This is a genomic window from Escherichia sp. WS1451 (assembly GCF_046487365.1).
GTDB classification, from domain to species: domain Bacteria; phylum Pseudomonadota; class Gammaproteobacteria; order Enterobacterales; family Enterobacteriaceae; genus Escherichia; species Escherichia coli.
Map to the genome: position 1 here is coordinate 1 of NZ_JBJQJP010000027.1, position 49,094 is coordinate 49,094.

Here is a 49,094-nt window from a genome sequence, read left to right on the forward strand (position 1 = left end):
CCCACGCCACGATTTCCCCGTTAAACAAATCAAGTATCGGGGACAGGTACAGTTTTTGTCCGCCAGCCCTGAATTCGGTGATATCTGTCACCCATTTCTCACAGGGAGCTTTCGCTTTGAACTGTCGCTGAAGGATATTTTCTGCAGCGAGTCCCATGTTCCCCCGATAAGACCGGTATTTCTTCAGGCGCACAGGAGACTTCAGGCCAAGCTGCTGCATCAGTTTTCGCACCGTTTTGCCACTGAACTTGAGACCTCTTTTCTGAAGTTCACAGTGGATCCGCCGGTACCCATAACATCCCCGGTGTTCATGGAAGATGGAGGCTATGAGCTGTTTCACATCAGCATACTTGTCCTTAGCCTTCTGCAGTGACAGCTGATAGTACAGCGTGCTTCTGGCCAGCCCTGCGGCCTTTAACAGGTCAGACTGGCAGTGTCCGCACCTCAGGTTCTGGATGACTTTCGCTTTTTCTCCAGCTCCAGGCGCTTTTTTTCCAGGAGATGCTCCTGCATGGCTTTCAGATATGCATTTTCTGCGCGAAGATAACGCAGCTCATTCTTCATCTCTTCCGGCGTCATGTTTGCCTCGTTTTCATGGGTATCATCAGAACGGGTCATGCTTTTCTCCTTCCAGCGCCTGATAAAGGCCTCATTACCAGATTTGCGGTAGCCTTTTATCCAGTTTTTAACCGTGTTGTGGCTGGGAATGTTAAACCGGGCAGCTACCCGGGGTAGAGACTCAGAATGCCCGAGAGCATAAAGAACCACGCAAAGTTTATCTTCAGGAGAATAGCTACGCCTGTGTCTGCAATCCAGTGCCAGAGGACCGTGAAGAAGAAAAAGATTAATCCAGTGTGAGAGGCTGGTGTGAGAAAGTTGAAAGAGTTTTGCCGTAGAAATGATGCCAGCATGACCGGCCAGGTAATGATTTACAGCGGCAAGTTTTACTTCAAATGAATGTTTCATAAACTGCACCTTCAGATGTCAGATTATGTCCAACATTTGGGGTGCAGTTCAGAATTCCTTATCCGGTCTACAAAATTTGCAAATCCAAAGCATTGTATTAAGAAGTGGCCTGATAAACATAACACATCAGGCCATTTTCGTTAGCTATTGTCCACGTCAGGCTTTCACATCACTCACTGCACCGACCGGAATATCAGCATGAACAGGCTCGGGCGGTACTTTGCGATATTTATCCAGCAGATGGATCTGGATCCTGCGCAGCGTGTCACCATTGAGGCGATAGAAACGGAAGTAGAGAATCAGCGTTACCATGAAAAACAGAGTTGGTAGAGCAATCATAATAAACTGCATACCTAATAGGGCTTGCGTAGACTGTTCAACATTCGGTACATAGCCAATCATCCCTAACACAACCGCAATGAAAAAAGCCGCAAAGGCTGAACCGCCCTTCACCACCATAGTCTGCACGGAGTAAGCGATGCTTTCACAGCGTACGTGCAGTTTATATTCACCGTAATCAACGGTATCCGCCACCATGATGACCTGTAATACCCAGAAAAGCGCCGTTCCCACATTCAGCAAAATACCCGCAATCACAATGAGGACGACGTTGTGATAGCTCATTAATGCCATTAACAGGAGAACACCACAGCTTAACACCGGAAGAATAGATGCTCCGGCCCATAAAATGCGTCGGGATAATGATTTAACTAAGCGTGGGAAGAATACTAACGTCACCAGGTTAGCAGCTCCCGCATACGACAGATAATAGGGGAACAAATCCGCATCACCGATAACATATGAGAAATAATAGATAGCAAAGCCGGTAATAATATTGCTGGCTACATTATAAGCAAGAGCCATACCCAAGAGGCATGAAAGCTGATCGTTTTTATAAATAAGCGCAACGATGGCTTTAAGTGTCAGATGGCTTCCTTCAGCAGACGGCTGATTGTCTGACGAAAAGACTTCATGCACATTGCGCAGAGTGATGATGGTTGAAACAATAAAAAAGGCGATCAGTACCAGAGTGAACATCTGAAAGCCAAATCCCCGATCGCCACCGCCGACATAATTAACAAATGGTAGCGTCACACCTGCCGTAACAAAGCCCGCCAGACTGGCAAAAAAACGCGGATAAGGAACCAGTTGTTCGCGCTCACGTTTATCGAGCGTTATGGTTGGAACCAGCGACCAGAAGGGAATATCCATAATGGTGTAAGTCATGCCCCAGAGGATGTAGGTCACGCAAACAAAGACAATCTGAGTAGTACCTTCAAACAGATGCGCACTAAAGAGGAGAAATAAGATTACAGAGTTTGCCAACGTACCGATCAGGATCCAGGGTTTGAACTTACCCCATCGCGATCGCGTAGCATTTACAATCCATCCCATAATCGGATCGTTAATAGCATCCCAGATCCTCGCCACCAGAAACAAAGTACCGACCAAACCCACTGACAGCCCGACGACATCGGTGTAGTAATACATGAGGTACATATACACAATGCCGATCGCAAAATCCTTCCCGAACGCTCCAAATCCATAACTGAGTTTTGTAGTCATTGAAATGCTCATAGGGTATCGGGTCGCTGTTACCAACGCCCGCCTTCTGTTATTGGTATCGTCAGAGGTGTGCGCCGGAATAAATCCCCCGGCGCAGTAGCGTTTAGTCGCGTTTTAACGGTGCAACCAGCCAGGCAGCCAGTCGCCGTGGGCAGCAATCAAGTCGTCAACAAGAGCATATATTTCGTCAATGCCCAGCACGGCGGCAGTATGCGGGTCCATCATCGCGGCGTGGTAAACACGGTCGCGATTTTCCGTAAGAATAGCTTCTGTCAGCAGCGTCTGTACGTTGATGTTGGTTTGCATCAGAGCGGCCAGATGCGAAGGTAGCGTACCGGCTTTGGTCGGCTGAATGCCATTAGCATCAACCAGACAGGCCACTTCCACGCAACATCCTTGTGGCAGGTTATCAATCAAGCCATCGTTACGGACATTGCCATAAATCACACTCGGCTCGCCAGTCCAGATAGCGTTCATGATTGTGCTGGCATATTCCCGTGACGGTTTAATATCAATCCGGGAGGCGTTCTTATACTCCTCCAGCTCTTTATGCCAGTTCGCCAGCTGCTCGACGCAGCGTTTCGGGTACTCATCCAGCGGTACTTTATAACGCTCAATCAAATCCTCACGACCTGGCTTAATAAACCACGGTGTGTACTCAGCAAAATGTTCTGACGATTCTGTGACGAAGTAGCCCAGCTTTTTGAACATTTCATAGCGCACAATATTCTGGCAGCGAGTATTGCCATGAATATTTGGCTTCGGTGCCTGCCCTGCTTCATAAGCCGCCAGCAATTCAGGATAGAGATTCACGTAGCTACCGTCTGCGGTTTTACGCTCCAGTTCCAGGTAAAACGCCATATGGTTGATACCTGCGCAACGGTAACGCAGCGTAGCCGGGTCGATATTGAGGTCACGCGCCAGCTCTTCCGCCGTTCCCTGCACCGAATGGCACAGCCCTACCTGTTTGATATGCGGATAGCGGGCATACATCGCCCAGGTATTCATCGCCATTGGGTTAACGTAGTTGAGCATGGTGGCATCAGGGCAGACTTCCGTCATGTCCTCGCAAATTTGCCACAGATGCGGAATGGTACGTAGCGCACGCATAATGCCGCCCGGCCCCAGCGTATCGGCAATGGTTTGTTCCAGACCATGCCGCTTACAGACCTCGAAATCAGTCACCGTGCAAGGTTCATAACCGCCAATCTGAAATGCCACCACCACAAAATCAGCATCCTGTAAGGCTTCTTTCTGTTGGGTGTGGCAGGTGATTTTGCCGCTGGCTCCTGCTGAATCCATCAACTTGCGCACCACAATGTGCGACTCTTCCAGGCGGGTGGGATCGATATCCATCAGGGCAATATGCGCCGTTTTCAGCGCCTCGCGATGGAACACATCACCAAGAATATTTTTAACGAAAATCGTCGAACCAGCGCCGATAAATGTAATTTTGGGTGCAGACATCATGCAGATCTCCTGGCTTGCTTGAATAACTTCATCATGGCAGGCGAATTTGCAGAAAACCTCCGGCTTCCAGGTTGAGCATTCCCATAAACTCAGATCCTGCGTGAAGCAGCAGTAAATCTGAGTTTATGGGAATAAGTTACCTGAAAAGCAGAGTTTTCGGCCTCATAATGCTCGGACGCTCCCCTCGCCGCTGTGGGAAGAGGGTGAAAACCGTGCTCCCACTCGCAGTCAACCTCCCTCACTCCTGCCATAATTCTGATATTCCAGGAAAGAGAGTCATCCATGAATACAGATACGTTTATGTGCAGCAGCGACGAAAAGCAGACCCGTAGCCCACTGTCGCTGTATTCAGAATACCAGCGGATGGAAATTGAGTTTCGCGCACCACATATCATGCCCACCAGCCACTGGCATGGTCAGGTCGAAGTGAATGTGCCTTTCGATGGCGATGTGGAATACCTGATCAACAATGAAAAAGTGAATATCAATCAGGGTCATATCACGCTGTTCTGGGCCTGCACACCGCACCAACTAACAGATACCGGAACCTGTCAGAGCATGGCGATTTTTAATCTGCCGATGCATCTGTTTCTCTCCTGGCCGCTGGATAAAGACCTGATTAACCACGTCACTCACGGCATGGTGATCAAATCACTGGCGACACAGCAACTTAGCCCGTTTGAAGTGCGCCGCTGGCAGCAGGAATTGAACAGTTCGAATGAGCAAATTCGCCAGCTCGCCATTGATGAAATTGGCCTGATGCTCAAGCGATTTAGCCTCTCTGGCTGGGAACCGATTCTGGTCAATAAAACCTCGCGCACACACAAAAACAGCGTCTCGCGCCATGCGCAATTTTATGTCAGCCAGATGCTGGGCTTTATTGCCGAAAACTATGATCAGGCGCTGACCATCAACGATGTGGCTGAGCACGTCAAACTTAACGCCAACTATGCAATGGGGATATTCCAGCGGGTCATGCAATTGACGATGAAACAGTACATTACCGCGATGCGCATCAACCACGTTCGCGCGTTACTGAGCGATACCGATAAAAGTATTCTCGATATTGCCCTGACGGCAGGCTTTCGTTCGAGTAGCCGTTTTTACAGCACGTTCGGCAAATATGTCGGCATGTCACCGCAACAATACCGCAAACTTAGCCAACAGCGCCGCCAGACGTTTCCCGGCTAAAGACGATATCAGTATCAGCCAAAAAAATAGTTTAGCCGTCGATAATAAGCAGTGAAAATAATTTAAAATAATCACATAACATATTGTTTATAAAAGAAAATATTTCAAAAATGTTTGTTTTTCACGCGCTTTACAGCCCGAAAAGGCCGGAAGATACTTGCCCGCAACGAAGATTCCTTCATAACCGGGTAAGCAATGATGAAAGTATTAATTGTTGAAAGCGAGTTTCTCCATCAAGACACCTGGGTCGGTAACGCCGTTGAGCGTCTGGCAGATGCTTTAAGCCAGCAAAATGTTACCGTGATTAAATCCACCTCCTTTGATGATGGTTTTGCCATTCTCTCTTCAAACGAAGCCATTGACTGCCTGATGTTCAGCTATCAAATGGAACATCCGGACGAACATCAAAACGTCAGACAATTGATCGGTAAGCTTCATGAGCGCCAACAAAACGTGCCGGTCTTCCTGTTGGGCGATCGGGAAAAAGCCCTCGCCGTAATGGACCGGGATCTGCTGGAGCTTGTCGATGAATTCGCCTGGATTCTGGAAGATACCGCCGACTTTATCGCCGGACGCGCCGTTGCCGCGATGACCCGCTACCGCCAGCAGCTGTTGCCGCCACTGTTCAGCGCGCTGATGAAATATAGCGACATCCATGAATATTCCTGGGCAGCGCCAGGCCACCAGGGCGGCGTTGGTTTTACCAAAACACCCGCCGGACGTTTCTACCATGACTACTATGGTGAAAATCTGTTCCGCACCGACATGGGCATCGAACGAACTTCCCTCGGTTCTTTGCTTGACCATACTGGCGCATTTGGCGAAAGCGAAAAATATGCTGCACGCGTATTTGGTGCCGATCGCTCCTGGTCGGTAGTCGTCGGTACTTCCGGCTCTAACCGCACCATCATGCAGGCTTGCATGACCGATAACGATGTCGTGGTCGTTGACCGTAACTGCCATAAATCCATCGAACAAGGCTTGATGCTGACAGGCGCGAAACCGGCCTACATGGTGCCAAGCCGCAACCGCTACGGCATTATCGGGCCAATCTATCCGCAGGAAATGCAACCTGAAACCTTGCAGAAGAAAATCAATGAAAGCCCGCTGACTAAAGACAAAGCCGGGCAAAAACCGTCTTACTGCGTGGTGACCAACTGCACCTATGACGGCGTGTGTTATAACGCTAAAGAAGCACAGGATCTGCTGGAAAAAACCTCCGATCGTCTGCACTTTGACGAAGCCTGGTACGGCTATGCACGTTTCAACCCGATCTATGCCGATCACTATGCCATGCGCGGCGAACCTGGCGATCACAACGGTCCTACCGTTTTCGCCACCCACTCCACCCACAAACTGCTGAATGCGCTGTCACAGGCCTCTTATATTCATGTACGTGAAGGTCGTGGGGCGATTAACTTCTCCCGCTTCAACCAGGCCTACATGATGCATGCCACCACCTCCCCGCTGTATGCCATCTGTGCATCCAACGACGTGGCGGTGTCGATGATGGACGGCAACAGCGGCCTGTCACTGACGCAGGAAGTGATCGACGAAGCGGTTGATTTCCGTCAGGCGATGGCGCGACTGTATAAAGAGTTCACCGCTGACGGTAGCTGGTTCTTCAAACCGTGGAACAAAGAAGTCGTCACCGACCCACAAACCGGCAAAACCTATGACTTTGCTGACGCACCAACCAAACTGCTGACCACCGTTCAGGACTGCTGGGTCATGCATCCTGGCGAAAGCTGGCACGGCTTCAAAGATATTCCGGATAACTGGAGTATGCTCGACCCGATTAAAGTCAGCATCCTTGCTCCGGGAATGGGTGAAGATGGTGAACTGGAAGAAACCGGTGTTCCGGCGGCGCTGGTCACTGCCTGGCTTGGTCGCCACGGCATTGTGCCTACCCGCACCACTGACTTCCAGATTATGTTCCTGTTCTCTATGGGCGTAACCCGTGGGAAATGGGGGACTCTGGTTAACACCCTTTGCTCCTTCAAACGCCACTATGACGCCAACACACCGCTGGCGCAGGTGATGCCGGAACTTGTTGAACAATATCCTGACACTTACGCGAACATGGGGATTCACGATCTGGGTGACACCATGTTTGCCTGGCTGAAAGAAAACAACCCTGGCGCACGGTTGAACGAAGCCTATTCCGGCCTGCCGGTGGCGGAAATCACCCCGCGAGAAGCGTACAACGCGATTGTCGACAACAATGTCGAACTGGTATCCATTGAAAACCTGCCAGGACGCATCGCGGCAAACTCAGTTATCCCGTATCCGCCAGGAATCCCGATGCTGCTGTCTGGTGAAAACTTCGGCGATAAAAACAGTCCGCAAGTAAGTTATTTACGCTCGCTGCAATCCTGGGACCATCATTTCCCTGGATTTGAACACGAAACAGAAGGGACAGAAATTATTGACGGTATTTACCACGTTATGTGTGTGAAAGCGTAACCACTATTCCGCTGAAGGCGTAATTGTTAAATAACATTACGCCGCCTGGCTTGAGGCCTTTTAAGTATGGCAACGTTTTCATAAAAATTGCTGCAAACAAAAAATGTCATGCTTTTTGCGCGGTCCCACCCCGCGCTTTTTTTTGCCTGTTATTTATCCTTTTTTTAGCCTGTAAAAAAATATGTACATGAGAAATTACTATAAAAATTTGTAATATTAGTAAAACTCGTTATTTTTATGCATGTTTATATTCATCATACAATTATATAACCATTTCCCGGTATCGCTTCGCTTTAGCGAGAACTGGTCTTTTATTCGCACTCAGGAGTACATGTATGAGGATTTGCAGCGACCAACCTTGTATTGTTTTATTGACTGAAAAAGATGTCTGGATAAGGGTGAATGGGAAAGAACCTATTAGCCTTAAAGCTAACCACATGGCGTTATTAAATTGTGAAAATAATATTATCGACGTCTCCTCTCTTAATAACACTTTGGTTGCTCATATTAGTCACGACATCATCAAAGATTACCTCCGGTTTCTGAATAAAGATCTCTCGCAAATACCAGTATGGCAACGTAGCGCTACGCCCATCCTCACCCTGCCATGCCTGACGCCAGACGTCTTTCGCGTTGCCGCGCAACATAGCATGATGCCCGCTGAAACTGAGTCAGAAAAGGAACGAACACGTGCATTATTATTCACTGTGCTATCCCGTTTTCTCGACAGTAAAAAATTCCTTTCACTAATGATGTATATGTTACGTAATTGTGTAAGTGACAGCGTTTATCAAATTATTGAAAGCGATATCCACAAAGACTGGAATCTTAGTATGGTAGCCAGTTGTTTATGTCTTAGCCCAAGTCTGTTAAAGAAAAAGCTGAAAAGCGAAAACACCAGTTATAGCCAAATAATCACCACCTGCCGCATGCGTTATGCCGTAAATGAATTAATGATGGACGGTAAAAATATCTCTCAGGTCTCACAGTCGTGTGGCTACAACAGTACGTCGTACTTTATTTCTGTCTTTAAAGACTTCTACGGTATGACGCCTCTGCATTATGTTAGTCAGCACAGAGAACGCACTGTCGCCTGATTTTTAACCTTAACGAAGAGCTATATTAATAACGGCATCAGCGATAACCCGGTCGATAATAATTCAACTATCGAATGCAGGCGTATGATATGACGTAATTTATTGTCACGAAGCTCGCCTTCGCAGGAGTTTAATTATGTCTTCGGATGCTGATGCTCACAAAGTGGGCTTAATCCCCGTCACCCTGATGGTGTCGGGGAATATTATGGGGTCAGGTGTTTTTCTGTTACCTGCAAACCTGGCCTCCACTGGCGGGATTGCCATTTATGGATGGTTGGTGACGATTATCGGTGCGCTGGGGCTCTCGATGGTATACGCCAAAATGTCGTTCCTCGACCCAAGTCCTGGTGGTTCTTACGCTTACGCCCGCCGCTGCTTTGGCCCGTTTCTCGGTTATCAAACCAACGTCCTCTACTGGCTGGCCTGCTGGATCGGCAATATCGCCATGGTGGTCATTGGCGTAGGATATTTAAGTTACTTCTTCCCGATTCTGAAAGATCCACTGGTATTAACCATCACCTGCGTCGTGGTGCTGTGGATCTTCGTCCTGCTGAACATTGTCGGTCCGAAAATGATCACCCGCGTGCAGGCCGTTGCCACCGTGCTGGCGCTGATCCCCATCGTCGGGATTGCCGTATTTGGCTGGTTCTGGTTCCGTGGTGAAACCTATATGGCGGCATGGAACGTCAGCGGCCTGGGCACCTTCGGCGCGATTCAAAGTACCCTTAACGTTACGCTGTGGTCGTTCATCGGTGTGGAAAGTGCCTCCGTTGCCGCAGGTGTGGTGAAAAACCCGAAGCGCAACGTCCCTATCGCCACCATTGGTGGGGTATTGATTGCCGCCGTTTGCTATGTGCTCTCCACCACCGCGATTATGGGGATGATCCCTAATGCCGCACTGCGCGTTTCTGCCTCGCCATTCGGTGATGCCGCACGGATGGCGTTGGGTGACACCGCCGGGGCCATTGTTTCCTTCTGCGCAGCTGCGGGTTGCTTAGGTTCACTGGGCGGCTGGACGTTGCTGGCGGGTCAAACGGCGAAAGCCGCTGCCGATGACGGACTGTTCCCACCGATTTTTGCCCGTGTAAATAAAGCGGGCACGCCAGTGGCGGGGCTGATTATCGTCGGTATTTTGATGACCATCTTCCAGCTCAGTAGCATTTCGCCAAACGCGACCAAAGAATTCGGTCTGGTGTCTTCCGTGTCGGTCATCTTTACACTGGTGCCATATCTTTACACCTGTGCGGCGTTACTACTGCTCGGCCACGGTCACTTTGGTAAAGCACGCCCGGCATACCTGGCAGTAACTACCATTGCCTTCCTCTACTGCATCTGGGCCGTAGTAGGGTCCGGCGCGAAAGAGGTTATGTGGTCATTTGTCACTCTGATGGTAATCACCGCCATGTATGCGCTGAATTACAACCGGCTGCATAAAAACCCGTATCCCTTAGATGCACCAATAAGCAAAGATTAATTCCCCTTAATCAAGCAAACATAAAAGCCAACCTTAAGAACTTAAGGTTGGCTTAATTTTGCTTTGCGAGCATATGCGCACTTTGTTCGATGGAAACACCGTGATGTTGAAGCGCCTACTAAAAAGACCCTCTTTGAATTTACTCGCCTGGCTATTGTTAGCCGCTTTTTATATCTCTATCTGCCTGAATATTGCCTTTTTTAAACAGGTGTTGCAGGCGCTGCCGCTGGACTCGCTGCATAACGTACTGGTTTTCTTGTCGATGCCGGTCGTCGCCTTCAGCGTGATTAATATTGTCCTGACACTAAGCTCTTTCTTGTGGCTTAATCGACCGCTGGCCTGCCTGTTTATTCTGGTCGGCGCAGCTGCACAATATTTCATAATGACTTACGGCATCGTCATCGACCGCTCGATGATTGCCAATATTATTGATACCACTCCGGCAGAAAGTTATGCGTTGATGACGCCGCAAATGTTATTAACGCTGGGATTCAGCGGCGTGCTTGCTGCGCTGATTGCCTGCTGGATTAAAATCAAACCAGCCACCTCGCGCCTGCGCAGTGTTCTTTTCCGTGGAGCCAATATTCTGGTTTCTGTACTGCTGATTTTGCTGGTCGCCGCACTGTTTTATAAAGACTACGCCTCGTTGTTCCGCAATAACAAAGAGCTGGTGAAATCCTTAAGCCCCTCTAACAGCATTGTTGCCAGCTGGTCATGGTACTCCCATCAGCGACTGGCAAATCTGCCGCTGGTGCGAATTGGTGAAGACGCGCACCGCAACCCGTTAATGCAGAACGAAAAACGTAAAAACTTGACCATCCTGATTGTCGGCGAAACCTCGCGGGCGGAGAACTTCTCCCTCAACGGCTACCCGCGTGAAACTAACCCGCGGCTGGCAAAAGATAACGTGGTCTATTTTCCTAATACCGCATCTTGCGGCACGGCAACGGCAGTTTCAGTACCGTGCATGTTCTCGGATATGCCGCGTGAGCACTACAAAGAAGAGCTGGCACAGCACCAGGAAGGCGTGCTGGATATCATTCAGCGAGCGGGCATCAACGTGCTGTGGAATGACAACGATGGCGGCTGTAAAGGCGTTTGCGATCGCGTACCTCACCAGAACGTCACCGCGCTGAACCTGCCTGGTCAGTGCATCAACGGCGAGTGCTATGATGAAGTACTGTTCCACGGGCTGGAAGATTACATCAATAACCTGCAGGGTGATGGCGTGATTGTCTTACACACCATCGGCAGCCACGGCCCGACCTATTACAACCGCTATCCGCCGCAGTTCAGGAAATTTACCCCAACCTGCGACACTAACGAGATCCAGACCTGTACCCAAGAGCAACTGGTGAACACTTACGACAACACGCTGGTTTACGTCGACTATATTGTTGATAAAGCGATTAATCTGCTGAAAGAACATCAGGATAAATTTACCACCAGCCTGGTTTATCTTTCTGACCACGGTGAATCGTTAGGTGAAAATGGCATCTATCTGCACGGTCTGCCTTATGCCATCGCCCCGGATAGCCAAAAACAGGTGCCGATGCTGCTGTGGCTGTCGGAGGATTATCAAAAACGGTATCAGGTTGACCAGAACTGCCTGCAAAAACAGGCGCAAACGCAACACTATTCACAAGACAATTTATTCTCAACCTTATTGGGCCTGACTGGCGTTGAGACGAAGTATTACCAGGCTGCGGATGATATTCTGCAAACTTGCAGGAGAGTGAGTGAATGAAAATTCTGATTGTTGAAGACGATACGCTGTTATTGCAGGGATTGATTCTGGCGGCGCAAACCGAAGGCTACGCGTGCGATGGCGTGACAACCGCGCGGATGGCGGAACAAAGCCTTGAGGCCGGTCATTACAGCCTGGTGGTACTGGATTTAGGGTTACCCGACGAAGATGGACTGCATTTTCTCGCCCGTATCCGGCAGAAAAAATACACCCTGCCGGTACTGATCCTCACCGCTCGCGATACGCTGACCGACAAAATCGCCGGGCTGGATGTCGGTGCCGATGACTATCTGGTGAAGCCTTTTGCGCTGGAAGAGTTACACGCCCGTATCCGCGCCCTGCTACGACGCCATAATAATCAGGGCGAAAGTGAGCTGATTGTTGGCAATCTGACGCTGAATATGGGTCGCCGTCAGGTATGGATGGGCGGTGAAGAGTTGATTCTGACGCCCAAAGAATATGCTCTGCTGTCACGGTTAATGCTCAAAGCAGGCAGCCCGGTGCATCGGGAAATTCTCTACAACGACATCTATAACTGGGACAATGAACCCTCGACCAACACCCTGGAAGTGCATATCCACAATCTGCGCGACAAAGTGGGCAAAGCCCGTATCCGCACCGTGCGCGGATTTGGCTATATGCTGGTCGCAAATGAGGAAAACTAATTGAATCTGATGCGTTTTCTGCGCCGACCAATATCGCTGCGCCAACGGCTGATATTGACCATCGGGGCCATTTTGTTGGTGTTTGAGCTGATCAGCGTCTTCTGGCTATGGCATGAAAGTACCGAGCAGATTCAGCTGTTTGAGCAGGCGCTACGCGACAATCGCAACAACGATCGCCACATCATGCGTGAGATCCGCGAGGCGGTCGCCAGCCTGATTGTCCCCGGCGTCTTTATGGTCAGCCTGACGCTATTTATCTGCTATCAGGCGGTACGCCGCATCACCCGCCCGCTGGCGGAGCTGCAAAAAGAGCTGGAAGCGCGCACCGCCGACAACTTAACGCCCATTGCCATTCACAGCGCCACCCTCGAAATCGAAGCGGTGGTTTCAGCGTTAAACGATCTGGTCAGTCGCCTGACCAGCACGCTGGATAACGAAAGGTTGTTTACCGCTGACGTCGCGCACGAACTGCGAACGCCACTGGCGGGGGTGCGTTTGCATCTGGAACTGCTGGCGAAAACGCATCACATTGATGTAGCACCGTTAGTGGCTCGACTTGATCAGATGATGGAGAGTGTCTCCCAGTTGCTGCAACTGGCGCGTGCCGGACAGTCATTTTCTTCCGGGAATTATCAACATGTAAAACTGCTGGAAGATGTCATTCTCCCCTCGTATGACGAACTCAGTACCATGCTCGACCAGCGACAGCAAACCCTGCTATTGCCAGAGAGCGCCGCCGACATCACCGTTCAGGGTGATGCAACCCTGCTGCGGATGTTATTGCGAAACCTGGTAGAAAACGCCCATCGTTACAGCCCGCAAGGCAGCAACATTATGATTAAGCTGCAAGAAGATGGCGGAGCAGTCATGGCCGTTGAAGATGAAGGACCGGGTATTGATGAGAGTAAATGCGGGGAGTTGAGTAAAGCGTTTGTACGTATGGACAGCCGTTATGGCGGGATTGGTCTGGGGTTAAGTATTGTCAGCCGCATTACACAGTTGCATCACGGGCAGTTTTTCCTGCAAAACCGGCAAGAGACTTCCGGCACGCGGGCCTGGGTACGGCTGAAGAAAGATCAGTACGTGGTAAACCAGATATAAAGAAAGCTGCTGACCACCAGCACGCTGAACACGGTAGTTAAACTTTCATAAACACGGTTTTTCATTGCACTCTCCTCCGTTAACCTGGAGGAGAGTATGCGCGTCAGAGATTAAGTGAACCTTAAGAGTTCAATTGGCCTGATAAGACAGCGTCACATCAGGCCATCCGTTTCAGCTTATTCATCAATTCGCGGATGTTGCTGCACCAGGCGGGTACGTTTCGCCTGCAAATCGGCAATCTCGTGGTCAATATCATCGATTTTCTGCTCGATATTATCGTAATGCTCGACGAGAATTTCCTTCGCTTCCTGTATATCTGACGCCGCCGGTGTCGCACCTTTCAACGGACGATTCGCCGTCTCTTTCATGGTTACGCCGGTGATTAAACCAACCACCGCCACTACCATCAGGTAATAGGCAGGCATCATCAGATTCTGCGAGCTTTCGACCAGCCAGGCCGCCAGCGTTGGCGTCAGACCGGCAACCAGCACCGAAATATTAAATGCCGCCGCCAGCGCGCTGTAACGGATATGCGTCGGGAACATCGCTGGCAAGGTAGAAGCCATAACGCCCGTAAAGCAGTTAAGAATCACCGCCAGCATCAGTAACCCGGCAAAAATCAGGCCGATGACGTTACTGTTAATCAGAATAAACGCCGGGATCGCCAACACAAACAGTGCAACACTACCAAGTAGCACAAACGGACGACGGCCAAAACGGTCACTCAGCAAGCCCATCACCGGCTGGACAAACAGCATACCGATCATAATGGCGATAATAATCAGCACCCCGTGGTCTTCGGAGTAATGCAGGTTATGCGACAAATAACTCGGCATATAGGTCAGCAACATGTAGTAAGTCACGTTGGTGGCAATTACCAGACCAATACATGTCAACAGGCTGCGCCAGTGTTTGGTGGCAATCTCTTTAAACGAGACTTTCGGGCCATCCTGCAAACCTTCGCGGTCGCCCTGTTCCAGTTTATCGACATGCTGCTGGAACGCCGGAGTCTCTTCCAGCGCATGGCGCAGGTAAAGCCCGATAATCCCTAACGGCAGAGCGATAAAGAACGGAATACGCCAGCCCCAGTCGAGGAAGTTCTCTTCGCCGACAATGGTCGAAATTAACACCACCACGCCAGCACCCAGCACAAACCCGGCAATAGAACCAAAGTCCAGCCAGCTGCCCATAAAGCCACGTTTACGGTCAGGGGAGTATTCCGCAACAAATATTGACGCCCCGGTATATTCACCGCCGACCGAGAAACCTTGTGCCATCTTACAGATCAACAGCAGAATCGGTGCCCAAATACCAATCGTGTCGTAGGACGGTATTAAGCCAATACAGAACGTACTGATCGACATAATCACAATAGTGATAGCGAGGATCTTCTGGCGACCATATTTATCGCCCAACATACCAAAGAAGAGTCCGCCAAGCGGTCGAATCAGAAAGGGAACGGAGAAAGTGGCAAGTGCAGCAACCATCTGCACGCTGGGGTCAGCCCCCGGGAAAAAAACTTTACCTAATGCGTAAGCAACAAAACCATAAACACCAAAATCGAACCATTCCATTGCATTACCCAGTGATGCTGCGGTAATGGCTTTACGCAGTTTACCGTCATCAATAATAGTGACATCACGAAGGGTAATCGGTTTTACTTTTTTCCTTTTCAGCATAGCTTTCCTCGCAGAGTTGGCCCATTTCCGCAAACGCCAGAAAAATCAGCGCGACGGCCGCAAAAGGGGAGCGGGAATTGCAGGATGCAATCTCTGTAACAAGCGTAGCGGGTTTGCTTACACCCTCCGGTTAAGGAATGTACAATCAAACCAGTTGACGCCTGAATTGGGCAGTTAATGACCTTTTTACCCTACCAGTGTTTAAATTTGTGATCAACTTCACACATGAATTTCGTTTAGGATTCATTGGTGTAACTTATTATTTACGCCAAATTTACAGAGAAGATTTCCTCGACCATTGCCCCCACCAAACGCTGCGCTGAACAGAGTCGTGGCATCCCCAGTGCGACAGTTTGCCAGCGTTGGGTCACTGACCAGCAAACGGGTTGTTTATCTGCCGTGGTCCACTTTCCCAGCCAACTTAAAAAATCAGCATGCTCCCCGCCCGTCGGAACGGTCGAAGAGGCAAACCACTGATGGTAATAGTGACGCGTGGTCGGTGCCGCATTGATACTCTCTGCCAGATGTTGTGTCGCTTTCTCGCGCAAATCACCCAGCAACAACGCCACCGCTTGCGGGCTTCCCAGACGGCAGGCATCGCCAAATGCCCCCCAGCGCAACTCCTCCAGAACGATAAAACAGCGCCCAGGCAACGACCAGGCGTTATACGCCCCAGCACGCCAGCGGGTAAAAATTTGCTCGCTCTGATCACCTGCCTGCACCAGTAGGCCTCGTTGCGTTAACGCCTTTTCCTTCCAGCGACAACGGGCTGAAAACCACTCATACAAGGCGGCAATTTGCTGGGGGAGCTCCGGGAAAGCAGAGTGCTGGCGGTGATCCATTTTTTGCAGCAGCGCCAGATGCTGCGCGATCTGCGTCAGCGCCAGATGACCGGGATCCAGCATCGACGCCAGTTTTTCCACCAATGTCAGACGCAGGCTAAGCGGCGCATTTAACATCCCGCCGTTCGTCCATGCCTGAAGCTGCACACGCGCAAGAAGTTCCTGCATCAGTCGTTCACGAAACTGCTGCTGATGGGCTTGTGGATGGCGGGCATCATCGCCCTGCGCCAGATCCACTAAAAAGCGCGGATGAACCGACTCCAGCACGCGACCGGGGCCGTCCAGTAACGTCTTGGTCAATATCGTTCTGCCGTGAAAAGTGTTTGAATATCATCGCGTAACAGCTGAGCGTCGGTGTAAATCCAGCTGTGAGTCATCACAGCCTGCTGCAATTGCTGCTGCATCAGCCTGACCACCGATTCATTTTGTTGACGCAGAGCCAGGCTTTCGCGTAAACGCGTCTGTAATTCCGTCAAACATGAAGCGAACTCAGCGAAAAAAGTATTCATGCCTGCCGTAACAGATTCATCGACCTGCTCTGCCAGAACTTTAGCCATTTGTTGGCAATAAAGATCGACTTCTGCGCTTAATGCTCGTTGCAACACACTGTAATCAACCGTCTCTGTCGGGGATTTCTCATTTCCCCGTCCCCAGTCGGGCTGATTCAACCAGCGCGAAAAAGTCTCACGCACAACGCCTAAACGCGTGCTCTGCTCGTCCATTGCGTCCTGGCGCGAAATGACTTCACTGAACAGCTGGCGAGTGTTGAAGTGGGGAACTGCGCTGTGAAAAACAGGAAAATGAAACCCAGGACGAAACCCTGACTCGCTCAATTCCATTTTGACTTGTTGCTCAATGGGCCGAATAACATCGGTTAACACCCGGCAAAGGGTGGATTCAAGCTCGGCAAAACGCAGCGTAAAGTCGCGACTGATGGTGTTCTGCGCCGTCTGTAACAGTGTCTCACAGCAGGTACGAATCTCGCTTAATGACCCCGAATCATCCTGAAACAACGCGGCTAACTGGGCATTCACCGCATCTTGCTGTTGACGCAGAAAGAGGTTGGCGGAGGTCAGGGCCAGCTCGATTTCATGTTTAATCTCGCCGCTCACCTGAGCCTGATTGAGTTGAAATAGCTGCAAACTTTCTTCGATCTGGTGGATATTTTGCCGCAATTGTTCACAAGCGACGTTTAACCCGTGCGCACGAAAATCCAGGTATTCCCGCGCCTGCTGCGCGTAATTCAACAGTTTATGCGCGGCAGATCGCAGAGCATACAACGAGGCGTTAGCGTAAGCGGCATGAAGCAACGCCTGAATTGGCTTGGCGAACAGCGAATCTTCCCACAACTGATCGGCAGCATGACGAATATGTTCGAGGTTCGCCAGGTCGGCATGACGCCAGCGCCTGCCGAGCGCGGCATGGGCAAAATCTTCCACCCAGCGTTGTTGCTCTGGCGCGGGTAACTTACCGCTGTTGGCTAACTCATTACGCGCCCGATTCGCCAGGTAGCCCCACATCGACGACACTGGAAATATCTGCTGTGGCGTAATACAGCCTTTCATCAGCGTCCCGGAAATCAGTGCCCGCACCTGGTCGGCGTCGTCACTGTTACGATCCTGTTGATCGAACTTATTGACCAGCACATACAGCGGCACCGATTGCCCCACCGCCAAAATCGCCTCACGGACCTCTTCATCGGAGATCGATTTCAGTTGCGTATAATCCAGCACCGCCAGTACCGCCGAGGCGCGAGCCAGCTGCTGGTTAAGCATTTTTTGCAGATGCGGTTGCCCGGCTTCATTTGGCCCCGGGGTATCCAGTAACGTCAACTGACCGGGATAACTCTCCAGCCCCGCCAGATGGACAAACTCCACTTCAATCACGGGAATATGCTCAATGGCGGCGTAAGCAGAAAAAGGAAAATCGACGTCCAGCGCCTTCGCCAGTCGCACCAAATCATTCAAACTTTTCAGACAATGAAAAATAGGCTGGGCACCCAGATAATATTTTTCGAAAGCGACGCCATTTTCGATCCGCTGCATAAGCGCACGCATATCTTTATCTATTTCCAGCACATCGGTCAGATGCTTAATATCGCAGTCACGCAGGCGCTGTTGTAATTGTTGAATTAAACAATCGATTGGCGCGACATGTGAAAAATGCAGTACCGGTTCCTTTTGCCCGGGCGTATGGCGAATAAGCGTCGGCAGCGCAGTCATTGGGCGATTACGATTAGGCAGAACCTCCGTACCAACAATGGCATTAATGGTGGTTGATTTCCCTGCTTTCATAGTACCGACAATCGCCAGCACCATTTCCAGTCGGGAAATTTTACGCAACTCATTATTCAGCATCGCGTGACGTTCGGCGATATTAGGCTGACTCCAGGGTAAAGCCAGTTGTGGCGCATCGTCTCCGGGTACAGAGAGAGGCATTTTTTCCAGTAACTGCAACTGTTGGCGAGAAAGCTGTAACAGGCGTTCAGCCTCCTGACTTAACTCATACAGGGTCTGTGTGTACATAGAAAATTTTTCCTTAAAGCAAATTTTATTACTTTTATTTAGCCAGATTGTTTTTGAGTTCTGTTTTCGGCTTTTATAATTACTGCAAGAAATGATTTTATATTTAGAGTGTTGTTTTTTATTAGAATAAATAACGTCTTCCGATACGTTTAAAACGTCAGAAAGATAAAAAATATCATTTGAATTAAAAAAAGAACATGTAGAGCATTAACCTTATCTTAAATAATAAATGGAGGCAAAAAGATTATTTTCTTTTTGCGTTTTCTTTCAAATGAAAACGATCGTCGTCTAAAATCAGCAGTACCCCCGACAAACTCAGGGATTTTGTGTATAATTGCGGCCTTTTTCGGCAATCTGCCGTTTTTTGGCGCTTTTGCCCTGCTGACTTTTGAGGAAATCCACATGTCATTACCACACTGCCCAAAATGCAACTCCGAATACACCTACGAAGATAACGGCATGTACATCTGCCCGGAATGTGCCTACGAATGGAACGACGCAGAACCTGCACAGGAAAGCGACGAGCTGATCGTTAAAGATGCTAACGGCAATCTGCTGGCTGACGGCGACAGCGTTACCATCATTAAAGATCTGAAGGTGAAAGGTAGCTCTTCGATGCTGAAAATTGGCACCAAAGTGAAAAACATCCGCCTGGTTGAAGGCGACCATAACATCGATTGCAAAATCGACGGTTTTGGTCCGATGAAACTGAAATCTGAGTTTGTGAAAAAGAACTGATTGTATTGTGATCGGTAAGCCGGATAAGGCGCTCGCGCCGCATCCGGCAACGGTGCCAGATGCCTGATGCGACGCTCGCGCGTCTTATCAGGCTTCCCTCTCATCTGTATAAATTTTGAACTACACTTAACGGGCTTCTCTTAACTGAGGTCACCATCATGCCGTTAAGTCCCTACCTCTCTTTTGCCGGTAACTGTTCCGACGCGATTGCCTATTATCAACGTACGTTGGGCGCGGAACTGCTCTATAAAATCAGCTTCGGCGAAATGCCGAAATCAGCGCAGGACAGCGCCGAGAACTGCCCTTCCGGAATGCAATTTCCCGATACCGCCATCGCTCATGCCAACGTGCGCATTGCAGGAAGCGACATCATGATGAGCGATGCTATACCGTCAGGAAAAGCCAGCTACTCCGGCTTTACGCTGGTGCTCGATTCGCAACAGGTCGAAGAAGGAAAACGCTGGTTTGACAACCTTGCCGCTAACGGAAAAATCGAAATGGCCTGGCAGGAAACTTTCTGGGCGCATGGCTTCGGCAAAGTCACCGATAAATTTGGCGTACCGTGGATGATTAATGTCGTCAAACAACAACCAACGCACTAACCCGCCGGGAGGGCCGCCCTCCCGCACTGTCATCGAAATCTCGTTAACTCTTCATCCGTTAGTCACTTTTAGTTAACAAAATCGTCACAATAATCCGCCACGATGGAGCCACTTTTTTAGGGAGGCTGCATCATGCAAACGATTATCCGTGTCGAGAAGCTCGCCAAAACCTTCAATCAGCATCAGGCGCTGCACGCGGTTGATCTGAACATTCATCACGGTGAAATGGTGGCTCTGCTTGGGCCGTCGGGTTCCGGCAAATCCACCCTTTTACGTCACTTAAGCGGTTTGATTACCGGCGATAAATCTGCCGGTAGCCATATCGAGCTGCTGGGCCGCACAGTCCAGCGCGAAGGCCGCCTGGCCCGCGATATCCGCAAAAGCCGCGCCAACACCGGCTACATCTTCCAACAATTCAACCTGGTGAATCGCCTGAGCGTACTGGAGAACGTGCTGATTGGCGCGCTCGGCAGCACGCCGTTCTGGCGCACCTGTTTTAGCTGGTTCACCCGCGAGCAGAAACAGCGCGCGTTACAGGCGCTGACCCGCGTTGGCATGGTGCATTTTGCCCATCAGCGCGTTTCCACCCTCTCCGGCGGCCAGCAGCAGCGTGTGGCGATTGCCCGTGCGCTGATGCAGCAGGCGAAGGTGATTCTGGCCGATGAACCCATCGCCTCGCTGGACCCGGAATCGGCGCGCATCGTGATGGACACCCTGCGCGACATTAACCAGAACGACGGCATTACCGTGGTCGTCACGCTGCATCAGGTGGATTACGCCCTGCGCTACTGCGAACGCATCGTCGCCCTGCGCCAGGGGCACGTCTTCTACGACGGCAGCAGCCAACAGTTTGATAACGAACGTTTTGACCATCTCTACCGCAGCATTAACCGCGTCGAAGAGAACGCGAAAGCTGCCTGACATCCCCATCATTGAGGAAAACGAATGAACGCTAAGATAATTGCCTCGCTGGCCTTCACCAGCATGTTCAGCCTCAGCACCCTGTTAAGCCCGGCGCACGCCGAAGAGCAGGAAAAGGCGTTGAATTTCGGCATTATTTCAACGGAATCACAGCAAAACCTGAAACCGCAATGGACGCCGTTCTTACAGGATATGGAGAAGAAGCTGGGCGTAAAGGTCAACGCCTTCTTTGCCCCGGACTACGCGGGCATTATCCAGGGGATGCGCTTCAATAAAGTGGATATCGCCTGGTACGGCAACCTGTCGGCGATGGAAGCGGTGGATCGCGCCAACGGTCAGGTCTTCGCCCAGACAGTCGCGGCGGATGGATCGCCAGGTTACTGGAGCGTGTTGATCGTCAACAAAGACAGCCCGATCAACAACCTGAACGATCTGCTGGCGAAGCGTAAAGATCTCACCTTTGGCAATGGCGATCCTAACTCCACCTCTGGCTTCCTCGTCCCCGGTTACTACGTCTTTGCCAAAAACAATATCTCCGCCAGCGACTTCAAGCGCACCGTCAACGCCGGGCATGAAACCAATGCGCTGGCCGTCGCCAACAAGCAAGTGGATGTGGCGACCAATAACACCGAAAACCTCGACAAGCTGAAAACCTCCGCACCAGAGAAGCTCAAAGAACTGAAGGTGATCTGGAAATCGCCGCTGATCCCAGGCGATCCGATCGTCTGGCGCAAAAATCTGTCCGAAACCACCAAAGACAAGATCTACGACTTCTTTATGAACTACGGCAAAACGCCGGAAGAGAAAGCGGTGCTGGAACGCCTGGGCTGGGCCCCGTTCCGCGCCTCCAGCGACCTGCAACTGGTGCCGATTCGCCAGCTCGCGCTGTTTAAAGAGATGCAGGGCGTGAAAGGCAATAAAGGGCTGAATGAGCAGGACAAGCTGGCGAAAACCACCGCGATTCAGGCGCAGCTGGATGACCTGGACCGCCTGAACAACGCGTTAAGCGCGATGAGTTCGGTAAGTAAAGCGGTGCAGTAATGGTTTTCTCCCTCTCCCCGAAGGGGCGAGGGAACCGATCGAGCACACAATCACGGAGCCAAACATGCAAACCATCACCATCGCCCCACCCAAGCGCAGCTGGTTCTCGCTTCTGAGCTGGGCCATTGTTCTCGCCGTGTTGGTCGTCTCGTGGCAGGGCGCGGAAATGGCCCCGCTTACGCTGATCAAAGACGGCGGCAACATGGCGACGTTCGCCGCCGACTTCTTCCCGCCCGATTTCAGCCAGTGGCAGGATTACCTCACCGAAATGGTCGTCACGCTGCAAATCGCCGTCTGGGGCACCGCGCTGGCGGTGGTTCTCTCCATCCCCTTTGGCCTGATGAGCGCCGAAAACCTGGTGCCGTGGTGGGTTTACCAGCCCGTTCGCCGCCTGATGGACGCCTGCCGCGCCATTAACGAAATGGTCTTCGCCATGCTGTTCGTGGTCGCCGTCGGCCTTGGCCCGTTCGCTGGCGTGCTGGCGCTGTTTATCCACACCACCGGCGTGCTCTCCAAGCTGCTTTCCGAAGCGGTAGAAGCGATCGAACCCGGCCCGGTGGAGGGCATTCGCGCCACCGGTGCCAACAAGCTGGAAGAGATCCTCTACGGCGTGCTGCCACAGGTGATGCCGCTGCTGATCTCCTACTCCCTCTATCGTTTCGAATCCAACGTCCGCTCGGCGACCGTCGTCGGCATGGTCGGTGCAGGCGGGATCGGCGTCACCCTGTGGGAAGCTATTCGCGGTTTCCAGTTCCAGCAAACCTGCGCCCTGATGGTGCTGATTATCGTCACGGTCAGCCTGCTGGATTTCCTCTCTCAACGGTTGCGTAAGCACTTTATCTGATAAGCGAGGCATTGATAGCTATGCACTTGTCTACACATCCGACCAGCTACCCAACACGCTATCAGGAGATAGCCGCAAAACTTGAGCAGGAGCTTCGTCAACACTACCGCTGCGGCGACTATCTTCCCGCCGAGCAGCAACTGGCGGCGCGCTTTGAGGTGAACCGCCACACCCTGCGCCGCGCCATCGACCAACTGGTGGAAAAAGGCTGGGTACAGCGCCGTCAGGGCGTCGGCGTACTGGTGCTGATGCGCCCGTTCGATTACCCGCTCAACGCCCAGGCGCGTTTTAGCCAGAACCTGCTGGATCAGGGCAGCCATCCCACCAGCGAAAAACTGCTGTCGGTGCTGCGCCCCGCCTCCGGTCACGTCGCTGACGCGCTGGGGATAACCGAGGGGGAGAACGTCATCCACCTGCGCACCCTGCGTCGGGTCAACGGCGTCGCGCTCTGTTTAATCGACCACTACTTTGCGGACCTCACCCTCTGGCCGACGCTGCAACATTTCGACAGCGGCTCGCTGCACGATTTTCTGCGCGAGCAAACCGGAATTGCGCTGCGCCGCAGCCAGACGCGGATCAGCGCCCGCCGCGCCCAGGCCAAAGAGTGCCAGCGTCTTGAAATCCCGAATATGTCGCCGCTGCTGTGCGTGCGCACCCTTAACCACCGTGACGGTGAAAGCAGCCCGGCGGAGTACTCCGTCAGCCTGACGCGCGCCGACATGATTGAATTCACTATGGAGCACTGAATGCACGCAGATACCGCGACCCGCCAGCACTGGATGTCCGTACTGGCGCACAGCCAACCGACTGAGCTGGCAGCCCGCCTGAACGCGCTGAACATCACCGCCGACTATGAAGTAATCCGCGCCGCTGAAACCGGCCTGGTGCAGATTCAGGCGCGGATGGGTGGCACCGGCGAACGCTTTTTTGCTGGCGACGCCACGCTCACCCGCGCCGCCGTACGCCTGACTGACGGCACGCTCGGCTACAGCTGGGTGCTGGGGCGCGACAAACAGCACGCCGAACGCTGCGCGCTGATCGACGCGCTGATGCAGCAAACCCGCCATTTTCAAAACTTATCAGAAACTCTTATTGCCCCGCTGAACGCTGACCGTATGGCACGCATTGCCGCACGCCAGGCCGAAGTAAACGCCAGCCGGGTCGACTTCTTTACGATGGTTCGCGGAGATAACGCATGACCCTGGAAACCGCTTTTATGCTTCCCGTGCAGGATGCCCAGCACAGTTTTCGTCGCCTGTTAAAGGCCATGAGCGAGCCGGGCGTGATTGTCGCCCTGCATCAGCTCAAACGCGGCTGGCAGCCGCTGAATATCGCCACCACCAGCGTGCTGCTGACGCTGGCCGATAACGACACGCCGGTGTGGCTTTCTGCGCCATTAAGTAACGATATCGTCAGCCAGAGCCTGCGTTTTCATACCAACGCGCCGCTGGTCAATCAGCCGGAACTGGCGACCTTCGCTGTAACGGATGAGGCGATTTCCAGCGAACAGCTTAACGCCCTTTCCAGCGGCACCGCTGTTGCGCCAGAAGCGGGCGCGACGCTGATTTTACAGGTCGTCAGCCTGAGCGGCGGGCGCATGCTGCGCCTTACTGGCGCGGGTATTGCCGAAGAACGAATGATCGCCCCGCAGCTGCCGGAGTGCATTCTGCACGAACTTACCGAGCGCCCGCACCCGTTCCCGCTCGGCATCGACCTGATCCTGACCTGCGGCGAGCGCCTGCTGGCTATCCCGCGAACCACTCATGTGGAGGTATGCTGATGTACGTTGCCGTGAAAGGGGGCGAGAAGGCGATCGACGCCGCCCACGCCCTGCAAGAGAGCCGACGCCGGGGCAATACCGATTTGCCTGAACTGAGCGTCGCCCAGATTGAACAGCAGCTTAATCTTGCAGTAGATCGCGTGATGACCGAAGGCGGCATTGCCGACCGCGAACTGGCGGCGCTGGCGCTGAAACAGGCCAGCGGCGATAACGTCGAAGCGATTTTCCTGCTACGCGCCTACCGCACCACGCTGGCGAAGCTGGCGGTAAGCGAGCCGCTCGACACCACGGAGATGCGTCTCGAACGGCGTATTTCAGCGGTTTATAAAGATATTCCCGGCGGCCAGCTGCTTGGCCCAACCTACGACTACACCCATCGCCTGCTCGATTTCACCCTGCTGGCAAACGGCGAAGCGCCGACGCTGACCACAGCCGACAGCGAACAACAGCCGTCGCCGCACGTTTTCAGCCTGCTGGCGCGTCAGGGGCTGGCGAAGTTTGAAGAAGATAGCGGCGCACAGCCGGACGACATCACCCGCACGCCGCCGGTTTACCCCTGCTCACGCTCCTCCCGCCTGCAACAATTAATGCGCGGCGACGAAGGCTATTTGCTGGCGCTGGCCTACTCCACCCAGCGTGGTTACGGACGCAATCATCCGTTCGCAGGCGAAATCCGCAGCGGCTATATCGACGTGTCGATTGTGCCGGAAGAGCTGGGATTTGCGGTGAACGTCGGCGAACTGCTGATGACCGAATGTGAAATGGTCAACGGTTTTATCGACCCGCCGGATGAGCCGCCGCACTTCACGCGCGGCTACGGGCTGGTGTTCGGCATGAGCGAGCGCAAAGCGATGGCGATGGCGCTGGTTGACCGCGCTCTACAAGCCCCGGAGTACGGCGAGCACGCGACAGGCCCGGCGCAGGATGAAGAGTTCGTGCTGGCGCATGCCGACAACGTCGAAGCCGCAGGCTTTGTCTCGCACCTTAAACTCCCGCACTACGTCGATTTCCAGGCCGAACTGGAGCTACTCAAACGTCTGCAACAGGAGCAGAACCATGGCTAATCTGAGCGGCTACAACTTTGCCTACCTCGACGAGCAGACCAAACGCATGATCCGCCGCGCCATCTTAAAAGCGGTGGCGATCCCCGGTTATCAGGTGCCGTTTGGCGGGCGCGAGATGCCGATGCCCTACGGCTGGGGAACCGGCGGCATACAGCTTACCGCCAGCGTGATTGGCGAAAGCGATGTGCTGAAGGTGATTGACCAGGGCGCGGACGACACCACCAACGCGGTGTCGATCCGTAACTTCTTTAAGCGCGTGACCGGGGTAAACACCACTGAACGTACGGACGATGCGACGCTTATCCAGACGCGCCACCGCATCCCCGAAACGCCGCTCACCGAAGATCAGATCATTATTTTCCAGGTGCCGATCCCCGAACCGCTGCGCTTTATCGAGCCGCGCGAAACGGAAACCCGCACCATGCACGCGCTGGAGGAGTACGGCGTGATGCAGGTGAAACTGTATGAAGATATCGCCCGCTTCGGTCATATCGCCACCACCTACGCCTATCCGGTGAAGGTAAACGGGCGCTACGTAATGGACCCGTCGCCGATCCCGAAATTCGATAACCCAAAAATGGACATGATGCCCGCCCTGCAACTGTTCGGCGCGGGGCGCGAGAAGCGCATCTATGCGGTGCCGCCGTTTACCCGCGTGGAAAGCCTCGATTTCGACGATCACCCGTTCACCGTTCAGCAGTGGAATGAGCCATGCGCCATCTGCGGATCGACCCACAGCTATCTTGATGAAGTGGTGCTGGATGACGCCGGAAACCGCATGTTTGTCTGCTCCGATACCGATTATTGCCGCCAACAGAGCGAGGCAAAAAACCAATGAATCAACCGTTACTTTCGGTCAATAACCTGACCCACCTTTACGCGCCGGGCAAAGGCTTTAGCGATGTCTCTTTTGATTTATGGCCGGGGGAAGTGCTGGGCATCGTCGGGGAATCCGGCTCCGGGAAGACCACGCTGCTGAAGTCGATCTCCGCGCGCCTGACGCCGCAGCAGGGGGAGATTCGCTATGAAAACCGTTCCCTCTATGGCATGAGCGAGGCCGACCGCCGTCGCCTGCTGCGCACCGAATGGGGCGTGGTGCATCAGCATCCACTCGACGGCCTGCGCCGCCAGGTGTCGGCAGGCGGCAATATCGGCGAGCGGCTGATGGCGACCGGGGCGCGTCATTACGGCGATATTCGTGCCACCGCGCAGAAGTGGCTGGAAGAGGTGGAAATTCCCGCCAACCGGATCGACGACCTGCCAACCACCTTTTCCGGCGGTATGCAGCAGCGTTTGCAGATTGCCCGCAACCTGGTGACGCATCCGAAGCTGGTATTTATGGACGAGCCAACCGGCGGGCTGGATGTATCTGTGCAGGCGCGCCTGCTCGACCTGCTGCGCGGCCTGGTGGTGGAGCTGAACCTGGCGGTGGTGATTGTCACCCACGATTTAGGCGTCGCCCGCCTGCTGGCGGACCGTTTGCTGGTGATGAAGCAGGGGCAAGTAGTGGAGAGTGGGTTAACCGACCGCGTGCTCGACGACCCGCATCACCCGTATACCCAGCTGCTGGTGTCATCTGTTTTGCAGAATTGAGTTGCAACACCGTGCGCGCTGGTCCCCTCACCCCGGCCCTCTCCCGGAGGGAGAGGGAGAAAAACGTGCCGTATTCAACACCGCGCACAATCGGTCCCCTCGCCCCTTCGGGGAGAGGGTTAGGGTGAGGGGCAATGCGCGCGCCGATCCCCAATATGCGAACCACGAGGCGAAAAATGATTAACGTACAAAACGTCAGTAAAACCTTCATCCTGCACCAGCAAAACGGCGTGCGCCTGCCCGTCTTACAACGTGCCTCGCTCACCGTCAACGCAGGCGAATGCGTGGTGCTTCACGGCCACTCCGGCAGCGGAAAATCAACCCTGCTGCGCTCGCTGTACGCCAACTATCTGCCCGACGAAGGGCAAATCCAGATCAAACACGGTGAGGAATGGGTAGACCTGGTCACCGCGCCAGCCCGCAAAGTGGTGGAGATCCGCAAAACCACCATCGGCTGGGTGAGCCAGTTTCTGCGCGTCATCCCGCGTATTTCGGCACTGGAAGTGGTGATGCAGCCGCTGCTCGATACCGGCGTACCGCGTGAAGCCTGCGCCGCTAAAGCCGCCCGATTACTGACGCGCCTGAACGTGCCTGAACGCCTGTGGCACCTGGCACCATCGACCTTCTCCGGCGGCGAACAGCAGCGCGTCAACATCGCCCGTGGCTTTATCGTCGACTATCCGATTCTGCTGCTGGATGAACCCACCGCCTCGCTGGACGCTAAAAACAGCGCCGCGGTGGTGGAACTCATTCGCGAAGCCAAAGCCCGTGGCGCGGCCATCGTCGGTATCTTCCATGACGAAGCCGTACGCAATGACGTCGCCGACCGCCTGCACCCAATGGGAGTCTCTTCATGATTATCAATAACGTCAAACTGGTGCTGGAAAACGAAGTGGTGCACGGTTCACTGGAAGTACAGGATGGCGAAATTCGCGCCTTTGCCGAAAGCCAGAGCCGCCAGCCGGAAGCGATGGACGGCGAAGGTGGCTGGCTACTGCCCGGACTGATTGAGCTGCATACCGACAACCTCGATAAATTCTTCACCCCGCGCCCGAAAGTCGACTGGCCCGCCCATTCGGCGATGAGCAGCCACGACGCGCTGATGGTGGCAAGCGGCATCACCACCGTACTGGACGCCGTGGCGATTGGTGATGTGCGCGACGGCGGCGATCGGCTGGAGAATCTGGAGAAGATGATCAACGCCATCGAAGAGACGCAGAAACGCGGCGTCAACCGCGCCGAGCACCGCCTGCACCTGCGCTGCGAACTGCCGCACCACACCACGTTGCCGCTGTTTGAAAAACTGGTGCAGCGCGAACCGGTGACGCTGGTATCGCTGATGGACCACTCGCCAGGCCAGCGCCAGTTCGCCAATCGCGAGAAGTATCGCGAATATTATCAGGGCAAATATTCCCTCACCGATGCGCAGATGCAGCAGTACGAAGAAGAGCAATTGGCGCTCGCCGCACGCTGGTCGCAGCCAAATCGCGAAACTATCGCCGCAATGTGCCGCGCGCGACACATTGCCCTCGCCAGCCACGATGACGCCACGCACGCCCACGTTGCCGAATCCCACCAGCTTGGCAGCGTGATCGCCGAATTTCCCACCACGTTCGAAGCGGCAGAAGCCTCGCGCAAGCATGGCATGAACGTGCTGATGGGCGCGCCGAATATCGTGCGCGGCGGTTCGCACTCCGGCAACGTGGCGGCCAGTGAACTGGCGCAGCTTGGCCTGCTGGATATCCTCTCTTCCGACTACTACCCCGCCAGCCTGCTCGATGCGGCATTTCGCGTCGCCGATGACGAGAGCAACCGCTTTACGCTGCCGCAGGCGGTGAAGCTGGTGACTAAAAATCCGGCGCAGGCGCTTAATCTTCAGGATCGCGGGGTGATTGGCGAGGGCAAACGCGCCGACCTGGTGCTGGCGCATCGCAAGGGCAACCACATTCATATCGACCACGTCTGGCGTCAGGGTAAAAGGGTGTTCTGATGACGGGAAAACTGATTTGGTTAATGGGGGCCTCTGGCTCCGGAAAAGACAGTCTGTTGACGGAACTCCGCCAGCGGGAACAAACTCAGCTACTGGTAGCGCATCGCTACATCACGCGCGCCGCCAGCGCCGGAAGTGAAAACCATATCGCCCTGAGCGAGCAGGAGTTTTTTACCCGCGCGGGGCAGAACCTTCTGGCCTTAAGCTGGCACGCTAACGGTCTGTATTATGGCGTCGGCGTCGAGATTGACCTCTGGCTGCACGCTGGATTTGACGTGGTGGTCAACGGCTCACGCGCCCATCTGCCGCAGGCGCGGGCGCGCTATCAATCGGCGCTGCTGCCCGTTTGTTTACAGGTTTCGCCAGAGATCCTGCGCCAGCGCCTGGAAAACCGTGGTCGTGAAAATGCCAGTGAAATTAACGCCCGGCTGGCGCGCGCTGCCCGCTATACTCCTCAGGATTGTCTTACGCTCAATAATGACGGCAGCCTGCGCCAGTCGGTCGACAAGCTGCTGACGCTGATTCATCAGAAGGAGAAACACCATGCCTGCTTGTGAGCTTCGCCCGGCTACGCAGTACGACACCGACGCAGTTTACGCGCTGATTTGTGAGCTAAAACAGGCGGAGTTTGACCACCACGCGTTTCGCGTGGGGTTTAACGCCAATCTGCGCGATCCGAACATGCGCTACCATCTGGCGCTGCTGGATGGCGAAGTTGTCGGCATGATCGGCCTGCATTTGCAGTTTCATCTGCATCATGTCAACTGGATCGGCGAAATTCAGGAACTGGTGGTGATGCCGCAGGCGCGCGGTCTGAATGTCGGCAGCAAATTACTGGCATGGGCAGAAGAAGAAGCCCGCCAGGCCGGGGCCGAAATGACTGAGCTTTCCACCAACGTGAAGCGCCACGACGCGCACCGTTTCTATCTGCGCGAAGGCTACGAGCAGAGCCACTTCCGCTTCACCAAGGCGCTGTAACATGAGCCTGACCCTCACGCTCACCGGCACCGGCGGCGCACAGGGCGTTCCGGCATGGGGCTGCGAGTGCGCGGCCTGCGCCAGAGCACGACGCTCGCCGCAGTATCGCCGCCAGCCATGCAGCGGCGTAGTAAAGTTTAACGACGCAATCACCCTGATCGACGCCGGGCTGCACGATCTCGCCGATCGCTGGTCGCCAGGATCGTTCCAGCAGTTTTTGCTGACGCATTATCATATGGATCACGTCCAGGGGCTGTTTCCGCTGCGCTGGGGCGTGGGCGATCAGATCCCGGTCTACGGCCCGCCGGATGAACAGGGCTGCGACGATCTGTTTAAACATCCGGGCCTGCTTGATTTCAGCCACACGATGGAACCGTTTGTGGTGTTTGATTTACAGGGGTTACAGGTCACGCCGCTGCCGCTCAACCACTCAAAACTGACCTTCGGTTATCTGCTGGAAACGGCACACAGCCGGGTGGCGTGGCTGTCTGACACCGCTGGCTTGCCGGAAAAAACGCTGAAATTTTTACGCAATAATCAGCCGCAGGTAATGGTGATTGATTGCAGCCACCCGCCGCGCGAGGATGCACCGCGTAATCACTGTGATTTAAATACCGTGCTTGCGCTGAATCAGGTTATCCGCTCGCCACGGGTGATTCTGACCCATATCAGCCACCAGTTTGATGCGTGGCTGATGGAAAACGCACTGCCGTCGGGGTTTGAGGCGGGGTTTGATGGGATGGAGATTGGGGTGGCGTGATGGGTGAGGGGCGATGCCTGCTCTAAACTCAACATCAACGCCCATACTCATCTTCCATTCTCCGCTCTTCATCTTCTAGCTGCCGACGCTCCTGATCCAGCTGGCGCTGGCGATCGTCCAGCTGCCTGCGGCGATCTTCAAACTGGCGGCGGCGGTCGTCATATTGTCTGCGCCGATCGTCGCTCACTTCACGCTGCCAGCCGTCGTCGCGCGAATCTTCATAGTCTCGCCCACGGTCAGGGTTATAAGCGTCGTTAATCGCCTGCTGAATATTGCCAATGGTGTCATCGATAATATCGGCCTGGGCCGGAACGGTGGACAGCGTGGGCAGCGTGAATAAAAGAAATAGCGGAAAGCGTTTCATTAGCCAACCTCAAAAAGAAACTCTATCCACATTAGTCATTACTCATCCATGCAAGTAGTGGATGAATCTCAATTTCTCCGCTGCTCTATTGCCGTAATCGCCTCCACGCGTTGTTGATGACGACCGCCTTCGTACTGTGCGCCCAGCCACGCATCGACAATCATTTTTGCCAGTTCGAGGCCAACCACTCGTGAACCAAAAGCCAGCACGTTGGTATCGTTATGCTGCCGCGAAAGTTGCGCGGAATAAGGTTCGCTACAAACGACGGCGCGAATTCCGGCAAACTTGTTCGCCGCTATCGAAATACCGACGCCAGTGCCACAAATCAAAATCCCGCCATCAGCCTCTCCGCCAGCAACTGCCAGTGCGACTTGACTGGCGTAATGCGGATAATCAGTACGCTCTGACGACCAGGTTCCTTTATCAATCACTTCAACGCCACGCTCAACTAAATGTGCCACTATTTCATGTTTTAAAATGAAACCGACATGATCACAGCCAAATGCAATCTTTTTCATTCATCTTCCCCGCCCGCGCAAAACTTCACAATCAAAAAACATTTGTGATGTAAATGAATTAAAAACACCCAAAATCGATGAAATCCGCCTTCCTGATCTGTTTTACAGAGTTACATCTGACAGCGCAATAGCGTTAAAGACGCTCACCATCCAGAAAGGATTATCATCTAAAATCCCAGAAAAAACAAATAACATCATGTTTTTAAAGTAATTAAGTAAAATAAGATTTTAAGTTAATCCCTATTTTTCACAACAAAACAAACTTTATAAATTTTATTTTTTTGTGAAGTTGCCAGCATCTTTTCTGTTCTTGCTGTGGTGATATAGTGGCGTCTTCAATTCAAGGACAAGAGAACGTGATGAGCCAGTCAGAGTTTGATTCAGCGCTTCCGAACGGTATCGGGTTAGCGCCTTACCTGCGAATGAAGCAGGAAGGAATGACAGAAAACGAAAGCCGCATCGTGGAGTGGTTACTCAAACCCGGTAACCTGAGTTGTGCACCCGCAATTAAAGATGTCGCAGAAGCTCTGGCGGTATCTGAAGCGATGATCGTTAAGGTATCAAAGCTGCTGGGGTTTAGCGGCTTTCGTAACTTACGCAGTGCGCTGGAAGATTATTTTTCTCAGTCAGAACAGGTATTGCCGTCCGAGTTGGCTTTTGATGAAGCGCCGCAGGATGTGGTGAATAAGGTATTTAACATCACTTTACGCACCATTATGGAAGGTCAGTCGATCGTCAACGTTGATGAGATCCACCGTGCCGCCCGCTTTTTCTATCAGGCCAGACAGCGGGATTTGTACGGTGCCGGAGGATCAAATGCTATCTGTGCTGATGTACAGCACAAGTTTTTACGCATTGGCGTACGCTGCCAGGCCTATCCGGACGCTCACATCATGATGATGTCTGCTTCGTTGTTACAGGAAGGAGATGTGGTGCTGGTGGTGACCCATTCCGGGCGAACCAGTGATGTAAAAGCGGCTGTAGAACTGGCAAAAAAGAACGGGGCAAAGATTATTTGTATAACGCATAGCTACCATTCACCGATAGCGAAGCTGGCCGATTATATTATTTGCTCACCGGCCCCGGAAACACCTTTATTAGGTCGTAATGCCTCGGCAAGAATATTACAACTAACTTTGCTGGACGCGTTTTTTGTCTCTGTCGCCCAGCTCAACATTGAACAAGCTAATATTAATATGCAAAAAACCGGCGCAATTGTTGATTTCTTCTCACCAGGCGCGCTGAAATAAGAAAAAGGTAATTCCGCCATCGCGGAGTTACCTCTCCCCTTACCGTGAGAACATGATTATGAATAAATATCTGAAATATTTCAGTGGCACACTCGTGGGCTTAATGTTGTCAACCAGCGCTTTTGCTGCCGCCGAATATGCTGTCGTATTGAAAACACTCTCCAACCCATTTTGGGTAGATATGAAAAAAGGCATTGAAGATGAAGCAAAAACGCTGGGCGTCAGCGTTGATATTTTTGCCTCTCCTTCAGAAGGCGATTTTCAATCTCAATTGCAGTTATTTGAAGATCTCAGTAATAAAAATTACAAAGGTATCGCCTTCGCGCCATTATCCTCAGTAAATCTGGTCATGCCTGTCGCCCGCGCATGGAAAAAAGGCATTTATCTGGTCAATCTCGATGAAAAAATCGACATGGATAATCTGAAAAAAGCAGGCGGTAATGTGGAAGGTTTTGTCACCACCGATAATGTTGCCGTCGGGGCGAAAGGCGCGTCATTCATTATTGACAAGCTGGGTGCCGAAGGGGGTGAAGTCGCAATCATTGAGGGTAAAGCCGGTAACGCCTCCGGTGAAGCGCGTCGTAATGGTGCCACCGAAGCCTTCAAAAAAGCAAGCCAGATCAAGCTTGTCGCCAGCCAGCCTGCCGACTGGGACCGTATTAAAGCACTGGATGTCGCCACTAACGTGTTGCAACGTAATCCGAATATTAAAGCGATCTATTGCGCGAATGACACGATGGCAATGGGTGTTGCTCAGGCAGTCGCAAACGCCGGAAAAACGGGCAAAGTGTTGGTCGTCGGTACAGATGGAATTCCGGAAGCCCGCAAAATGGTGGAAGCCGGACAAATGACCGCGACGGTTGCCCAGAACCCGGCGGATATCGGTGCAACGGGTCTGAAGCTGATGGTTGACGCTGAGAAATCCGGCAAGGTTATCCCGCTGGATAAAGCACCGGAATTTAAACTGGTCGATTCAATCCTGGTCACTCAATAAAACTGAATGATGCCGGATGATGATGCTAATGAAGTGTCTTATCCGGCCAACAAAATAACCTGAACGTAGACCTGATAAACGTAGCCATCAGGCAATAATACGATATTTCGTGCAGAGAGGTTATTTATGGCCACGCCATATATATCGATGGCGGGGATCGGCAAGTCCTTTGGTCCGGTTCACGCATTAAAGTCGGTTAATTTAACGGTTTATCCTGGTGAAATACATGCATTACTAGGAGAAAATGGCGCGGGTAAATCCACGCTAATGAAAGTGTTATCCGGAATACATGAGCCAACCAAAGGCACCATTACCATTAATAACATCAACTATAACAAACTGGATCATAAATTAGCGGCACAACTCGGTATCGGGATTATTTATCAGGAACTCAGCGTTATTGATGAATTAACCGTACTGGAAAATTTATATATTGGTCGTCATCTGACGAAAAAAATCTGCGGTGTCAATATTATCGACTGGCGAGAAATGCGTGTCCGCGCCGCCATGATGTTATTACGCGTGGGCTTGAAAGTTGATTTAGATGAGAAAGTGGCGAACTTATCTATCAGCCACAAGCAGATGCTGGAAATTGCCAAAACGCTGATGCTCGACGCCAAAGTCATCATCATGGATGAACCCACCTCCTCACTCACCAATAAAGAGGTGGACTATCTGTTTCTGATCATGAATCAGTTGCGTAAGGAGGGTACGGCTATCGTCTATATCTCGCATAAATTGGCGGAAATTCGCCGTATTTGCGACCGCTATACGGTGATGAAAGACGGCAGCAGCGTTTGCAGCGGCATGGTGAGCGATGTGTCAAATGACGATATCGTCCGTCTGATGGTAGGCCGCGAACTGCAAAACCGTTTTAACGCGATGAAGGAGAATGTCAGCAACCTTGCGCACGATACGGTTTTTGAGGTGCGCAACGTCACCAGCCGTGACAGAAAAAAGGTCCGGGATATCTCATTTAGCGTCTGCCGGGGAGAAATATTAGGCTTTGCCGGACTGGTCGGTTCCGGACGTACTGAACTGATGAACTGCCTGTTTGGCGTTGATAAACGCGCTGGCGGAGAAATCCGTCTTAATGGCAAAGATATCTCTCCACGTTCTCCCCTGGATGCCGTGAAAAAAGGGATGGCTTACATCACTGAAAGCCGCCGGGATAACGGCTTTTTCCCCAACTTTTCCATCGCTCAGAACATGGCGATCAGCCGCAGTCTGAAAGACGGCGGCTATAAAGGCGCGATGGGCTTGTTTCATGAAGTTGACGAGCAACGTACCGCTGAAGCCCAGCGCGAACTGCTGGCGCTGAAATGTCATTCGGTAAACCAGAACATCACTGAACTCTCCGGCGGTAACCAGCAGAAAGTCCTGATCTCCAAATGGCTGTGCTGTCGCCCGGAAGTGATCATTTTCGATGAACCTACCCGTGGCATCGATGTTGGCGCGAAAGCCGAAATTTACAAAGTGATGCGCCAACTGGCGGACGACGGAAAAGTCATCCTGATGGTGTCATCTGAACTACCTGAAATTATCACCGTCTGCGACCGCATCGCCGTGTTCTGCGAAGGACGACTGACGCAAATCCTGACCAATCGCGATGACATGAGCGAAGAGGAGATTATGGCATGGGCTTTACCACAAGAGTAAAAAGCGAAGCGAGCGAGAAGAAACCGTTCAACTTTGCGCTGTTCTGGGATAAATACGGCACCTTTTTTATCCTGGCGATCATCGTCGCCATTTTTGGTTCGCTGTCGCCAGAATATTTTCTGACCACCAATAATATTACCCAGATTTTTGTTCAAAGCTCCGTGACGGTATTGATCGGCATGGGCGAGTTTTTCGCTATCCTGGTCGCTGGTATCGACCTCTCGGTTGGCGCGATTCTGGCGCTTTCCGGTATGGTGACCGCCAAACTGATGTTGGCAGGTGTTGACCCGTTTCTCGCGGCGCTGATTGGCGGTGTACTGGTTGGCGGCGCACTGGGGGCGATCAACGGCTGCCTGGTCAACTGGACGGGGCTACACCCATTTATTATCACCCTTGGTACCAACGCCATTTTCCGTGGGATCACGCTGGTGATCTCCGATGCCAACTCGGTATACGGCTTCTCATTTGACTTCGTGAACTTCTTTGCCGCCAGCGTAATTGGGATACCTGTCCCCGTTATCTTCTCGCTAATTGTCGCGCTCATCCTTTGGTTTCTGACAACGCGTATGCGGCTCGGACGCAACATCTACGCACTGGGCGGCAACAAAAACTCGGCGTTCTATTCCGGGATTGACGTGAAATTCCACATCCTGGTGGTGTTTATCATCTCCGGTGTTTGTGCAGGTCTGGCGGGCGTCGTCTCAACTGCACGACTCGGTGCCGCAGAACCGCTTGCCGGTATGGGTTTTGAAACCTATGCCATTGCCAGCGCCATCATTGGCGGCACCAGTTTCTTCGGCGGCAAGGGGCGCATTTTCTCTGTGGTGATTGGCGGGTTGATCATCGGCACCATCAACAACGGTCTGAATATTTTGCAGGTACAAACCTATTACCAACTGGTGGTGATGGGCGGATTAATTATCGCGGCTGTCGCCCTTGACCGTCTTATCAGTAAGTAAGGAATTGAACATGAAAATCTCCCCCTCGTTAATGTGTATGGATTTGCTGAAATTTAAAGAACAGATCGAATTTATCGACAGCCATGCCGATTACTTTCACATCGATATCATGGACGGTCACTTTGTGCCGAATCTGACGCTCTCACCGTTCTTCGTAAGTCAGGTTAAAAAACTGGCAACTAAACCGCTCGACTGTCATCTGATGGTGACGCGGCCGCAGGATTACATTGCGCAACTGGCGCGTGCGGGAGCCGATTTTATCACTCTGCATCCGGAAACCATCAACGGCCAGGCGTTTCGCCTGATTGATGAAATCCGCCGACATGGCATGAAAGTGGGGCTGATTCTTAATCCGGAAACGCCGGTTGAGGCCATGAAATACTATATCCATAAGGCTGATAAAATTACGGTCATGACTGTCGATCCCGGCTTTGCCGGACAACCGTTCATTCCTGAAATGCTGGATAAACTTGCCGAACTGAAGGCATGGCGTGAACGAGAAGGTCTGGAGTACGAAATTGAGGTGGACGGTTCCTGCAACCAGGCAACTTACGAAAAACTAATGGCGGCAGGGGCGGATGTCTTTATCGTCGGCACTTCCGGTCTGTTTAATCATGCGGAAAATATCGACGAAGCATGGAGAATTATGACCGCGCAGATTCTGGCTGCAAAAAGCGAGGTACAGCCTCATGCAAAAACAGCATAACGTCGTAGCGGGCGTGGATATGGGGGCAACGCATATCCGCTTTTGTCTGCGGACAGCAGAAGGTGAAACGCTACACTGCGAAAAAAAGCGGACCGCAGAAGTTATTGCTCCCGACCTGGTGTCGGGTATCGGCGAAATGATTGACGAGCAACTCAGGCGCTTTAACGCTCGCTGTCGTGGTCTGGTGATGGGATTTCCGGCGCTGGTCAGTAAAGATAAACGCACCATTATTTCTACGCCTAACCTGCCGTTAACAGCGGCGGATTTATATGATCTCGCCGATAAGCTCGAAAATACGCTGAATTGTCCGGTTGAGTTTTCCCGCGACGTTAACCTGCAACTCTCCTGGGACGTAGTAGAAAACAGCCTTACGCAACAACTGGTTCTGGCGGCCTATCTCGGTACGGGGATGGGGTTCGCAGTGTGGATGAACGGTGCGCCGTGGACGGGTGCACACGGTGTGGCAGGCGAACTGGGCCATATCCCCCTGGGAGATATGACCCAACATTGCGCGTGTGGCAATTCTGGGTGCCTGGAAACCAATTGCTCTGGAATGGCGCTAAGACGCTGGTACGAACAACAGCCCCGAAATTACCCATTGAGCGATCTTTTCGTCCATGCGGAAAACGCCCCTTTCGTCCAGAGTCTGCTTGAAAACGCGGCACGAGCCATTGCCACCAGCATTAATCTGTTCGATCCCGATGCGGTAATTCTGGGTGGTGGCGTGATGGATATGCCCGCCTTCCCACGCGAGACTCTCATTGCCATGACCCAAAAGTACCTGCGCCGTCCACTGCCGTATCAGGTCGTGCGCTTTATTGCCGCCTCATCTTCTGACTTTAATGGCGCTCAGGGTGCAGCAATATTGGCGCATCAACGTTTTTTGCCACAGTCCTGTGCTAAAGTCCCATGAGTAAAGCGTTGGCACAGTAGCGCAATGTCCCGCTGTGCCAACGACAGGTACAATATATATAATAATTACATAAAACAGCCCATATTATTCCCAGCAATGATAGTTCTACTGTAATTTTCCCTCTTCAGCACAAATGCCTAATAAAATGGCGCGTTCCGCTCACACTTCCACTTATTAAAGTCGCAATTTCCCAATTATGATAACGCCAGCTTTAAATGACGTATTTTGCATGGATTACATATTTACGACATAAATGATAAATGGAGATTTATATGAATAACTCTCGGTTATTCCGTTTGAGCAGGATTGTTATTGCGTTCACTGCCGCCAGCGGCATGATGATAAATACCGCTTACGCAACAGATGAAGCGAAAGCCGCCACTCAATATACCCAACAGGTTAATCAGAATTACGCCAAATCATTACCGTTTAGCGATCGTCAGGATTTTGACGATGCTCAGCGTGGATTTATCGCTCCGCTGCTGGATGAAGGTATTCTGCGCGATGCTAATGGCAAACCATATTATCGCGGAGAAGATTATAAATTTGATATCAATGCGCCCGCGCCCGAAACCGTTAACCCAAGCCTGTGGCGTCAGTCGCAGATCAACGGCATTTCTGGCCTGTTTAAAGTCACCGACCGCATGTATCAGGTGCGCAGCCAGGATATCTCGAACATCACCTTCATTGAAGGTGATACGGGCATCATCGTCATTGACCCGCTGGTGACGCCAAATGCAGCAAAAGCCAGCCTTGATCTCTATTTCAAACACCGCCCACAAAAACCGATTGTGGCCGTTATCTACACCCACAGCCACACTGACCACTATGGCGGCGTAAAAGGTATTGTCTCAGAAGCCGATGTAAAAGCAGGCAAAGTGCAGATCATCGCCCCGGCAGGCTTTATGGACGAAGCCATCAGTGAAAACGTGCTGGCGGGTAATATCATGAGTCGCCGTGCATTTTACTCTTACGGCCTGCTACTCCCGCATAATGCACAGGGAGATATCGGCAACGGGCTGGGTGTTACGCTTACTACCGGCGGCCCGACAATTATCGCGCCGACGCGATCTATCACCAAGACAGGAGAGAAACTCAATATCGACGGGCTGGATTTCGAATTCCTGATGGCTCCAGGCAGCGAAGCGCCGTCTGAAATGCACCTCTATATTCCGGCGTTGAAAGCCCTGTGCACAGCGGAAAACAGCACCCATACCCTGCATAACTTCTACACCCTGCGTGGCGCGAAAACCCGTGATACCGCGAAGTGGACCGATTACCTGAATGAAACGCTGGATAAGTGGGGAGCACAAGCAGAAGTGCTGTTTATGCCACATACCTGGCCAGTATGGGGTAATCAACATATCAATGATTATATTGGAAAATATCGCGACACCATTAAGTATATTCACGACCAGACCCTGCACCTGGCGAACCAGGGTTACACCATGAATGAAATCGGCAACATGATTCATCTGCCGGAAACGCTGGATAAAAACTGGGCCAGCCGTGGCTATTATGGCTCCGTCAGTCATAACGCTCGCGCGGTATATAACTTTTACCTCGGCTACTACGACGGTAACCCAGCAAACCTGAATCCGTATGGCCAGGTCGATATGGGTAAACGTTATGTCAAAGCGCTGGGAGGTTCCGCACATGCTATCAATCTGGCGCGTGAAGCCTATAAACAGGGCGACTACCGCTGGGCCTCTGAACTGCTGAAACAGGTGATTGCTGCCAATCCGGGAGACCAGGTGGCGAAAAACCTACAGGCCGATACCTTCGAACAATTGGGTTATCAGGCCGAATCAGCCACCTGGCGCGGCTTCTACCTGACGGGAGCGAAAGAACTGCGTGAGGGCGCGAAGAAAATCGAACACGCCAGCACCGCCTCTCCTGACACCATCAAGGGTATGACCGTCGAGATGCTGCTTGATTACATGGCTGTTCGTCTGAACAGTGAGAAAGCCGCGGGCAAATCCATCAGCCTGAACTTCAATCTCTCTGACAACGATAACCTGAACCTCTCACTCAACAATAGCGTATTGAACTACCGTAAAGTACTGCAACCGAAGGTAGACGCATCGTTTTACATGAGCCGCAGCGATCTGCACGACGTGCTGGTCGGACAAGCCAAAATGGCGGATCTGGTAAAGGCGAAGAAAGCCAAAATTATTGGCAATGGCGCAAAACTGGAAGAAATTATTGCCTGTCTGGATAATTTCGATTTGTGGGTGAATATCGTAACCCCAAATTAATGCCACTCGCTTTTGGGGGCGCTGAAGCCCCCAAAAGCATTTATTTTAAAAATATATACAGACAATTAATAAATAAAATATATAAGTTATGAATGCGGTGGCTGAATAAAGCTATTTTTATTCATCGAGAAAATAGCCATACTGACGCCTTCAATGGATATTGATATTCACTACAGATATTGTTCGCAGCAGACAGGATGTATTTAATATGCCAACAGTTCTCTCTCGCATGGCGATGCAACTCAAAAAAACAGCCTGGATAATTCCCGTCTTCATGGTTTCGGGATGCTCATTATCTCCGGCAATCCCGGTGATCGGCGCTTATTATCCCAGCTGGTTTTTCTGCGCCATTGCCAGCCTTATTTTGACGCTCATCACGAGGCGAATTATTCAGAGGGCAAATATCAATCTGGCATTTGTCGGAATTATTTATACCGCCCTTTTTGCTCTCTACGCCATGCTGTTCTGGCTGGCATTTTTCTAATCTATTTGAGACGCGCTCATGGAAAGTACGCCGAAAAAAGCTCCTCGCAGTAAATTCCCTGCTCTGTTAGTGGTTGCGTTGGCGCTGGTTGCCCTTGTTTTCGTTATCTGGCGCGTAGACAGTGCGCCATCAACTAATGACGCCTACGCGTCAGCAGATACCATTGATGTGGTGCCGGAAGTCAGCGGTCGCATTGTAGAACTGGCGGTCACCGACAACCAGGCGGTGAAACAGGGCGATTTGCTGTTCCGCATCGACCCGCGCCCGTACGAAGCCAATCTGGCGAAAGCCGAAGCCTCCCTCGCGGCGCTGGATAAGCAAATTATGCTCACCCAACGTAGCGTTGACGCGCAACAGTTTGGTGCCGACTCGGTTAATGCCACGGTAGAAAAAGTCCGTGCCGCCGCGAAACAGGCCACAGATACATTACGCCGCACCGAGCCATTACTGAAAGAAGGTTTTGTCTCTGCGGAAGACGTTGACCGTGCAAGAACTGCGCAGCGCGCCGCAGAAGCCGATCTTAATGCCGTATTGTTGCAGGCGCAGTCAGCCGCCAGTGCCGTCAGCGGCGTCGATGCGCTGGTCGCCCAACGTGCGGCGGTCGAAGCGGATATTGCCCTGACCAAACTGCATCTGGAAATGGCGACCGTTCGCGCGCCGTTTGATGGCCGGGTCATTTCCCTCAAAACCTCCGTCGGGCAATTTGCTTCTGCGATGCGCCCTATTTTTACCCTAATCGACACTCGTCACTGGTACGTGATCGCCAACTTCCGCGAAACCGATCTGAAAAATATTCGCTCAGGTACACCCGCAACGATTCGCCTGATGAGCGACAGCGGCAAAACCTTCGAGGGTAAAGTGGATTCGATTGGCTACGGCGTGCTACCGGATGACGGCGGCCTGGTGCTGGGCGGCCTGCCGAAAGTGTCTCGTTCTATTAACTGGGTCCGCGTTGCCCAGCGTTTTCCGGTCAAAATCATGGTTGAAAAACCTGACCCGGAAATGTTCCGCATCGGCGCTTCGGCAGTCGCTAATCTTGAGCCACAATAATGAGCGCGCTCAACTCCCTGCCATTACCGGTGGTCAGGCTGCTGGCGTTCTTTCATGAAGAGTTAAGCGAGCGGCGGCCAGGTCGTGTGCCGCAGACCGTGCAACTCTGGGTAGGCTGCCTGCTGGTGATTCTGATCTCGATGACCTTCGAGATCCCCTTTGTGGCGTTATCGCTGGCGGTGCTGTTTTACGGTATTCAGTCCAACGCGTTTTACACCAAATTTGTCGCGATCTTGTTTGTGGTTGCCACGGTGCTGGAGATCGGCAGCCTGTTTTTGATCTACAAATGGTCATACGGCGAACCGTTGATCCGATTGATCATCGCAGGGCCGATCCTGATGGGATGTATGTTTTTGATGCGCACCCATCGGCTGGGACTGGTCTTTTTCGCTGTCGCCATTGTCGCCATTTACGGGCAAACCTTCCCCGCCATGCTCGATTATCCGGAAGTGGTCGTGCGCTTAACGCTGTGGTGTATCGTTGTTGGCCTCTATCCAACCTTGCTGATGACGTTAATCGGCGTGCTGTGGTTTCCCAGCCGCGCTATCACGCAGATGCATCAGGCGCTTAATGATCGGCTTGATGATGCCATTAGCCACCTGACGAACAGCCTCACACCGCTACCCGAAACGCGGATTGAAAGAGAGGCGCTGGCGCTGCAAAAACTCAATGTCTTTTGCCTCGCGGACGATGCCGACTGGCGTACTCAGAGCGCATGGTGGCAAAGCTGCGTGGCAACGGTAACCTACATTTACTCGACGCTGAATCGCTACGATCCCACCTCTTTTGCAGATTCGCAGGCAATCATTGAACTTCGGCAAAAATTAGTCTCAGAAATCAACAAGCTGCAACATACCATTGCCGAAGGTCAGTGCTGGCAAAGCGACTGGCGGATCACTGAAAGTGAAGCGATGGCGGCACGGGAATGTAACCTGGAGAATATCTGCCAGACATTGTTGCAACTGGGTCAGATGGACCCGAATACGCCGCCAACGCCCGCCACCAAACCGCCATCAATGGTCGCCGACGCTTTTACCAATCCAGACTATATGCGCTACGCGATAAAAACGCTGCTCGCCTGTTTGATCTGTTACACCTTCTACAGCGGCGTGGACTGGGAAGGCATTCACACCTGTATGCTGACCTGCGTGATCGTCGCTAATCCAAATGTCGGTTCGTCGTACCAGAAGATGGTGCTGCGTTTTGGCGGGGCCTTTTGCGGCGCGATTCTGGCGCTGTTATTCACGTTATTGGTCATGCCCTGGCTGGACAATATTGTCGAATTGCTGTTTGTGCTGGCACCGATTTTCCTGTTGGGCGCATGGATTGCCACCAGCTCTGAACGCTCTTCTTATATCGGCACACAGATGGTGGTCACCTTCGCGCTCGCCACGCTCGAAAATGTTTTTGGCCCGGTGTACGACTTGGTGGAAATTCGCGATCGCGCCCTGGGTATCATCATTGGTACCGTGGTGTCCGCGGTGATTTACACCTTTGTCTGGCCTGAAAGTGAAGCGCGCACCCTGCCGCAAAAACTGGCTGGCGCGCTGGGTATGTTAAGTAAAGTAATGCGGATCCCACGCCAGCAGGAAGTCACGGCTCTGCGCACTTATCTGCAAATTCGCATAGGTCTGCATGCGGCGTTTAATGCCTGTGAAGAGATGTGCCAACGTGTAGCGCTGGAACGTCAACTGGATAGCGAAGAACGCGCCTTACTGATTGAACGTTCGCAAACGGTTATTCGTCAGGGTCGCGATATTCTTCACGCCTGGGATGCCACCTGGAACTCGGCGCAGGCGCTGGATAACGCACTACAGCCGGACAGAGCTGGTCAGTTTGCCGACGCCCTGGAGAAATACGCTGCCGGTCTGGCAACCGCACTCAGCCGTTCTCCTCAAATAACGCTTGAAGAGACACCCGCCTCGCAGGCCATCCTGCCCACCTTATTAAAACAGGAACAACACGTCTGCCAGCTTTTCGCCCGCTTGCCAGACTGGACAGCCCCGGCATTAACGCCCGCCACGGAACAGGCACAAGGAGCCACGCAATGATCAATCGTCAACTTTCACGCCTGCTGTTGTGCAGCATTCTCGGCAGCACGACGCTGATTTCCGGCTGTGCCCTGGTACGTAAGGATTCTGCGCCTCATCAACAGCTCAAACCGGAACAAATCAAACTGGCCGATGATATTCATCTTGCCAGCTCCGGCTGGCCGCAGGCGCAGTGGTGGAAACAACTCAATGACCCGCAGTTGGATGCTTTGATCCAACGGACGCTAAGTGGTTCACACACCCTCGCCGAAGCGAAACTGCGGGAAGAAAAAGCGCAATCGCAGGCCGATTTGTTAGATGCCGGTTCACAGTTGCAGGTGGCAGCGTTAGGGATGCTTAACCGCCAACGCGTCTCGGCGAACGGCTTTTTAAGCCCTTATGCGATGGATGCGCCCGCACTGGGGATGGACGGGCCGTACTATACGGAAGCCACAGTAGGTTTGTTTGCCGGACTGGATCTCGATTTGTGGGGTGTGCATCGCTCAGCGGTTGCCGCCGCCATTGGCGCGCATAATGCCGCGCTGGCAGAAACCGCAGCAGTAGAGCTATCGCTGACCACGGGCGTAGCGCAGCTTTATTACAGTATGCAGGCCAGCTATCAGATGCTCGATCTGTTAGAACAAACACGCAATGTGATTGATTACGCGGTAAAAGCGCACCAGAGTAAAGTGGCGCACGGTCTGGAAGCGCAAGTGCCTTTCCACGGCGCGCGGGCACAGATTCTGGCGGTCGATAAACAAATTGCTGCCGTTAAAGGGCAAATCACCGAAACGAGAGAATCTCTGCGCGCATTGATTGGCGCGGGAGCCAGCGATATGCCGGAGATCAAACCGGTGGCATTACCACGAGTCCAGACCGGCATTCCGGCGACACTCTCTTATGAGTTGCTCGCCAGACGCCCGGATCTGCAAGCCATGCGCTGGTATGTTCAGGCGTCATTAGATCAGGTGGATTCCGCGCGGGCGTTGTTCTACCCGAGCTTTGATATCAAAGCGTTTTTCGGCCTGGATTCTATCCACCTGGATACCTTATTCAAAAAAACCAGTCGCCAGTTCAACTTCATCCCGGGTCTGAAATTGCCGCTGTTTGACGGTGGACGGTTGAATGCCAATCTCGAAGGCACTCGCGCCGCCAGCAACATGATGATTGAACGTTACAACCAGTCAGTACTGAACGCGGTGCGTGACGTTGCCGTCAACGGCACACGTCTGCAAACGCTCAACGACGAGCGAGAGATGCAGGCTGAACGCGTAGAAGCAACGCGCTTCACCCAGCGCGCAGCCGAGGCCGCCTACCAGCGCGGCTTAACCAGCCGCTTACAGGCCACCGAAGCCCGGTTGCCAGTGCTTGCCGAAGAGATGTCATTACTGATGCTGGACAGCCGCCGGGTGATCCAAAGCATTCAGTTGATGAAATCGCTGGGCGGCGGGTATCAGGCGGCTCCCGTCGTCGAGAAAAAATAAAATGTCTACCGCGTGATGGCTGTCACGCGGTATTTCGTTTCGTCACGTCAAAACTGACGACAGCCTGTTTTTCGTCAGAGTTTTGAATAAATAGTGCCCGTAATATCAGGGAATGACCCCAAATAAAATGTGGCATAAAAGATGCATACTGTAGTCGAGAGCGCGTATGCGTGATTTGATTAACTGGAGCGAGACCGATGAAAAAAGTCGTCACGGTTTGCCCCTATTGCGCATCAGGTTGCAAAATCAACCTGGTCGTCGATAACGGCAAAATCGTCCGGGCGGAGGCAGCGCAGGGGAAAACCAACCAGGGTACCCTGTGTCTGAAGGGTTATTATGGCTGGGACTTCATTAACGATACCCAGATCCTGACCCCGCGCCTGAAAACCCCCATGATCCGTCGCCAGCGTGGCGGCAAACTCGAACCTGTTTCCTGGGATGAGGCACTGAATTACGTTGCCGAGCGCCTGAGCGCCATCAAAGAGAAGTACGGTCCGGATGCCATCCAGACGACCGGCTCCTCGCGTGGTACGGGTAACGAAACCAACTATGTAATGCAAAAATTTGCGCGCGCCGTTATTGGTACCAATAACGTTGACTGCTGCGCTCGTGTCTGACACGGCCCATCGGTTGCAGGTCTGCACCAATCGGTCGGTAATGGCGCAATGAGCAATGCTATTAACGAAATTGATAATACCGATTTAGTGTTCGTTTTCGGGTACAACCCGGCGGATTCCCACCCAATCGTGGCGAACCACGTAATTAACGCTAAACGTAACGGGGCGAAAATTATCGTCTGCGATCCGCGCAAAATTGAAACTGCGCGCATTGCTGACATGCACATTGCATTGAAAAACGGCTCGAACATCGCGCTGTTGAATGCGATGGGCCATGTCATTATTGAAGAAAATCTGTACGACAAAGCGTTCATCGCTTCCCGTACAGAAGGCTTTGAAGAGTATCGTAAAATCGTTGAAGGCTACACGCCGGAGTCGGTTGAAGATATCACCGGCGTCAGCGCCAGTGAGATTCGTCAGGCGGCACGGATGTATGCCCAGGCGAAAAGCGCCGCCATCCTGTGGGGCATGGGTGTAACCCAGTTCTACCAGGGCGTGGAAACCGTGCGTTCTCTGACCAGCCTCGCGATGCTGACCGGTAACCTCGGTAAGCCACATGCGGGTGTAAACCCGGTTCGTGGTCAGAACAACGTACAGGGTGCCTGCGATATGGGCGCGCTGCCGGATACGTATCCGGGATACCAGTACGTGAAAGATCCGGCTAACCGCGAGAAATTCGCCAAAGCCTGGGGCGTGGAAAGCCTGCCTGCTCATACCGGTTATCGCATCAGCGAGCTGCCGCACCGCGCAGCGCATGGTGAAGTGCGTGCCGCGTACATTATGGGCGAAGATCCGCTACAAACTGACGCGGAGCTGTCGGCAGTACGTAAAGCCTTTGAAGATCTGGAACTGGTCATCGTTCAGGACATCTTTATGACCAAAACCGCGTCGGCGGCGGATGTCATTTTACCGTCAACGTCATGGGGCGAGCATGAAGGCGTGTTTACTGCGGCTGACCGTGGCTTCCAGCGTTTCTTTAAAGCAGTTGAACCGAAATGGGATTTGAAAACGGACTGGCAAATCATCAGTGAAATCGCCACCCGTATGGGTTATCCGATGCACTACAACAACACCCAGGAGATCTGGGATGAGTTGCGTCATCTGTGCCCGGATTTCTACGGTGCGACTTACGAGAAAATGGGCGAACTGGGCTTCATTCAGTGGCCTTGCCGCGATACTTCAGATGCCGATCAGGGGACTTCTTATCTGTTTAAAGAGAAGTTTGATACCCCGAACGGTCTGGCGCAGTTCTTCACCTGCGACTGGGTAGCGCCAATCGACAAACTCACCGACGAGTACCCGATGGTACTGTCAACGGTGCGTGAAGTTGGTCACTACTCTTGCCGTTCGATGACCGGTAACTGTGCGGCACTGGCGGCGCTGGCTGATGAACCTGGCTACGCACAAATCAATACCGAAGACGCCAAACGTCTGGGTATTGAAGATGAGGCATTGGTTTGGGTGCACTCGCGTAAAGGCAAAATTATCACCCGTGCGCAGGTCAGCGATCGTCCGAACAAAGGGGCGATTTACATGACCTACCAGTGGTGGATTGGTGCCTGTAACGAGCTGGTTACCGAAAACTTAAGCCCGATTACGAAAACGCCGGAATACAAATACTGCGCCGTGCGCGTCGAGCCGATCGCCGATCAGCGCGCCGCCGAGCAGTACGTGATTGACGAGTACAACAAGTTGAAAACTCGCCTGCGCGAAGCGGCACTGGCGTAATACAGTCCTTTCTACAGCCTCCTTTCGGAGGCTGTTTTTTTATCCATTCGAACTCTTTATACTGGTTACTCCCTACCCAATCGTATTATCAAAATGAAAAAAATTATCGCATTGATGTTGTTTTTGACATTCTTTGCCCACGCGAACGACTCCGAGCCTGGCAGCCAGTATTTAAAGGCAGCAGAGGCCGGGGACCGACGCGCACAATATTTTCTTGCCGACAGCTGGTTTAGCTCCGGCGATTTGAGCAAAGCCGAATATTGGGCACAGAAAGCCGCCGACAGCGGTGATGCTGATGCCTGCGCGCTGTTAGCGCAGATCAAAATCACCAATCCGGTCAGTCTGGACTATCCACAAGCAAAAGTTCTTGCAGAGAAAGCGGCGCAAGCGGGCAGTAAAGAAGGTGAAGTAACGCTGGCGCATATTCTGGTAAATACGCAAGCGGGTAAACCGGATTATCCAAAGGCGATTTCGCTGTTAGAAAACGCCTCGGAAGATCTGGAGAACGACTCTGCCGTCGATGCCCAAATGCTGCTTGGTTTGATTTACGCCAACGGCGTGGGCATTAAGGCCGACGATGACAAGGCAACCTGGTATTTCAAACGCAGCTCTGCGATTTCCCGAACCGGTTATTCCGAGTACTGGGCGGGAATGATGTTCTTAAACGGTGAAGAAGGTTTTATCGAGAAGAACAAGCAAAAGGCGCTGCACTGGTTGAATCTGAGCTGTATGGAAGGGTTTGATACCGGGTGTGAAGAGTTTGAAAAATTAACTAACGGTTAATGTAGGCCTGATAAGACGCGGCAATGAACTGCACCCCAAATGTTGGACATAATCTGACATCTGAAGGTGCAGTTTATGAAACATTAATTTGAAGTAAAACTTGCCGCTGTAAATCATTACCTGGCTGGTCATGCAGGCATCATTTCTACGGCAAAACTCTTTCAACTTTCTCACACCAGCCTCTCACACTGGATTAA

Annotated in this window: 44 protein-coding genes and 1 pseudogene; 36 read left to right on the forward strand and 9 right to left on the reverse strand. The window is 52.5% G+C overall.

The annotated features are described in order from the left end of the window. The 3 genes and pseudogenes from ACJHX7_RS22890 to melA all read right to left on the reverse strand — a co-directional run. Positions 1–966: pseudogene (locus ACJHX7_RS22890) on the reverse strand (IS3 family transposase); the annotation flags it as partial. 156 nt (positions 967–1,122) lie between these two features. After that, positions 1,123–2,544: a melibiose:sodium transporter MelB gene (gene melB, locus ACJHX7_RS22895; protein ID WP_000028114.1), complete on the reverse strand. Its 1,422-nt coding sequence runs from the start codon at positions 2,542–2,544 to the stop codon at positions 1,123–1,125. Between the two features lie 102 nt (positions 2,545–2,646). Continuing rightward, positions 2,647–4,002 carry an alpha-galactosidase gene (gene melA / locus ACJHX7_RS22900; protein WP_000986620.1) on the reverse strand — a complete coding sequence of 452 codons (1,356 nt, stop codon included), beginning with the start codon at positions 4,000–4,002 and terminating at the stop codon, positions 2,647–2,649. Between the two features lie 258 nt (positions 4,003–4,260). Here melA and melR point away from each other — a divergent pair, with 258 nt between their 5' ends. The 7 genes from melR (at position 4,261) to pmrB (ending at position 13,743) form a co-directional block, all read left to right on the forward strand. Beyond that, the gene (melR, locus tag ACJHX7_RS22905; protein ID WP_264133048.1) at positions 4,261–5,193 is read left to right on the forward strand and encodes a transcriptional regulator MelR; all 933 of its coding nucleotides are present in this window, start codon (positions 4,261–4,263) and stop codon (positions 5,191–5,193) included. A gap of 198 nt (positions 5,194–5,391) precedes the next feature. Continuing rightward, a complete protein-coding gene (gene adiA, locus ACJHX7_RS22910; RefSeq protein ID WP_094030440.1) occupies positions 5,392–7,659 on the forward strand; it encodes an arginine decarboxylase in 2,268 nt (755 codons plus the stop codon). Positions 7,660–7,994: 335 nt separating this feature from the next. Beyond that, a complete protein-coding gene (adiY, locus tag ACJHX7_RS22915; RefSeq protein ID WP_001217059.1) occupies positions 7,995–8,756 on the forward strand; it encodes a DNA-binding transcriptional activator AdiY in 762 nt (253 codons plus the stop codon). Positions 8,757–8,892: 136 nt separating this feature from the next. Continuing rightward, positions 8,893–10,230, forward strand: coding sequence for an arginine/agmatine antiporter (gene adiC / locus ACJHX7_RS22920; RefSeq protein ID WP_000093154.1), 1,338 nt, complete (start codon positions 8,893–8,895; stop codon positions 10,228–10,230). A 103-nt stretch (positions 10,231–10,333) separates the two neighbouring features. Then, on the forward strand, positions 10,334–11,977 hold the full coding sequence (eptA, locus tag ACJHX7_RS22925; protein ID WP_001361486.1) for a phosphoethanolamine transferase EptA: 1,644 nt from the start codon (positions 10,334–10,336) through the stop codon (positions 11,975–11,977). Next, on the forward strand, positions 11,974–12,642 hold the full coding sequence (gene basR, locus ACJHX7_RS22930; RefSeq protein ID WP_000697915.1) for a two-component system response regulator BasR: 669 nt from the start codon (positions 11,974–11,976) through the stop codon (positions 12,640–12,642). Before eptA ends, basR begins: the two co-directional genes overlap by 4 nt. Next, on the forward strand, positions 12,643–13,743 hold the full coding sequence (gene pmrB / locus ACJHX7_RS22935; protein ID WP_001052139.1) for a two-component system sensor histidine kinase PmrB: 1,101 nt from the start codon (positions 12,643–12,645) through the stop codon (positions 13,741–13,743). It begins immediately after the preceding gene. Here pmrB and pmrR read toward each other — a convergent pair. The 4 genes from pmrR to crfC all read right to left on the reverse strand — a co-directional run bounded on the left by pmrR (position 13,719) and on the right by crfC (position 18,789). Further along, complete coding sequence (gene pmrR, locus ACJHX7_RS22940; RefSeq protein WP_000797658.1) at positions 13,719–13,808, reverse strand: LpxT activity modulator PmrR; 90 nt, start codon at positions 13,806–13,808, stop codon at positions 13,719–13,721. The two genes, pmrB and pmrR, sit on opposite strands and share 25 nt — an antisense overlap. Positions 13,809–13,919: 111 nt before the next feature. After that, positions 13,920–15,422, reverse strand: a complete 1,503-nt coding sequence (proP, locus tag ACJHX7_RS22945) for a glycine betaine/L-proline transporter ProP (RefSeq protein WP_001296659.1) — start codon at positions 15,420–15,422, stop codon at positions 13,920–13,922. 263 nt (positions 15,423–15,685) lie between these two features. Next, the gene (locus ACJHX7_RS22950) at positions 15,686–16,564 is read right to left on the reverse strand and encodes a YjcZ-like family protein (RefSeq protein WP_077516262.1); all 879 of its coding nucleotides are present in this window, start codon (positions 16,562–16,564) and stop codon (positions 15,686–15,688) included. Further along, positions 16,561–18,789, reverse strand: a complete 2,229-nt coding sequence (crfC, locus tag ACJHX7_RS22955; protein ID WP_094030433.1) for a clamp-binding protein CrfC — start codon at positions 18,787–18,789, stop codon at positions 16,561–16,563. Before crfC ends, ACJHX7_RS22950 begins: the two co-directional genes overlap by 4 nt. Before the next feature lie 402 nt (positions 18,790–19,191). On the opposite strand from crfC, the gene ACJHX7_RS22960 reads away from it, so the two are divergent. The 16 genes from ACJHX7_RS22960 to phnP all read left to right on the forward strand — a co-directional run bounded on the left by ACJHX7_RS22960 (position 19,192) and on the right by phnP (position 31,100). Beyond that, positions 19,192–19,527, forward strand: a complete 336-nt coding sequence (locus ACJHX7_RS22960) for a zinc ribbon domain-containing protein YjdM (protein WP_001300891.1) — start codon at positions 19,192–19,194, stop codon at positions 19,525–19,527. Positions 19,528–19,685: 158 nt separating this feature from the next. Continuing rightward, on the forward strand, positions 19,686–20,129 hold the full coding sequence (gene yjdN / locus ACJHX7_RS22965) for a VOC family metalloprotein YjdN (RefSeq protein WP_001131334.1): 444 nt from the start codon (positions 19,686–19,688) through the stop codon (positions 20,127–20,129). A 132-nt stretch (positions 20,130–20,261) separates the two neighbouring features. Further along, positions 20,262–21,050 carry a phosphonate ABC transporter ATP-binding protein gene (gene phnC / locus ACJHX7_RS22970; RefSeq protein ID WP_001193398.1) on the forward strand — a complete coding sequence of 263 codons (789 nt, stop codon included), beginning with the start codon at positions 20,262–20,264 and terminating at the stop codon, positions 21,048–21,050. Between the two features lie 24 nt (positions 21,051–21,074). After that, a complete protein-coding gene (gene phnD / locus ACJHX7_RS22975; RefSeq protein ID WP_000991996.1) occupies positions 21,075–22,091 on the forward strand; it encodes a phosphonate ABC transporter substrate-binding protein in 1,017 nt (338 codons plus the stop codon). 64 nt (positions 22,092–22,155) lie between these two features. Then, entirely contained in the window at positions 22,156–22,935 is a 780-nt protein-coding gene (gene phnE / locus ACJHX7_RS22980) for a phosphonate ABC transporter, permease protein PhnE (RefSeq protein ID WP_016242680.1), read from the forward strand. 20 nt (positions 22,936–22,955) lie between these two features. After that, complete coding sequence (gene phnF / locus ACJHX7_RS22985) at positions 22,956–23,681, forward strand: phosphonate metabolism transcriptional regulator PhnF (protein ID WP_001374273.1); 726 nt, start codon at positions 22,956–22,958, stop codon at positions 23,679–23,681. Then, positions 23,682–24,134, forward strand: coding sequence for a phosphonate C-P lyase system protein PhnG (gene phnG, locus ACJHX7_RS22990; protein ID WP_000542803.1), 453 nt, complete (start codon positions 23,682–23,684; stop codon positions 24,132–24,134). Next, positions 24,131–24,715, forward strand: a complete 585-nt coding sequence (gene phnH, locus ACJHX7_RS22995) for a phosphonate C-P lyase system protein PhnH (RefSeq protein WP_000171616.1) — start codon at positions 24,131–24,133, stop codon at positions 24,713–24,715. Before phnG ends, phnH begins: the two co-directional genes overlap by 4 nt. After that, positions 24,715–25,779: an alpha-D-ribose 1-methylphosphonate 5-triphosphate synthase subunit PhnI gene (gene phnI, locus ACJHX7_RS23000; RefSeq protein WP_000289069.1), complete on the forward strand. Its 1,065-nt coding sequence runs from the start codon at positions 24,715–24,717 to the stop codon at positions 25,777–25,779. The genes phnH and phnI overlap by 1 nt, the downstream gene beginning before the upstream one ends. Then, entirely contained in the window at positions 25,772–26,617 is an 846-nt protein-coding gene (gene phnJ / locus ACJHX7_RS23005) for an alpha-D-ribose 1-methylphosphonate 5-phosphate C-P-lyase PhnJ (RefSeq protein WP_000002288.1), read from the forward strand. Before phnI ends, phnJ begins: the two co-directional genes overlap by 8 nt. Then, positions 26,614–27,372: a phosphonate C-P lyase system protein PhnK gene (phnK, locus tag ACJHX7_RS23010; protein ID WP_001075536.1), complete on the forward strand. Its 759-nt coding sequence runs from the start codon at positions 26,614–26,616 to the stop codon at positions 27,370–27,372. Before phnJ ends, phnK begins: the two co-directional genes overlap by 4 nt. 176 nt (positions 27,373–27,548) lie before the next feature. Continuing rightward, complete coding sequence (gene phnL, locus ACJHX7_RS23015) at positions 27,549–28,229, forward strand: phosphonate C-P lyase system protein PhnL (protein WP_000611436.1); 681 nt, start codon at positions 27,549–27,551, stop codon at positions 28,227–28,229. After that, positions 28,226–29,362, forward strand: coding sequence for an alpha-D-ribose 1-methylphosphonate 5-triphosphate diphosphatase (gene phnM / locus ACJHX7_RS23020; RefSeq protein ID WP_000586310.1), 1,137 nt, complete (start codon positions 28,226–28,228; stop codon positions 29,360–29,362). Before phnL ends, phnM begins: the two co-directional genes overlap by 4 nt. Beyond that, positions 29,362–29,919, forward strand: a complete 558-nt coding sequence (phnN, locus tag ACJHX7_RS23025) for a ribose 1,5-bisphosphokinase (protein WP_000145993.1) — start codon at positions 29,362–29,364, stop codon at positions 29,917–29,919. Before phnM ends, phnN begins: the two co-directional genes overlap by 1 nt. Continuing rightward, positions 29,906–30,340 (forward strand): aminoalkylphosphonate N-acetyltransferase, encoded by a 435-nt coding sequence (phnO, locus tag ACJHX7_RS23030; protein ID WP_001110490.1) that lies wholly within the window; start codon positions 29,906–29,908, stop codon positions 30,338–30,340. Before phnN ends, phnO begins: the two co-directional genes overlap by 14 nt. Position 30,341: 1 nt before the next feature. After that, on the forward strand, positions 30,342–31,100 hold the full coding sequence (gene phnP, locus ACJHX7_RS23035) for a phosphonate metabolism protein PhnP (protein ID WP_000059910.1): 759 nt from the start codon (positions 30,342–30,344) through the stop codon (positions 31,098–31,100). 34 nt (positions 31,101–31,134) lie between these two features. Here the strand turns inward: phnP and yjdP are convergent, their stop codons facing one another. Both yjdP and rpiB read right to left on the reverse strand, forming a co-directional pair. Then, the gene (gene yjdP / locus ACJHX7_RS23040) at positions 31,135–31,464 is read right to left on the reverse strand and encodes a DDRRRQL repeat protein YjdP (RefSeq protein WP_000819753.1); all 330 of its coding nucleotides are present in this window, start codon (positions 31,462–31,464) and stop codon (positions 31,135–31,137) included. 68 nt (positions 31,465–31,532) lie between these two features. Continuing rightward, complete coding sequence (gene rpiB, locus ACJHX7_RS23045) at positions 31,533–31,982, reverse strand: bifunctional allose-6-phosphate isomerase/ribose-5-phosphate isomerase RpiB (RefSeq protein WP_000716792.1); 450 nt, start codon at positions 31,980–31,982, stop codon at positions 31,533–31,535. 359 nt (positions 31,983–32,341) lie between these two features. Here rpiB and alsR point away from each other — a divergent pair, with 359 nt between their 5' ends. From alsR to yjcO, 13 genes are all read left to right on the forward strand, one after another. Then, a complete protein-coding gene (gene alsR, locus ACJHX7_RS23050) occupies positions 32,342–33,232 on the forward strand; it encodes a D-allose utilization transcriptional regulator AlsR (protein ID WP_000083216.1) in 891 nt (296 codons plus the stop codon). 58 nt (positions 33,233–33,290) lie between these two features. Beyond that, positions 33,291–34,226: a D-allose transporter substrate-binding protein gene (gene alsB, locus ACJHX7_RS23055; RefSeq protein ID WP_001361478.1), complete on the forward strand. Its 936-nt coding sequence runs from the start codon at positions 33,291–33,293 to the stop codon at positions 34,224–34,226. Between the two features lie 126 nt (positions 34,227–34,352). Further along, the gene (alsA, locus tag ACJHX7_RS23060) at positions 34,353–35,885 is read left to right on the forward strand and encodes a D-allose ABC transporter ATP-binding protein AlsA (protein WP_016233735.1); all 1,533 of its coding nucleotides are present in this window, start codon (positions 34,353–34,355) and stop codon (positions 35,883–35,885) included. Then, positions 35,864–36,844 carry a D-allose ABC transporter permease gene (alsC, locus tag ACJHX7_RS23065; protein WP_000507105.1) on the forward strand — a complete coding sequence of 327 codons (981 nt, stop codon included), beginning with the start codon at positions 35,864–35,866 and terminating at the stop codon, positions 36,842–36,844. The genes alsA and alsC overlap by 22 nt, the downstream gene beginning before the upstream one ends. Positions 36,845–36,854: 10 nt before the next feature. Next, positions 36,855–37,550 carry a D-allulose-6-phosphate 3-epimerase gene (gene alsE / locus ACJHX7_RS23070; RefSeq protein ID WP_001572215.1) on the forward strand — a complete coding sequence of 232 codons (696 nt, stop codon included), beginning with the start codon at positions 36,855–36,857 and terminating at the stop codon, positions 37,548–37,550. After that, a complete protein-coding gene (gene alsK, locus ACJHX7_RS23075; RefSeq protein WP_094030435.1) occupies positions 37,534–38,463 on the forward strand; it encodes an allose kinase in 930 nt (309 codons plus the stop codon). The genes alsE and alsK overlap by 17 nt, the downstream gene beginning before the upstream one ends. 272 nt (positions 38,464–38,735) lie before the next feature. Then, complete coding sequence (locus ACJHX7_RS23080) at positions 38,736–40,721, forward strand: alkyl/aryl-sulfatase (protein ID WP_094030436.1); 1,986 nt, start codon at positions 38,736–38,738, stop codon at positions 40,719–40,721. A gap of 208 nt (positions 40,722–40,929) precedes the next feature. Beyond that, the gene (locus tag ACJHX7_RS23085) at positions 40,930–41,205 is read left to right on the forward strand and encodes a YtcA family lipoprotein (protein ID WP_001305715.1); all 276 of its coding nucleotides are present in this window, start codon (positions 40,930–40,932) and stop codon (positions 41,203–41,205) included. A gap of 18 nt (positions 41,206–41,223) precedes the next feature. Next, on the forward strand, positions 41,224–42,255 hold the full coding sequence (mdtN, locus tag ACJHX7_RS23090) for a multidrug efflux transporter periplasmic adaptor subunit MdtN (RefSeq protein ID WP_094030437.1): 1,032 nt from the start codon (positions 41,224–41,226) through the stop codon (positions 42,253–42,255). Continuing rightward, entirely contained in the window at positions 42,255–44,306 is a 2,052-nt protein-coding gene (gene mdtO, locus ACJHX7_RS23095) for a multidrug efflux transporter permease subunit MdtO (protein ID WP_094030438.1), read from the forward strand. Before mdtN ends, mdtO begins: the two co-directional genes overlap by 1 nt. After that, positions 44,303–45,769 carry a multidrug efflux transporter outer membrane subunit MdtP gene (mdtP, locus tag ACJHX7_RS23100; protein ID WP_000610586.1) on the forward strand — a complete coding sequence of 489 codons (1,467 nt, stop codon included), beginning with the start codon at positions 44,303–44,305 and terminating at the stop codon, positions 45,767–45,769. Before mdtO ends, mdtP begins: the two co-directional genes overlap by 4 nt. A 197-nt stretch (positions 45,770–45,966) precedes the next feature. Next, positions 45,967–48,114: a formate dehydrogenase subunit alpha gene (fdhF, locus tag ACJHX7_RS23105; protein WP_094030439.1), complete on the forward strand. Its 2,148-nt coding sequence runs from the start codon at positions 45,967–45,969 to the stop codon at positions 48,112–48,114. Between the two features lie 93 nt (positions 48,115–48,207). Then, entirely contained in the window at positions 48,208–48,897 is a 690-nt protein-coding gene (yjcO, locus tag ACJHX7_RS23110; protein ID WP_000719886.1) for a Sel1 family TPR-like repeat protein YjcO, read from the forward strand. Positions 48,898–49,094: the final 197 nt, after the last annotated feature.

What these genes read in the sequence shown, in the direction of transcription:
- melB (WP_000028114.1), bottom strand. Translation starts at nt 2,544, where the DNA reads ATGAGCATTTCAATGACTACAAAACTCAGTTATGGATTTGGAGCGTTC.
- melA (WP_000986620.1), bottom strand. Translation starts at nt 4,002, where the DNA reads ATGATGTCTGCACCCAAAATTACATTTATCGGCGCTGGTTCGACGATT.
- adiA (WP_094030440.1), top strand. Translation starts at nt 5,392, where the DNA reads ATGAAAGTATTAATTGTTGAAAGCGAGTTTCTCCATCAAGACACCTGG.
- adiY (WP_001217059.1), top strand. Translation starts at nt 7,995, where the DNA reads ATGAGGATTTGCAGCGACCAACCTTGTATTGTTTTATTGACTGAAAAA.
- adiC (WP_000093154.1), top strand. Translation starts at nt 8,893, where the DNA reads ATGTCTTCGGATGCTGATGCTCACAAAGTGGGCTTAATCCCCGTCACC.
- eptA (WP_001361486.1), top strand. Translation starts at nt 10,334, where the DNA reads ATGTTGAAGCGCCTACTAAAAAGACCCTCTTTGAATTTACTCGCCTGG.
- basR (WP_000697915.1), top strand. Translation starts at nt 11,974, where the DNA reads ATGAAAATTCTGATTGTTGAAGACGATACGCTGTTATTGCAGGGATTG.
- pmrR (WP_000797658.1), bottom strand. Translation starts at nt 13,808, where the DNA reads ATGAAAAACCGTGTTTATGAAAGTTTAACTACCGTGTTCAGCGTGCTG.
- proP (WP_001296659.1), bottom strand. Translation starts at nt 15,422, where the DNA reads ATGCTGAAAAGGAAAAAAGTAAAACCGATTACCCTTCGTGATGTCACT.
- crfC (WP_094030433.1), bottom strand. Translation starts at nt 18,789, where the DNA reads ATGTACACACAGACCCTGTATGAGTTAAGTCAGGAGGCTGAACGCCTG.
- ACJHX7_RS22960 (WP_001300891.1), top strand. Translation starts at nt 19,192, where the DNA reads ATGTCATTACCACACTGCCCAAAATGCAACTCCGAATACACCTACGAA.
- yjdN (WP_001131334.1), top strand. Translation starts at nt 19,686, where the DNA reads ATGCCGTTAAGTCCCTACCTCTCTTTTGCCGGTAACTGTTCCGACGCG.
- phnC (WP_001193398.1), top strand. Translation starts at nt 20,262, where the DNA reads ATGCAAACGATTATCCGTGTCGAGAAGCTCGCCAAAACCTTCAATCAG.
- phnD (WP_000991996.1), top strand. Translation starts at nt 21,075, where the DNA reads ATGAACGCTAAGATAATTGCCTCGCTGGCCTTCACCAGCATGTTCAGC.
- phnE (WP_016242680.1), top strand. Translation starts at nt 22,156, where the DNA reads ATGCAAACCATCACCATCGCCCCACCCAAGCGCAGCTGGTTCTCGCTT.
- phnF (WP_001374273.1), top strand. Translation starts at nt 22,956, where the DNA reads ATGCACTTGTCTACACATCCGACCAGCTACCCAACACGCTATCAGGAG.
- phnG (WP_000542803.1), top strand. Translation starts at nt 23,682, where the DNA reads ATGCACGCAGATACCGCGACCCGCCAGCACTGGATGTCCGTACTGGCG.
- phnH (WP_000171616.1), top strand. Translation starts at nt 24,131, where the DNA reads ATGACCCTGGAAACCGCTTTTATGCTTCCCGTGCAGGATGCCCAGCAC.
- phnI (WP_000289069.1), top strand. Translation starts at nt 24,715, where the DNA reads ATGTACGTTGCCGTGAAAGGGGGCGAGAAGGCGATCGACGCCGCCCAC.
- phnJ (WP_000002288.1), top strand. Translation starts at nt 25,772, where the DNA reads ATGGCTAATCTGAGCGGCTACAACTTTGCCTACCTCGACGAGCAGACC.
- phnK (WP_001075536.1), top strand. Translation starts at nt 26,614, where the DNA reads ATGAATCAACCGTTACTTTCGGTCAATAACCTGACCCACCTTTACGCG.
- phnL (WP_000611436.1), top strand. Translation starts at nt 27,549, where the DNA reads ATGATTAACGTACAAAACGTCAGTAAAACCTTCATCCTGCACCAGCAA.
- phnM (WP_000586310.1), top strand. Translation starts at nt 28,226, where the DNA reads ATGATTATCAATAACGTCAAACTGGTGCTGGAAAACGAAGTGGTGCAC.
- phnN (WP_000145993.1), top strand. Translation starts at nt 29,362, where the DNA reads ATGACGGGAAAACTGATTTGGTTAATGGGGGCCTCTGGCTCCGGAAAA.
- phnO (WP_001110490.1), top strand. Translation starts at nt 29,906, where the DNA reads ATGCCTGCTTGTGAGCTTCGCCCGGCTACGCAGTACGACACCGACGCA.
- phnP (WP_000059910.1), top strand. Translation starts at nt 30,342, where the DNA reads ATGAGCCTGACCCTCACGCTCACCGGCACCGGCGGCGCACAGGGCGTT.
- yjdP (WP_000819753.1), bottom strand. Translation starts at nt 31,464, where the DNA reads ATGAAACGCTTTCCGCTATTTCTTTTATTCACGCTGCCCACGCTGTCC.
- rpiB (WP_000716792.1), bottom strand. Translation starts at nt 31,982, where the DNA reads ATGAAAAAGATTGCATTTGGCTGTGATCATGTCGGTTTCATTTTAAAA.
- alsR (WP_000083216.1), top strand. Translation starts at nt 32,342, where the DNA reads ATGAGCCAGTCAGAGTTTGATTCAGCGCTTCCGAACGGTATCGGGTTA.
- alsB (WP_001361478.1), top strand. Translation starts at nt 33,291, where the DNA reads ATGAATAAATATCTGAAATATTTCAGTGGCACACTCGTGGGCTTAATG.
- alsA (WP_016233735.1), top strand. Translation starts at nt 34,353, where the DNA reads ATGGCCACGCCATATATATCGATGGCGGGGATCGGCAAGTCCTTTGGT.
- alsC (WP_000507105.1), top strand. Translation starts at nt 35,864, where the DNA reads ATGGGCTTTACCACAAGAGTAAAAAGCGAAGCGAGCGAGAAGAAACCG.
- alsE (WP_001572215.1), top strand. Translation starts at nt 36,855, where the DNA reads ATGAAAATCTCCCCCTCGTTAATGTGTATGGATTTGCTGAAATTTAAA.
- alsK (WP_094030435.1), top strand. Translation starts at nt 37,534, where the DNA reads ATGCAAAAACAGCATAACGTCGTAGCGGGCGTGGATATGGGGGCAACG.
- ACJHX7_RS23080 (WP_094030436.1), top strand. Translation starts at nt 38,736, where the DNA reads ATGAATAACTCTCGGTTATTCCGTTTGAGCAGGATTGTTATTGCGTTC.
- ACJHX7_RS23085 (WP_001305715.1), top strand. Translation starts at nt 40,930, where the DNA reads ATGCCAACAGTTCTCTCTCGCATGGCGATGCAACTCAAAAAAACAGCC.
- mdtN (WP_094030437.1), top strand. Translation starts at nt 41,224, where the DNA reads ATGGAAAGTACGCCGAAAAAAGCTCCTCGCAGTAAATTCCCTGCTCTG.
- mdtO (WP_094030438.1), top strand. Translation starts at nt 42,255, where the DNA reads ATGAGCGCGCTCAACTCCCTGCCATTACCGGTGGTCAGGCTGCTGGCG.
- mdtP (WP_000610586.1), top strand. Translation starts at nt 44,303, where the DNA reads ATGATCAATCGTCAACTTTCACGCCTGCTGTTGTGCAGCATTCTCGGC.
- yjcO (WP_000719886.1), top strand. Translation starts at nt 48,208, where the DNA reads ATGAAAAAAATTATCGCATTGATGTTGTTTTTGACATTCTTTGCCCAC.